Annotated in this window: 49 protein-coding genes and 2 tRNA genes; 28 read left to right on the top strand and 23 right to left on the bottom strand. The window is 71.0% G+C overall.

What is annotated here, in order from left to right:
- The first annotated feature begins 162 nt into the window (after positions 1-162).
- The 3 genes from BGO45_RS07845 to BGO45_RS07835 all read left to right on the top strand — a co-directional run bounded on the left by BGO45_RS07845 (position 163) and on the right by BGO45_RS07835 (position 6,635).
- A complete protein-coding gene (locus BGO45_RS07845; protein ID WP_292692923.1) occupies positions 163-1,146 on the top strand; it encodes a LacI family DNA-binding transcriptional regulator in 984 nt (327 codons plus the stop codon).
- Positions 1,147-1,537: 391 nt separating this feature from the next.
- Positions 1,538-5,407 carry an RICIN domain-containing protein gene (locus BGO45_RS07840; RefSeq protein ID WP_292692404.1) on the top strand — a complete coding sequence of 1,290 codons (3,870 nt, stop codon included), beginning with the start codon at positions 1,538-1,540 and terminating at the stop codon, positions 5,405-5,407.
- 187 nt (positions 5,408-5,594) lie between these two features.
- Positions 5,595-6,635, top strand: a complete 1,041-nt coding sequence (locus tag BGO45_RS07835; RefSeq protein ID WP_076493510.1) for an NAD(P)-dependent alcohol dehydrogenase — start codon at positions 5,595-5,597, stop codon at positions 6,633-6,635.
- Between the two features lie 479 nt (positions 6,636-7,114).
- Here BGO45_RS07835 and pgm read toward each other — a convergent pair whose 3' ends face one another.
- Together pgm and BGO45_RS07825 are read right to left on the bottom strand one after the other, a co-directional pair.
- Positions 7,115-8,761, bottom strand: a complete 1,647-nt coding sequence (pgm, locus tag BGO45_RS07830) for a phosphoglucomutase (alpha-D-glucose-1,6-bisphosphate-dependent) (RefSeq protein ID WP_292692400.1) — start codon at positions 8,759-8,761, stop codon at positions 7,115-7,117.
- An 89-nt stretch (positions 8,762-8,850) separates the two neighbouring features.
- Positions 8,851-9,774 (bottom strand): LysR family transcriptional regulator, encoded by a 924-nt coding sequence (locus BGO45_RS07825; RefSeq protein WP_292692399.1) that lies wholly within the window; start codon positions 9,772-9,774, stop codon positions 8,851-8,853.
- Positions 9,775-9,846: 72 nt separating this feature from the next.
- On the opposite strand from BGO45_RS07825, the gene BGO45_RS07820 reads away from it, so the two are divergent.
- Genes BGO45_RS07820 through BGO45_RS07810 form a run of 3 tightly spaced genes read left to right on the top strand, consistent with a single transcriptional unit; the run spans position 9,847 to position 13,574 of the window.
- A complete protein-coding gene (locus BGO45_RS07820; protein ID WP_292692397.1) occupies positions 9,847-10,752 on the top strand; it encodes an EamA family transporter in 906 nt (301 codons plus the stop codon).
- 19 nt (positions 10,753-10,771) lie between these two features.
- On the top strand, positions 10,772-11,410 hold the full coding sequence (locus tag BGO45_RS07815; RefSeq protein WP_292692395.1) for a response regulator transcription factor: 639 nt from the start codon (positions 10,772-10,774) through the stop codon (positions 11,408-11,410).
- Positions 11,403-13,574, top strand: coding sequence for a hypothetical protein (locus BGO45_RS07810; protein ID WP_292692393.1), 2,172 nt, complete (start codon positions 11,403-11,405; stop codon positions 13,572-13,574). The genes BGO45_RS07815 and BGO45_RS07810 overlap by 8 nt, the downstream gene beginning before the upstream one ends.
- On the opposite strand, the gene BGO45_RS07805 is transcribed toward BGO45_RS07810, so the two are convergent.
- Both BGO45_RS07805 and BGO45_RS07800 read right to left on the bottom strand, forming a co-directional pair.
- Positions 13,514-15,067, bottom strand: a complete 1,554-nt coding sequence (locus BGO45_RS07805) for a carbohydrate-binding protein (RefSeq protein WP_292692391.1) — start codon at positions 15,065-15,067, stop codon at positions 13,514-13,516. The genes BGO45_RS07810 and BGO45_RS07805 overlap by 61 nt on opposite strands.
- Positions 15,064-17,121, bottom strand: a complete 2,058-nt coding sequence (locus BGO45_RS07800) for a glycosyltransferase family 2 protein (RefSeq protein ID WP_292692389.1) — start codon at positions 17,119-17,121, stop codon at positions 15,064-15,066. Before BGO45_RS07800 ends, BGO45_RS07805 begins: the two co-directional genes overlap by 4 nt.
- A gap of 322 nt (positions 17,122-17,443) precedes the next feature.
- Here BGO45_RS07800 and pheA point away from each other — a divergent pair, with 322 nt between their 5' ends.
- On the top strand, positions 17,444-18,406 hold the full coding sequence (gene pheA, locus BGO45_RS07795; protein WP_292692386.1) for a prephenate dehydratase: 963 nt from the start codon (positions 17,444-17,446) through the stop codon (positions 18,404-18,406).
- A 181-nt stretch (positions 18,407-18,587) separates the two neighbouring features.
- Here pheA and BGO45_RS07790 read toward each other — a convergent pair whose 3' ends face one another.
- Positions 18,588-19,646, bottom strand: coding sequence for an LLM class flavin-dependent oxidoreductase (locus BGO45_RS07790; protein ID WP_292692384.1), 1,059 nt, complete (start codon positions 19,644-19,646; stop codon positions 18,588-18,590).
- A gap of 95 nt (positions 19,647-19,741) precedes the next feature.
- On the opposite strand from BGO45_RS07790, the gene BGO45_RS07785 reads away from it, so the two are divergent.
- On the top strand, positions 19,742-20,020 hold the full coding sequence (locus BGO45_RS07785; RefSeq protein ID WP_292692382.1) for a hypothetical protein: 279 nt from the start codon (positions 19,742-19,744) through the stop codon (positions 20,018-20,020).
- 123 nt (positions 20,021-20,143) lie between these two features.
- Positions 20,144-20,569, top strand: a complete 426-nt coding sequence (locus tag BGO45_RS07780) for an Asp23/Gls24 family envelope stress response protein (protein WP_292692381.1) — start codon at positions 20,144-20,146, stop codon at positions 20,567-20,569.
- Between the two features lie 59 nt (positions 20,570-20,628).
- Here BGO45_RS07780 and BGO45_RS07775 read toward each other — a convergent pair whose 3' ends face one another.
- Together BGO45_RS07775 and BGO45_RS07770 are read right to left on the bottom strand one after the other, a co-directional pair.
- Positions 20,629-21,999 (bottom strand): deoxyribodipyrimidine photo-lyase, encoded by a 1,371-nt coding sequence (locus tag BGO45_RS07775; RefSeq protein ID WP_292692379.1) that lies wholly within the window; start codon positions 21,997-21,999, stop codon positions 20,629-20,631.
- A 124-nt stretch (positions 22,000-22,123) separates the two neighbouring features.
- Positions 22,124-23,404: a diacylglycerol kinase family protein gene (locus BGO45_RS07770; protein WP_292692377.1), complete on the bottom strand. Its 1,281-nt coding sequence runs from the start codon at positions 23,402-23,404 to the stop codon at positions 22,124-22,126.
- A 118-nt stretch (positions 23,405-23,522) separates the two neighbouring features.
- Between BGO45_RS07770 and serS the strand changes: the two genes are divergently transcribed.
- Positions 23,523-24,791 (top strand): serine--tRNA ligase, encoded by a 1,269-nt coding sequence (serS, locus tag BGO45_RS07765; protein WP_292692375.1) that lies wholly within the window; start codon positions 23,523-23,525, stop codon positions 24,789-24,791.
- Entirely contained in the window at positions 24,788-25,687 is a 900-nt protein-coding gene (locus BGO45_RS07760; RefSeq protein WP_292692372.1) for an HAD family hydrolase, read from the top strand. Before serS ends, BGO45_RS07760 begins: the two co-directional genes overlap by 4 nt.
- Here the strand turns inward: BGO45_RS07760 and BGO45_RS07755 are convergent.
- The gene (locus BGO45_RS07755; protein WP_292692370.1) at positions 25,684-26,937 is read right to left on the bottom strand and encodes a DUF2254 domain-containing protein; all 1,254 of its coding nucleotides are present in this window, start codon (positions 26,935-26,937) and stop codon (positions 25,684-25,686) included. The two genes, BGO45_RS07760 and BGO45_RS07755, sit on opposite strands and share 4 nt — an antisense overlap.
- Before the next feature lie 64 nt (positions 26,938-27,001).
- The gene (locus BGO45_RS07750) at positions 27,002-28,828 is read right to left on the bottom strand and encodes a DUF4012 domain-containing protein (protein WP_292692368.1); all 1,827 of its coding nucleotides are present in this window, start codon (positions 28,826-28,828) and stop codon (positions 27,002-27,004) included.
- 298 nt (positions 28,829-29,126) lie between these two features.
- Between BGO45_RS07750 and BGO45_RS07745 the strand changes: the two genes are divergently transcribed.
- The 3 genes from BGO45_RS07745 (at position 29,127) to BGO45_RS07735 (ending at position 30,892) form a co-directional block, all read left to right on the top strand.
- Positions 29,127-29,214 (top strand) — tRNA-Ser (locus BGO45_RS07745).
- A 208-nt stretch (positions 29,215-29,422) separates the two neighbouring features.
- Complete coding sequence (locus BGO45_RS07740; protein ID WP_292692366.1) at positions 29,423-30,709, top strand: LCP family protein; 1,287 nt, start codon at positions 29,423-29,425, stop codon at positions 30,707-30,709.
- Positions 30,710-30,803: 94 nt separating this feature from the next.
- Positions 30,804-30,892: transfer RNA gene (locus BGO45_RS07735), tRNA-Ser, on the top strand.
- Between the two features lie 38 nt (positions 30,893-30,930).
- Here the strand turns inward: BGO45_RS07735 and BGO45_RS07730 are convergent.
- The 3 genes from BGO45_RS07730 to BGO45_RS07720 form a co-directional block, all read right to left on the bottom strand.
- Positions 30,931-31,320, bottom strand: a complete 390-nt coding sequence (locus tag BGO45_RS07730; protein ID WP_292692364.1) for a DUF2510 domain-containing protein — start codon at positions 31,318-31,320, stop codon at positions 30,931-30,933.
- 160 nt (positions 31,321-31,480) lie between these two features.
- Positions 31,481-32,317 carry an alpha/beta hydrolase gene (locus BGO45_RS07725; RefSeq protein WP_292692362.1) on the bottom strand — a complete coding sequence of 279 codons (837 nt, stop codon included), beginning with the start codon at positions 32,315-32,317 and terminating at the stop codon, positions 31,481-31,483.
- Between the two features lie 178 nt (positions 32,318-32,495).
- On the bottom strand, positions 32,496-32,696 hold the full coding sequence (locus tag BGO45_RS07720) for a hypothetical protein (RefSeq protein WP_292692360.1): 201 nt from the start codon (positions 32,694-32,696) through the stop codon (positions 32,496-32,498).
- Between the two features lie 203 nt (positions 32,697-32,899).
- Between BGO45_RS07720 and poxB the strand changes: the two genes are divergently transcribed.
- Complete coding sequence (poxB, locus tag BGO45_RS07715) at positions 32,900-34,633, top strand: ubiquinone-dependent pyruvate dehydrogenase (protein ID WP_292692358.1); 1,734 nt, start codon at positions 32,900-32,902, stop codon at positions 34,631-34,633.
- 55 nt (positions 34,634-34,688) lie between these two features.
- On the opposite strand, the gene BGO45_RS07710 is transcribed toward poxB, so the two are convergent.
- Together BGO45_RS07710 and BGO45_RS07705 are read right to left on the bottom strand one after the other, a co-directional pair.
- Positions 34,689-35,504, bottom strand: a complete 816-nt coding sequence (locus tag BGO45_RS07710) for a helix-turn-helix transcriptional regulator (protein WP_292692356.1) — start codon at positions 35,502-35,504, stop codon at positions 34,689-34,691.
- Positions 35,505-35,597: 93 nt separating this feature from the next.
- On the bottom strand, positions 35,598-36,191 hold the full coding sequence (locus BGO45_RS07705) for a TetR/AcrR family transcriptional regulator (RefSeq protein WP_292692354.1): 594 nt from the start codon (positions 36,189-36,191) through the stop codon (positions 35,598-35,600).
- 97 nt (positions 36,192-36,288) lie between these two features.
- On the opposite strand from BGO45_RS07705, the gene BGO45_RS07700 reads away from it, so the two are divergent.
- From BGO45_RS07700 to BGO45_RS07680, 5 genes are all read left to right on the top strand, one after another.
- Positions 36,289-39,117 (top strand): AAA family ATPase, encoded by a 2,829-nt coding sequence (locus BGO45_RS07700; protein ID WP_292692352.1) that lies wholly within the window; start codon positions 36,289-36,291, stop codon positions 39,115-39,117.
- 105 nt (positions 39,118-39,222) lie between these two features.
- Entirely contained in the window at positions 39,223-39,609 is a 387-nt protein-coding gene (locus BGO45_RS07695; RefSeq protein WP_139327501.1) for a nuclear transport factor 2 family protein, read from the top strand.
- 142 nt (positions 39,610-39,751) lie between these two features.
- Positions 39,752-39,952 carry a hypothetical protein gene (locus BGO45_RS07690; protein ID WP_292692351.1) on the top strand — a complete coding sequence of 67 codons (201 nt, stop codon included), beginning with the start codon at positions 39,752-39,754 and terminating at the stop codon, positions 39,950-39,952.
- Entirely contained in the window at positions 39,949-40,983 is a 1,035-nt protein-coding gene (locus tag BGO45_RS07685) for a Dyp-type peroxidase (protein WP_292692349.1), read from the top strand. The genes BGO45_RS07690 and BGO45_RS07685 overlap by 4 nt, the downstream gene beginning before the upstream one ends.
- On the top strand, positions 40,983-41,798 hold the full coding sequence (locus BGO45_RS07680) for a family 1 encapsulin nanocompartment shell protein (RefSeq protein ID WP_292692347.1): 816 nt from the start codon (positions 40,983-40,985) through the stop codon (positions 41,796-41,798). Before BGO45_RS07685 ends, BGO45_RS07680 begins: the two co-directional genes overlap by 1 nt.
- 11 nt (positions 41,799-41,809) lie before the next feature.
- Here BGO45_RS07680 and BGO45_RS07675 read toward each other — a convergent pair whose 3' ends face one another.
- Positions 41,810-42,655, bottom strand: coding sequence for an alpha/beta hydrolase (locus tag BGO45_RS07675; RefSeq protein ID WP_292692345.1), 846 nt, complete (start codon positions 42,653-42,655; stop codon positions 41,810-41,812).
- On the bottom strand, positions 42,652-43,815 hold the full coding sequence (locus BGO45_RS07670; RefSeq protein WP_292692343.1) for a helix-turn-helix domain-containing protein: 1,164 nt from the start codon (positions 43,813-43,815) through the stop codon (positions 42,652-42,654). The genes BGO45_RS07675 and BGO45_RS07670 overlap by 4 nt, the downstream gene beginning before the upstream one ends.
- A 182-nt stretch (positions 43,816-43,997) precedes the next feature.
- Between BGO45_RS07670 and BGO45_RS07665 the strand changes: the two genes are divergently transcribed.
- Positions 43,998-44,609 (top strand): alpha/beta hydrolase, encoded by a 612-nt coding sequence (locus BGO45_RS07665; RefSeq protein WP_292692341.1) that lies wholly within the window; start codon positions 43,998-44,000, stop codon positions 44,607-44,609.
- Between the two features lie 19 nt (positions 44,610-44,628).
- Here the strand turns inward: BGO45_RS07665 and BGO45_RS07660 are convergent, their stop codons facing one another.
- From BGO45_RS07660 to BGO45_RS07635, 6 genes are all read right to left on the bottom strand, one after another.
- Positions 44,629-45,009 (bottom strand): CrcB family protein, encoded by a 381-nt coding sequence (locus tag BGO45_RS07660; RefSeq protein ID WP_292692339.1) that lies wholly within the window; start codon positions 45,007-45,009, stop codon positions 44,629-44,631.
- Positions 45,006-45,431, bottom strand: coding sequence for a CrcB family protein (locus BGO45_RS07655; RefSeq protein ID WP_292692337.1), 426 nt, complete (start codon positions 45,429-45,431; stop codon positions 45,006-45,008). The genes BGO45_RS07660 and BGO45_RS07655 overlap by 4 nt, the downstream gene beginning before the upstream one ends.
- An 84-nt stretch (positions 45,432-45,515) precedes the next feature.
- Complete coding sequence (locus BGO45_RS07650; RefSeq protein WP_292692335.1) at positions 45,516-45,776, bottom strand: DUF6510 family protein; 261 nt, start codon at positions 45,774-45,776, stop codon at positions 45,516-45,518.
- Positions 45,776-46,516 (bottom strand): FAD-binding oxidoreductase, encoded by a 741-nt coding sequence (locus BGO45_RS07645; protein WP_292692333.1) that lies wholly within the window; start codon positions 46,514-46,516, stop codon positions 45,776-45,778. The genes BGO45_RS07650 and BGO45_RS07645 overlap by 1 nt, the downstream gene beginning before the upstream one ends.
- Entirely contained in the window at positions 46,513-47,103 is a 591-nt protein-coding gene (locus BGO45_RS07640; RefSeq protein ID WP_292692331.1) for a molybdopterin-dependent oxidoreductase, read from the bottom strand. The genes BGO45_RS07645 and BGO45_RS07640 overlap by 4 nt, the downstream gene beginning before the upstream one ends.
- Before the next feature lie 99 nt (positions 47,104-47,202).
- Complete coding sequence (locus BGO45_RS07635) at positions 47,203-48,186, bottom strand: MauE/DoxX family redox-associated membrane protein (RefSeq protein WP_292692329.1); 984 nt, start codon at positions 48,184-48,186, stop codon at positions 47,203-47,205.
- A 170-nt stretch (positions 48,187-48,356) separates the two neighbouring features.
- Here BGO45_RS07635 and BGO45_RS07630 point away from each other — a divergent pair, with 170 nt between their 5' ends.
- Positions 48,357-49,253, top strand: coding sequence for a DUF808 domain-containing protein (locus BGO45_RS07630; protein WP_292692327.1), 897 nt, complete (start codon positions 48,357-48,359; stop codon positions 49,251-49,253).
- A 32-nt stretch (positions 49,254-49,285) separates the two neighbouring features.
- On the opposite strand, the gene BGO45_RS07625 is transcribed toward BGO45_RS07630, so the two are convergent.
- Complete coding sequence (locus BGO45_RS07625; RefSeq protein WP_076494862.1) at positions 49,286-49,846, bottom strand: flavin reductase family protein; 561 nt, start codon at positions 49,844-49,846, stop codon at positions 49,286-49,288.
- Between the two features lie 238 nt (positions 49,847-50,084).
- Here BGO45_RS07625 and BGO45_RS07620 point away from each other — a divergent pair, with 238 nt between their 5' ends.
- From BGO45_RS07620 to BGO45_RS07595, 6 genes are all read left to right on the top strand, one after another.
- Positions 50,085-51,065 carry an ABC transporter substrate-binding protein gene (locus BGO45_RS07620; protein WP_076494864.1) on the top strand — a complete coding sequence of 327 codons (981 nt, stop codon included), beginning with the start codon at positions 50,085-50,087 and terminating at the stop codon, positions 51,063-51,065.
- 98 nt (positions 51,066-51,163) lie between these two features.
- Positions 51,164-52,714, top strand: coding sequence for a sugar ABC transporter ATP-binding protein (locus BGO45_RS07615; RefSeq protein WP_076494867.1), 1,551 nt, complete (start codon positions 51,164-51,166; stop codon positions 52,712-52,714).
- A complete protein-coding gene (locus BGO45_RS07610) occupies positions 52,711-53,754 on the top strand; it encodes an ABC transporter permease (protein WP_076494870.1) in 1,044 nt (347 codons plus the stop codon). Before BGO45_RS07615 ends, BGO45_RS07610 begins: the two co-directional genes overlap by 4 nt.
- Positions 53,754-54,767 carry a hypothetical protein gene (locus tag BGO45_RS07605; RefSeq protein ID WP_076494873.1) on the top strand — a complete coding sequence of 338 codons (1,014 nt, stop codon included), beginning with the start codon at positions 53,754-53,756 and terminating at the stop codon, positions 54,765-54,767. Before BGO45_RS07610 ends, BGO45_RS07605 begins: the two co-directional genes overlap by 1 nt.
- Before the next feature lie 54 nt (positions 54,768-54,821).
- Positions 54,822-56,357: a sugar ABC transporter ATP-binding protein gene (locus BGO45_RS07600; RefSeq protein ID WP_076494876.1), complete on the top strand. Its 1,536-nt coding sequence runs from the start codon at positions 54,822-54,824 to the stop codon at positions 56,355-56,357.
- The gene (locus tag BGO45_RS07595) at positions 56,350-57,363 is read left to right on the top strand and encodes a LacI family DNA-binding transcriptional regulator (protein ID WP_292692323.1); all 1,014 of its coding nucleotides are present in this window, start codon (positions 56,350-56,352) and stop codon (positions 57,361-57,363) included. Before BGO45_RS07600 ends, BGO45_RS07595 begins: the two co-directional genes overlap by 8 nt.
- The last annotated feature ends 79 nt before the right edge of the window (positions 57,364-57,442 follow it).

Raw genomic sequence — 57,442 nt, 5'->3', positions numbered from 1 at the left:
TCTTCATTGGTGCGCAACGCGGACGGGTTGCCGCGATGTTGACGTAAACATAACTCTCGTCCCGCTAGCATGTCAACGTCAACATCCGAGGAGGCAGAAGTGAGCGAGACGACGACGGTGTCGACCGCGGCGGGGGGTCGCGGGCGACGACGGGAAGTCTCGATGGCCGATGTCGCTGCGGCGGCGGGGGTCTCGGGGCAGACCGTGTCGCGCGTGGCGAACGACCGCTCCAACGTCGATCCTGACACGCGGCAGCGCGTGCTCGATGCGATGGCCTCCCTGGGCTACCGGCCGAACAGTGCCGCACGGGCCCTGCGATCCGGGCGCTTCCGCAGCATCGGCGTGATCATGTTCTCGCTGAGCTCCTACGGCAACACGCGCACGCTCGACGCGCTGGCGTCGGTGGCTGCGGCATCCGGGTACTCCATCACGCTCATCACGGTGCAGTCCGCCTCGCAGTCCGACGTGTCGGGGGCGTTCCTGCGTCTCCACGAGCACGCCGTCGACGGGATCGTGATCCTCATCGAGACGCACCGCCTCGGCGAGAACGAACTCTCCATCCCCTCCGGCCTGCCGGTCGTCGTCGTCGACTCGAGCGCCGACTACCCGTACGCGGTCGTCGACAACGACCAGGCGCAGGGCGCGCGCCTGGCCACAGAGCACCTGCTCGACCTCGGCCACGAAACGGTGTGGCACGTGTCGGGCCCGCCGGAGTCCTTCGCGGCCGAGCGTCGACGCGACGCCTGGCGCGCCGCCCTCGAAGAACGCGGATGCCGCGTGCCGCCGGTGCAGATCGGCGATTGGACGGCCGAGTCGGGACACCGCATCGGCGCGGAGCTCGCACGCGACCCGGCGGTGACGGCGGTCTTCGCGGCCAACGACCAGATGGCCCTCGGGGTGATCCGCGCGCTGCACGAGGCCGGACGCGCCGTGCCCGGTGAGATCAGCGTCGTCGGCTTCGACGACATGCCCGAGTCGGCGAACTTCTGGCCTCCTCTGACGACCGTGAGCCAGCGGTTCGAGCGTGTCGGCGAAGAGGCGATGAGCGCTCTGATCGCCGACATCGAAGGCTCGGGCAGCGACCACACGCGCACTCTCGTGCCCACCTCCCTCGTGGTGCGCGAGAGCTCCGGCCCGCGCGCCTGACGGCTCCCGTCTGCGCGCTCGAAGCGCGCGGCTCCCGCGTGCGTGCGCGAGGCGTGCGGCTCGCGCGTGCGTGCGCGAGGGCTGCGGCTCGGCACGCGCCAGGGTCGGTGTCGAAGGGAGGGGATGCGGCGGGCGGAGGGCCGAATCCGTGGCATCCGTCCTCCTTTCGCCGAATCTCCTCCGCCGGCCTCGCGGATTCGGTGCGAGGGCCGGGATGCCACGGGGCTCGCGCGATGCAGCCCCGCGCAGGACGCCCGCTCGGGAAGCCTGGCCGGAGCAGCGGTTGTATCGCGACCCCGGGCTCCGCTAAGTTCGATGTTGACGTCAACATGTTGACGTCAACATCTCCCCTCCTCGAGGGCCGCGACGCTGCGGCCGGATCGGAATGACGATGAAGTCAGCTCGACTGCTGTCGATGACCTGCGCGGTCGCCCTGGCGGCCGGTGGACTCGCCGCGACCGCGGCCCCCGCGACGGCGGTGGCAGCGCCGAACGCGACGGTGCGCATCACCCCCAACCCCGCGACCGCGGCCGACCCGTTCGAGGGGTGGGGAACGAGCCTCGTGTGGTTCGCCAACGCCACCGGCAACTATCCCGCCGACGTGCGCCAGAAGCTCTACGACGCGGTGTTCGGCGAGGACGGCCTGAACCTCAACATCGCCCGGTACAACATCGGCGGAGGCAACGCGTCGGACGTGCCGGACTACCTGCGTCCCGGGGGCGCGGTGCCCGGATTCTGGAACCCCGACCTGCAGGCGAGCGACGACCAGGGCGCCATCACCTCGAACTACGCCGACCGTGCGCGGTACAAGGCCGCGTGGAACCCCGACGACCCGAACGCCTACGACTTCGACGCCGACTCCGCCCAGCGGTGGTGGATCGATGCGCTCAAGGGCAAGATCACCCACTGGGAGGCGTTCAGCAACTCGCCGCCCTACTTCCTCACTCAGAGCGGCTACGTCTCCGGCGGCATCAACAACGCCACGAGCGAGCAGCTCGCCCCCGCCGACATGGACAAGTTCGCGGGCTACCTCGTGAACGTCGTCGACGAGCTCGAGAAGCAGCACGGCGTGAAGTTCGACACGATCGACCCGTTCAACGAGCCGAACACGAACTACTGGCAGACCCAGATCCCGAACGGGGCGCAGTGGCCGACCGGCGGACGCCAGGAGGGTGCGCACATCGGCCCGCAGGCGCAGGATGCCATGGTCAAGGCGCTCGCGGCCCGCCTCGCGCAGCCCGGGACGACGACGGATGCCGTGATCTCGGCGATGGACGAGACGAACCCCGGGATCTTCGCCTCGAACTGGAACACCTGGTCGGCGCAGTCCAAGAGCCTCGTCGACCAGCTCAACGTGCACACCTACGGCACCAGCGGACGCCAGGTCGTCCGCGACATCGCCAAGGCCGCCGACAAGCCCCTGTGGATGAGCGAGGTCGAGGGCAACTGGACGGCCGGTGGTTTCACGACCAACGACATCAACAACGGCATCGGAATGGCCGAGCACATCGTGGGCGACCTCCGCGAGCTCGAGCCGACCGCCTGGGTGTTCTGGCAGCCCGTCGAAGACCTCTACAACATGCAGAAGGTCGAGAACCTCAACTGGGGCAGCGTCTACATCGACTTCGACTGCAACGCCGAGGGCAAGTCGCTGCGGCGCATCGCCGACGGTGAGGCCGACCCCTCCTGCAAGGTGCTGACGAACGAGAAGTACAACACCGTCCGGAACTTCACGCACTACATCCACCCGGGCGACCGCCTCATGGCCACCGACAACGCGCAGTCCACCGCGGCCGTCGACGCCGACGGTCAGGGCGCGACGATCGTGCACGTGAACGGCGACGACTCCGCCAAGACGGTGCAGATCGACCTGAGCGACTTCGGGACGATCGCACCCGGGGCCACGGTCACCCCCATCGTGACCACCCAGTCGACGGCCGACCAGCCGACGGTCAACGCCCTGAAGGAGGGTGCGAAGGTGGCCGTGGATGCGGCATCCCGGACCGCCACCGTCACCGTCCCGGCGAAGTCGGTCACGACGTTCGTGATCGACGGCGTCTCGGGCGTCTCGCAGGACGCTGCAGCCTTCCGTGACGGTGAGTCGGTGCAGCTCACGGGCCTGCAGAGCGGCCTCGCGCTCGACGCTTCGTCGGGCCTGGCGATCCGTGCGACCGCCACGACGGCCGACGCCGCCCGGGCGCAGACCTGGACCGTGCGCACGATCGACGGCGAGGGCACCAACCGCCACCGCTTCACGCTTCAGAACGGCGCGGGCAAGTTCCTGGCATCGAACAACGGGGGCACCGCGCTCGTCGACGCCGATCCGACCGCGGCCGCGGGCGACCCCGCGACCCAGTGGATGGCCTCGACGACGGACGGTGAGTACTACTCGCTGCTGAACGTCGCCGCGGAGCGCGTCCTCGACGTGAACCAGGCCAGCACGACTCCCGGCGCGACCGTGGGGCTGTGGACGTCCAACGGTGGGGGCAACCAGCAGTGGCGCATCGCGACGACGCGCATCCTGGGCACCGAGCCCGTGTCGGTGGCGACCGCGGTCGACGTCGCCCCGCAGCTGCCGTCGCGAGCCGTGGTCCGGTACGCCGGCAACACGCTCCGTGCCGCTGACGTCACCTGGCAGCTCGACGGGGCCGACTGGTCGCGACCGGGCACCGTGCAGGTGCGCGGCACGGGCACCGACCTCTTCGGTACGGAGTTCGAGGCCACGGCGTCCGTCGAGGTCGGGGCCTTCACGGCGACGCGACCGGCGTCGGTGACGGTTCCGGCGGGCAGCGCCCTCGATGTCGTGAAGGGCCTCGCCGACCGCGACGTCCAGGCCGAGCTGACGCCGTCGGGCGGCGGCTACCCGGTGCCGGTGGAGTGGACGTGGGGCGACCTGACGGATGCCGCTTTCTCCGCGCCGGGAACGGTGACCGTCGCGGGTGTCGCCACGGGTCCGACCGGTGAGCGTCTCGACGCGAAGCTGACGGTCATCGTCACGGCCGCGACCGAGAACGACGTCGCCCCGCAGAGCGCTCCCTCGGCGACCTACACCGAGTCGGGCTACCCCGTCAGCAACACCATCAACGGCATCGCGACCGACAAGGGATGGTCGAACTGGCGAGGGGGCACCAAGAACGACCAGGACACCCTGAGCTACGCGCTCGCGAAGCGCGAGACCCTCACGCGCGTCACGGTCCAGTTCTACAAGGACGGCAGCAGCATGAGCTGGCCGGCGACGATGCGCGTCGATCACCGACTGAGCGGCGGCGAGTGGGTGCAGGGCGACCTCATCACCGTGCCGACCCCGTCCAGCGGTGCACCCCTGGTCGAGGTGCCCGTGACGGGGGCCGCCGACGAGGTGCGGGTCGTGATGAACGCCCGGTCGCAGACGCACATGATCGTGTCCGAGGTGTCGATCTACGCGGCTTCGGCATCGCCCGCGGGCATCGCCGATCTGGCACGTCTGACGGTCGGCGACCAGCCCGTCGAGGGCTTCGACCCCAAGGTCTTCGACTACACCGTGTCGTCGACGGGGTCCGCCTGGCCCGAACTGCACGCCCTCGCCGTCGACGAGGATGCCGCGGTCCGGATCACCCAGCCGGGTGCCGGGTCCGAGACGGCGCGCGCCGCCGGTGACGCGGGCTCCGTCCGGGTCACGGCTCCCGACGGCACCGAGCAGACCTACACGGTGACGGTCGAGCGCGCGGTCGGCATCGAGACGCCGACCCTCGCCGGCGAGCCGCGCGTCGGTTCGACGGTGCGGGCGTCGGCCGTCACCGATCCCGCCGACGCTGCGCTGGCGTTCGTGTGGCTCCGCGACGGTTCGCCGATCCCGGATGCCACGGCGGACGCCTATGCGCTGACCGCCGCCGACGAGGGCCGGGAGATCTCGGTCGAGGTCACCGCGTCCGCCGAGGGCTTCACGTCCGGATCCGCGCGCTCCGCGGGCATCGTCCCGGCAGCTGCGCCGGTCGACCCGGGCACCGGGGGCGGCGACGGGTCGGGCAACGGCAACGGCAACGGCAACGGTGGCGGTTCCGGGACCGGCAACGGCTCGGGCAACGGCAGCACCGGTGCGGGCTCGTCGGCCGGGTCGGGCTCGAACGGCTCGTCCACGAGCACGACGTCGGGCGATCTCGCCGTGACGGGTCTGCAGTCGGAGGGCATCGCCGTGCTGGCGGCCGGAGCCGGTCTGCTCCTCCTCCTGGGCGGTCTGGTGCTGTGGCGCCGTCGCCGGGGAGCCGGCTCCACCGAGGGCTGACCCCGCCGGATCACGCGGCCGCGTCGATCGCCCCCGGGCGTCGGCGCGGCCGCGTCGTCCGCGCGGGACTCGCGCGTGGGCGTCGTTGGCATCCCGTATCCGAAACGCACATCCGTGCAACCCCGCCCTCTCCCGCCCGCCGGCGCGGAAAGATGGACGAGTTCGATTCCCCTCCCCGAGGAGCCCCATGCACGTCAACGCCTACGCGGCGTCGTCCGCGACCTCCCCCCTCGAGCCCACGACGATCGAGCGTCGTGACGTCGGCCCGAAGGATGTCCTCATCGACATCGCCTACGCCGGCATCTGCCACTCCGACATCCACACCATCCGCGGCGAGTGGGGCGAGGTGCCCTACCCGCTGACCGTCGGCCACGAGATCGTCGGCACGGTCGCCGAGGTCGGCGCCGACGTCACGAAGCACAAGATCGGCGACCGGGTCGGCGTGGGTTGCATGGTCAACTCGTGCCGTGAGTGCGAGAACTGCCTCGCCGGCGAGGAGCAGTACTGCCTCAACGGCAACACCGGCACCTACGCCGCGATCGACCGCGACGGCACGGTCACCCAGGGCGGCTACTCGCAGAAGATCGTCGTCGACCAGGACTTCGTGCTCCGCGTGCCCGAGTCGATCCCGTACGAGAAGGCCGCGCCGCTGCTGTGCGCCGGCATCACCACCTACTCGCCCCTGAACCACTGGAACGCCGGCCCCGGCAAGAAGGTCGCGGTCGTGGGCCTCGGCGGTCTCGGTCACATGGCCGTGAAGATCGCGCACGCGATGGGCGCCGAGGTCACGGTGCTGTCGCAGACGCTGAGCAAGAAGGACGACGGCCTCGCGATGGGCGCCGACCACTACTACGCCACGAAGGACGACGAGACCTTCACCGCGCTGAAGAACACCTTCGACCTCATCGTCAACACCGTCAGCGCACCGCTCGAGCTGAAGAAGTACCTCGGGCTGCTGACGCTGAACGGCACGATGGTCAACGTCGGCGCCCCGCCGGAGCCGCTCCCGATCCAGGTGTTCACGCTGTTCACCAATCGTCGTTCGTTCGCCGGGTCGTCGATCGGCGGCATCCGCGAGACCCAGGAGATGCTCGACTTCTGCGCCGAGAAGGGCATCGCGCCCGAGGTCGAGGTCATCTCCGCCGAGCAGATCAACGAGGCCTACGAGCGGGTGCTGAAGAGCGACGTGCGCTACCGCTTCGTGATCGACGCTGCGACCCTCGCCTGATCCTGGATGCCACGAGGCCCCGGCGTTCTCCGGAACGTCGGGGCCTTCGTGTGTCTCGGCTGCGGTGCGCCGCGTCCCGCGGTGCCGCCGCGTCCGGCGGTGCTGCAGGCCGTGGCATCCCGCCGCCGGCCGTGGCATCCCGCCGCCCCATTGTCGATAAACGCTGATCCCGGCGAGAAACGACGCGGCGTGCCGTGTCTCGTCGTGAATCGCGTTTATCGCGAAGCTGGGCGATCGTCGGACGCTCCGCCGCCCGTCGTCGCCGCCCTGGGAACGTGGTGGTGTGGGTGTCGCGTCGCTCCGCCGCCCCATTGCCGATAAACGCTATTCCCGGCGAGAAACGACGCGGCGTGCCGTGTCTCGTCGTGCATCGCGTTTATCGCAAGCCAGCCGCAGCGCCGCAGCGCAGCGCCGCCGGGTTCCCGCCCGCACGCGAAAGCGGCGCCGGCCCGGAGGGCGACGCCGCTTCGACGGGGGTGTTACGCCTGGCCGAGCGCGGCCGAGACCACGGCCCGCGCCTCTTCCTGCACCGCGCGCAGGTGCTCCTCGCCGCGGAGAGACTCGGCGTACAGCTTGTAGACGTCTTCGGTGCCGGAGGGGCGGGCGGCGAACCACGCGGACTCGGTCTGCACCTTCAGACCGCCGATCGCGGCGCCGTTGCCCGGTGCGTGCGACAGCTTCGCGATGATCGGCTCGCCCGCGAGCTCGGTGGCGGTCACGGCATCCGGAGACAGCTTCGACAGCGTCGCCTTCTGCGCGGGCGTGGCGGGGGCGTCGACGCGCTGGTAGGCCGAGGCGCCGAACTCGGCCTCGAGCTCGGCGTACCGCTGTGACGGCGTCTTGCCCGTCACGGCGAGGATCTCGGCCGCGAGCAGGCACAGCAGGATGCCGTCCTTGTCGGTGGTCCAGACGGTGCCGTCCTTGCGGAGGAACGAGGCGCCCGCGGACTCTTCGCCGCCGAACGCGACCGAGCCGTCGAGCAGACCCGGGACGAACCACTTGAACCCGACCGGCACCTCCAGCAGGGTCTTGCCGAGGGAGGATGCCACCCGGTCGATGATCATCGACGACACGAGCGTCTTGCCCACAGCGGCGTCGGCCGGCCAGTTCGACCGGTGCGAGAAGAGGTAGTCGATCGCGACCGCGAGGTAGTGGTTGGGGTTCATCAGGCCGGCGTCGGGCGTGACGATGCCGTGCCGGTCGGCGTCGGCGTCGTTGCCGGTGAGGATGTCGTAGTCGGCGCGCGCGGCCACGAGCGAGGCCATGGCCGACGGCGACGAGGGATCCATGCGGATCTTCTCGTCCCAGTCCAGCGTCATGAACTTCCACGTCGGGTCGACCTCGGGGTTCACGACGGTGAGGTCGAGGCCGTACACCTCCGCGATGAGCGCCCAGTACTCCACCGACGCGCCGCCCAGCGGGTCGGCGCCGATGCGGACGCCGGCGTTCTTGATCGCGTCGACGTCGATGATGGATGCCAGATCCCGCACGTACGCGTCACGGAAGTCGTACTGCCCGAGGCCGTCGAGGTCGATGTCGGCGTGACGCGTCCGCTTCACGCCGTCGAGGCCCGCCGCGATGAGCGCGTTGGCGCGGTCGGCGATCCAGCCCGTCGCGTCGGTGTCGGCGGGGCCGCCGTGCGGCGGGTTGTACTTGAAGCCGCCGTCGCGGGGCGGGTTGTGCGACGGGGTGACGACGATGCCGTCGGCGCGGCCCGGGTCGGAGGCGTCGCGGCCACGGTTGTAGGCGAGGATCGCGTGGCTGAGGGCGGGGGTCGGCACCCACGAGTCGCGCGAGTCGACGCGCACGTCCACGCCGTTCGCGACGAGCACCTCGATGGCGCTGCGCTCGGCGGGCAGCGACAGCCCGTGCGTGTCGCGCCCGAGGAACAGCGGGCCGGCGATGCCCTGCGCCGCGCGGTAGTCGACGATCGCCTGGGTGGTGGCGAGGATGTGGTCCTCGTTGAAGCTCGTGCTCAGCGAGGATCCCCGGTGGCCGCTCGTGCCGAAGGCGACGCGCTGCTCGGGAACCGTGGCATCCGGCTTGCGGTCGTAATAGGCGGCGATCAGTTCGTCGATGTCGATGAGATCGGATGCCTCGGCGGGCTGTCCTGCGCGACTGCTCATGCGGACAGTCTGCCCGGTGTGGAGCCGTCGTGCACATGCGCCGACGCAAGGGATGCCGCGAATGTGCCCAGACCGGGCGATGCCGCTGGTCAGCGAGCCCCTTCGAGCGCCGCGCCGCGCTCCCGCAGAGCGGAGAGTGTCGTGCGCAGGGCGGGGGAATCGGCCTGCGAACGCCGGTGGACGGCGACGACGTCGCGGGTCGAGGCGGGGTCGACGGTCGGGATCGCGACGAGATCGGGGCCGAGGGGCGCGCGTCCGAGTCTCGGGACGAGGGCGACGACCGCACCGGTGCGCGCCAGTTCGAGATGGTTCTCGAACTCCATCGATTCGTACACGACCCGGGGCGCGTTGCCGATGCCGTCGAACAGGCGGCGCAGCCACTGCCGGCAGATCGTCGTCTCGAAGGTCGCGACCCATGCCTGATCGGCGAGGTCGCGCGGGTGCAGGACGTGACGGTCGGCGAGCGGGTGGTCGCGGTGCAGCACAATGTCGGCGACGTCGGTGAACAGTGGGGTCACGACGATGTTGTCGGGGATCGCGAGGGCCACTCCGCCCCATTGGTGGGCGATGCCGAGGTCGCGTTGGCCGGACGCGATGAGCGCGACGGTCTCCCACGGTTCGCTTTCGCGCACGAGGAGCCGCAGGTCGGGGTGTGTGCGGGCGAGGTCTGCGAGCAGGGGGGCGAGGAGTCCGCGAACGACGGTCGAGAAGGCCGCGATGCGCACCTCGCCGCTGACGGCGCCGTCCGCGGGCGCGCTCGCCTGCAGGTCGGAGCGGAGCCGCTCCAACTCGGCGAGGATCGGCGTCGAGCCGACGACGAGCTGCGTGCCCGCGTCGGTCAGCGCGACCCCCCGCCCCACGCGTTCGAGCAGGGCGACCCCCGTCTCGCGCTCGAGGCGCTTGATCTGCTGCGAGACCGCCGACGGGGTGAAGCCGAGCGCGGCGGCGGCCGCGGACACGCTGCCCTCGCGGGCGACGGTCCGCAGGGAGCGGACGGCCTCCAGATCGATCATGAAGCAAAGCTACTGCTTTTCGTGAAGAAACATTCGCTGGTGCTTCATCGGCGAACGCGCTGGACTGAACGGGTGAGTCGTCGTGACATGATCCTGGCCGCCGCGGTGGCCTCCGCCTGGGGCTTCAACTTCCTCGTCATCGACTGGGGGATGCCGGGAATCCCGCCGCTGCTGTTCGTCGCGATCCGCTTCGCCGTCGTCGCGGCGTTCGCCGTCGTGGTGCCCCGGCCGTTGGCATCCTGGAGCACGATCGTGGGTGTCGGGTTGTTCATGAGCCTCGGGCAGTTCGGGCTGCTGTACACCTCGCTCGCGCTCGGTCTCCAGCCGGGCCTGGCGGCACTGCTGCTGCAGGCGCAGGCGGTGTTCACCGTCGTGATCGCCGCCGGCGTGCTCCGCGAGCGGCCGACGCCCGGTCAGGCGGCGGGCGTCGCGATCGGGGTCGCGGGCCTCGCCGCCGTCGCCCTCGGCCGCGGGGGGAATGCGCCCGCCCTCGCCGTGGTGCTCGCGCTCGCCGCGGCGCTGTCGTGGGCCGTCGGCAACGTCATCTCTCGGCGGGCGGGGGTCGTCGCGGGGCGCGGCCGCCTCGGCGCCCTGTCGCTCACGGTATGGTCGGCGCTCGTGGTGCCGGTTCCGGCGCTGGTGCTCGCGTTCGCCGTCGAGGGGCCGTCTGCGATCACCGCCGGCCTCGCGTCGTTCGGCTGGTCGGCCGCGCTGTCGACGCTGTACACCGCCGGTCTCTGCACGCTCGCGGGCTACGCGATCTTCAACGGCCTGCTGGCGCGCAATCCGTCCGCGGCGGTCGTCCCCTGGGTGCTCCTCGCGCCGGTGGTCGCCATGGTCTCGGCGGCCCTCCTGCTCGGCCAGATCCCGGCGCCCGCCGAAGTGATCGGGGGAGTGCTGCTCGTGGGCGGCGTCCTGGTGACGACGGTCGGCGTCCGATTGCGTCATGTGTCACCGGCGGGTGTGCAGGATGGATAAAGTCTGACCGGGAGGGCCGGTGAGACGTATCGGGATCGTCGACGACCACGATCTGGTCGGACTGGCCCTGCGCAATCTCGTCGACGTCGCTCCGCAGCTGTCCTTCGCCCGGCACGAGCACACGGTCCCCGAGATGACGCGGCTCGCGCGCGACGCCGACCTCGTCCTGCTCGATCTGAGTCTGCGCGACGGCAGCACGCCGCAGGACAACGTCGATGCGTTGCGCCGGTGGGGTGCGCACGTGCTGGTGCTCACCTCCGCGGAGAACCCGTTCCTCGTCCGCGAGGCGTCGCGCACCGCGGCCCTGGGGATCGCACGGAAGTCGTCGCCGAGTGTCGACCTCGTCGCCGCGCTCCTCGACGCGTCCGAGGGGCGGCACGTCCCCACCGCCGAGTGGGCGTCGGCGTTGGACTCCGACCCACGGCTCATCGCCGCGCCCCTGACGGAGCGGGAGCGCGAGGTGCTCTCGCTGTACGCCTCGGGGATGGGGGCCCGCGAGGTCGCTGCGGCGTTGTGGGTGACGGAGAACACGGTGAACGATCACCTGCGTCGCATCAAGGGCGTGTACCAGCGTCTGGGGCGTCCCGCCGCGAGCAAGGTCGACCTGTATCGACGTGGGATCGAGGACGGGTTCCTCCCCGTGCCGCGTCGTGACTGAGTCCGTCGCCGCGGACGCGGCCGTCGAGGCGACCCGGCGCGCGCTGATGCTCGCGGTCGCGGTGTCGATCCTGGCCTCGGCGACCATCGCCGTCCTCGTGGTCTCGACGGTCAACGATGCAGCCGCCCCGCCGTGGTGGTCGGACTGGACGATCGCGGCGTTCGCCGCGCTCGCGTTCGCCGGTGCCGTGGGGCCGTTCCTCGGGTCGTCGGTGGGGCGCCTCATCGCGGGCATCGGGGCCGTCGCATTCGCGGCCGCGGTGATGGTGTATCCGGCGGCGGGTCTCGCCGCCGTCGCCGCGGGACAGGAGGGGACCGTCCCGTGGCTGTTGACCGCGGTGTCAGCGCCGTCGCTGGCGATCCTCGTCGTGGGCGGGTGGAGGTGGACGGCGTCGTTCCTCCTCGTCTGGACGGTCGTCGTCGTGCTGTCGCGTTCCCTCCTCGGCGGGTATTCGCTCACGGGCCTCGCCAACGACACTCAGGCGCTGCTGTCGGCGGTCACCACGTGCGCGGTCGCGGACGTGGCCCTCCGCACCGCCGTCCAGGTCGACCGCGCGGCCGCGCGGGCCGAGGCGGCCGCGGTGGTCGAGACGGAGGAACGGGCCCGACTCTCCGCGCGGTCCCGTGCCGCGGCCTTCGTGCACGACGAAGTGCTCGCGGCGCTGCGCGGCGTCGCCGAATGGTCCGCGGGAACCAGGGAGGCCGTCCTCCGTCAGGCCGCGCGCGCGACCGCGTCCGTGCGAGAGCATCCGCCGTCGCTGGACCTCGAGGCCCGGGTCGCCGACCTGGCGGCGCAGGCGGGCGTGGCACTGGAGACGCAGCGGAGCGCGGGGGCGGCCCTGTGCTCGCCGGAGGTCGCCGATGCTCTGGTCGCCGCCACCGCGCAGGCGTTGCTGAACGCCCGGCGGCACGCGCCCGACGCCGACTGCCGCGTCCGGATCGTGTCGGACGCGACCGGCGGGTGGATCGAGGTCGTCGACGACGGCCCGGGCTTCCGACCCGAGAGCGTCGATCCGGGGCGGCTGGGTCTGGCGAAGACGGTGCTCGGGGTGCCGGCGGAGGTTCCCGGGATGCGGGCGGTGGTCGACAGTGCGCCCGGCCGCGGGACGCGTGTGCGGCTGGACTGGACCGTCGATCCGACGGCACCCGAACCGTCCGATGTCGACGGGTGGACGCTGCGTACGCGGGAGCGTGTCGTGGGGGCGATCTTCGTCGTCACCCAGACCGCGGTCGGCGTCGTCGCGGCCGTGCAGGGAGCGGGCGGCGCCGCGGTGTCGTTGGCGATGCTCGGTGTGCTGCTGTCGCTGACCGCCGTCGTGGGCGCGGCGCGTCCGCGGATCTCCCGCATCGGCGCCCTCGCGGTCGCGGCGGTCATGGGCGGGGCCGTCGCGTTCGGCCTGTGGGCGATCCCCGCCCCGATCACCTACGGGTCGGCGTGGTTCGTCACGGCGGCGGCGTTCGTGCCGGTGGCGCTGGCCCTGCGCGACCGCGGCGGGATCGCGCTGATCGGCGGCGGCATCCTGCTCGCCCTCCTGGTGGTGGACGCCCTTGTGCGTCCCGCCGATCTGCCGCAGATGCTCGGGATCGCCACCCGGGTGGCGACCATGGTCGCGCTCAGCACGGTCTTCGTGGCGATGCTGCGGCGGCTGCGGCGGTCGGCGGCGGTCCAGGCGGAGCGTCGTGTCGCGTCGGCGCGGCGCACGGCCTGGGATGCAGCCGCGCACGCCGAGCTCGTCGCCTACCTCACCGAGGTCGACGCTCACGCTCGGCCCCTGCTCGACCGGGTGGGGCAGATCGGCGACGTCACCGCCGCCGACCGGTCGGAGGCGCGCGCCGTGGAGGGACTGCTCCGGGACGGCTACCGCGCCGGTCGCCTGCACGGTCACGGGATCCCGGATGCCGCGAAGCAGGCGCGCCTGCGCGGCGTCGACGTCCTGCTCCTCGACGACGGGGGAGTCTCCGTCTCGACCGAGGAATGGGTTCCGGGGTTCGCCGCGCTCGTCCGGGAGCAGCTCGCGGCGGCGGAGCGCCGCGTCGTCGTCCGGGTGCTCCCCGCCGGACGAGCCGCCCGCGCGCACCTCGTCGCGGACGGCCGCTTGACGGTCTACCCCGCCGCCGCTCCCTCTTCGGCCGGGGTGTCCTCGATCGGCGTCCACGGCGAGTAGTCGCGGTCGAGGATCGAACGAGCCGGGCTCTGGCCGCGCGACCACCACCGAGCCTCGTACCCCGTGCCGTCGAGCAGCACGCGATCGCCCTGGTTGTAGAGCACGTCGGCCTGCCACTCGGGGTAGGTCCCCGCGGGGAGCTGCGGCAGACGGAACGGCTGATCGGATTCCAGTACCGGACCGAGGTAGCTCCATGCCGAGGCCGAGGTGTCCAGCATCGGGTCGTCGGGCGGTGTGCCGCCCTCGTTCCACCACTTCGAGACGTAGACGGAGCCGTGCCACACCACCTTGATGCCGCGCGAGTAGAAGGACGTCGAGCTCCAGACCGGGTAGGGACTGGTCTTCGGGTCGTCCGCGACGGTCGGCTTCTGCTCTCCCGCGCCGGTGGTGTCGATCGCGCCGAGGTACCCGTTCGAGAGGATGGCGGCGAACGACTCGCCCGCCTGCTCCACCCCGCTGCAGCGGGGCGAGACGGTGCCGGTGAAGGGGTAGTTCGACCCGCACGTGTGATCGCGGTTCAGCGACCACATCGACACGCGTGCCAGCCCCCGTTCACTGACGAAGGCAGTGAAGGCGCGTGCGTCATCGAGGGTGAAGACCTCCGACGGCACGTCGTTGCGCCCGACCATCGGCGTCGCGCCGAGGAGCTGGGCCACCCCGCCGGCGGGGAGATCCACACCGGCTGCGTCCCAGAGGTCGCTCAGCTGCGAGGCCGTGGCATCCAAGGCCCGTTCCGACACCTCCACGAGATCGCGCGGCTTCTCGATGCCGTAGTTCATGGTCATCGCGTTCACCCCGGCGACATGCACCCCGGCGTCGAGCATGCCGGCGACGAAGTCGCGACCGTCGGCGGTCAGCCCGTCGGGAGAGACGGGCAGCGTCAGCCACACCGCGAGCGGATCGTCCGCGGGGCGGTCGTCCTGGAGTCGGGCGACGGCGTCGGCTCGCCGCTTCCATCCCGAACGGTCGGAGAGCATGTCGCCCTCGATGTCGAGGTCGATCGTGTCGACCCGGTACCGGTCGATCACGGCGCCGTAGGCGGCTGCCGTGTCGGCGGCGCTCCCGCAGGCTGCGGCGAGCTCGGTGTTGAGGGCTCCGCCGAACGACACGACCACGGGCCGCCCTTCGCGGTGCATCCGCTCCACACGCCGGTCGAGGTCGAAGCGGGTCGCGGCGTCGTCGAGCGAGTACGTGCGTCCCCAGGTGGCGGTGCAGTCGGTCGCGGACGCCGCGACCACGAACGCGAGTACGGCGCCCCCGGGCGACGTGGCGAGGTCCGTCTGGGCGAGCTCCGCGCCTTGGTCGAGGGTCACGTCGTAGTAGCCGGCGAACCAGCGCTGATCCATCGGCGTTCCCGTGACCGGCAGGGTCAGCGGCGGGGCGACCGCGGCCACGCCGACTCCGACGAGGACGACTCCGCCGACCAGGCTGGCGGCGACGCGGAGCCACGACACGCGTCGCCCGCGGAACCGCCGCTGCGCGCGGGCGCTCACGCGTTCACCGGCTCGAGGTGACCGTCGTCGAGGACGCGGCGCCAGGCCGGGGCCTTCGCCTCGCTCGCCGTGGTCGCGCGCTGCTCGACCGGAACCCAGATCCACTCGAGCCAGCCGTTCCACAGATCGGCCACGGCGTTGCCGACCCCGATGAGACGGATCACGGCGCCGCTCACGCAGATCGCCGTGAAGAGGGCGAACGCGGCGGCGATCCACGACCCCTCCGAGAAGGAGCGGACGGCGACGATCACGGAGGCGACGGCGATCACGAGGGGCGCGAGCACGAGCAGCGCCCCCGCCGGCGTGCGTTCGCCGCGTTTCGGGGTCCGTGCGAAGGCGACGCGGTGTCCCGTGAACGCCTGCACGACCGAGCCGACCGTGCCCGCCAGGTTGACGGCGAGCAGCAGCAGGTTGAGGCCGTAGACGCCCACGATGTCCCGCCGCCGGTACCCGAGCACTTTCAGGTCGTGCGCCATCTCGACGAAGTAGGGCAGGGCGATGAGGACCAGGACGACGCTGACGAGGTCGCCGTTGAGCGGCACCACAGTGAGGAGCACGAGGAGACCCGCCGTCACCCACGCGATCGACCCGAGGTAGTTCATCCGCAACAGGAATCCCCAGACGCCCATCGGTCGTCCGGCCGACCGTCGGGCGGCGGCCGTGCGCCACAGCGCGGGGAGCACGAGCAGACCGCCGTTGGCCCATCGGCGTCGCTGGACGACGAGGGTGCCGAAATCGGGCGGCGTGGCGCTGTAGCTCAGGCGCTCCGGGTAGTTGACCAGCTTCCAGCCGTGCGAGATCACGTCGATGCTCGCCTCGGTGTCCTCGATGACGGTGCGCCCGCGCAGGAAGCGGACGACGGGCCGGCCGTCCACGGTGTCGATCGTCCGCAGGTCTGCCAGCGTCGCCCAGCGGATGACCGCGTTCGCCCCGACCCAGAACGTGGCGTCGAACGCGGTGAGCCCCTGGTGGACGAGGTGCTGCAGGTCGGTCGTCGCGCCGGCGAGACGCTCGATGGCGCTGCGGCGGCCCCGGTAGGACGAGTAGGGCGTCTGGATCACGCCGACCCGTTCGTTGCCGGGCTGCTCCAGGGCATGCACCAGGCGCGCGGCGTACTCGGGGAGCAGCATCGAGTCGGCGTCCAGTGTGATCACGGCATCGCAGTCGGGTACCTCCACGATGCGCTCCGTGCCGTCGAGGTCGTGCAGTCGATGGATGCCGCCGACCAGCGCCAGGTAGGCATTGAGGTTGCCGGCCTTCGTGGGCTCGTGCGACAGCTCCGAGAACCGCTTCCGCTCGAACATGTCCACGTCGGCGTCGAGGGTGCGCGCGAGACGTCGAGCGAGCGAGCGCACGCGGGCCGGGGACACGGCCTCGTCGCCGTCGTCGGATGCTTCCTCCAGAGCGGAACCCACGGCGGCGAGCTCGTCCGCGAGCGACCCGAGCACCCGGTCGGCGAAGAAGGCCTCGGCGTGGCCGTCGCGGGGCTCGAGGGCTGCGCGTTCCCGCATCCATCGCGCGACGGTGTCGTAGGCGGCGGCGACTGCCGCGCGGGCATCGGCGGGGGACGACTCCGCGACGGCCAGCGCGTCACGCGCGAGCTCGCGCGGCCCGGTCAGCTCGAGGCGGATCTCATCGATGATCGCGCGCGTGCGGGCCAGCCGGTCCCGGATCGCCGGATCGTCGGTCGGCGGGTCGTCGAGCAGCAGGACCACCCGCAGCTGCGGCACCTCCTGCAGGGCGACGGACCACAGTGCCATCCGCACATAGGCCGGATCCTCGCCGTACGAGGGCAGGAGCGCCAAGACCCGGAGGTCGCCGCGGTCGAACCTCTCGTCGATGTCGGCGCGGCGGGCGCGGCGGTGGGCGGCGAGCCTCGGCAGCGCTCCCACCCGCGCGAGCAGGTACATGCCGGCCGAGAACGTGAGCGCGGTCACCGAGACGAGGAACACCACCGTTCCGAGCAGGTGCCACACGTCCACGAGAGCGCCGCCACGCGAGAGGGTCACCACCACCGTGGTCATGTAGAGCAGCCACAGGGCGACGCACGTCACCAGTGCGACCCTCGACCGCACGATGCTGGCGGACGACGGACGGGGGTGGAGCGCTCCGGGCGTCGGTTCGACACGACCGCGGCGCGGGTGCCGGTTCGGGCGGGCACGTTTCATCGGTGATCGGGCTCCTTGCTCGCGGGTTGCTGAGGCACGCGGCGGTGGATCACCCACCTCGGGCAGGCGGGTATCGCTCATCGTGCCAATACCCCGGCGGTCCATGCGGCCGCATCGACCCCCTATTCCGGTGGTTCTCTTCACCCCCGAAATCGTCCGGTCCCCAGGTCGATCTCGTCCGTATCGCCGGGAGGACTAGGCTGAGCCGGTGCTGCCCGACACCGACACCGTGCCCGCCCGTCGTACCTACAGCTACTTGGGGCCCGCCGGAACGTTCACCGAGGCGGCACTGGCGCAGGTCCCCGAGGCCCGCGACCAGATCTGGCGCCCCGTCCGCAACGTCGCCGAGGCGCTCGCCGACGTCATCGAAGGCCGATCGGATGCCGCGATGATCGCGATCGAGAACTCGGTGGACGGCGGTGTCTCCACGACGCAGGACGCCCTCGCGACCGTGCCGGGACTGCGGATCGTGGGCGAGTACCTGGTGCCGGTGAACTTCGTGCTCGTCGGTCGCCGCGGGGCGACCCTCGCCGACGTCTCGCTCGTCGCGGCCCACCCCGTCGCCTACGGACAGTGCCTCGGCTGGCTGCGCGACCACCTCCCCGCGCACGCGCACCTGCCGTCCTCGAGCAACGTCGCGAGCGCCCTCGGCGTCCTGGACGGCTCGAGCGGAGCGGATGCCGCGATCGCGGCGCCCGGTATCGTCGCGCATCACGAGGTCGAGGTGCTCGCGGAGGAGATCGGCGACAACCCGAACGCGGTGACCCGCTTCGTCCTCGTCAGCCGGACCGTCGCCCCCGCGCCCCCGACCGGCGCCGACAAGACCTCGCTCATCGTCGAACTGCCCGAGGACCACCCCGGTGCGCTGCTGGAACTGCTCGAGCAGTTCGCGACCCGGGGCATCAACCTGAGCCTGCTGGCATCCCGTCCCATCGGCGACGCGCTCGGCCGGTACCGGTTCGTGATCGACGCCGACGGGCACGTGCAGGACGAACGAATGGCCGACGCGCTGCTGGGCCTGCGGCGTTTCAGCCCCAAGGTGATCTTCCTCGGGTCGTACGCGCGCGCCGACCGGGCGATCGTGCGCTACCCGCAGCGGTATTCCGACGACGTCTTCGTCGAGGCGCGCGACTGGCTGCGGGGCCTGCTCAGCGGCGAGCCCGACGCGTAGCCCGGCGTCGCACCGTCGGGGGCCTTCGCCGCACCGTCGGGGGCCTTCGCCGCACCGTCGGGCGGACTCTGTGCCCGACACGCCGCCCGTGCCTGCCGTTCACCGGCGTGTCAGGCACGAACTCCGCACGACGGCCCGCGGCGGGTCGGGGACGAACTCCGCCCGACCGCCGCGCCCGGACTCAGGCCGCGACGGCGGCGCTCTCCGCCACCAGCTCCAGCGTCTGCGCGCGTCCGCCCGCGGCGTCCAGCGCTTCGCCGTCGTACGCGCCCGCGACGGGAGAGAGCATGATCTCGTCGACGTCGTAGCGGGCCGCGAACTCGGCCAGCTGCGCGCGCACGTCGTCGCCGGTGCCGACGAACCACTTCTGGCGGCTGGATGCCATCAGCGACTGCGCCATCGCATCGAACGGGTCGGCCTTCGCCTGCTCGACCGTCTCGAGCGGCACGAGCGGGCGGTTGGTCCGCAGGCGCGCCATCATCCGCAGCTGCGGCAGCGCGCGCTCCTCGGCCTCCTCGACGGTGGGGGCGGCGACGACGTTCGCCGTGACGAACGTCCGTGGGCCGTCGCCGGACTCGTTCGGCTGGAACTGGTCGCGGTACAGACGCAGCGCGTGCTCGAGGCCCTCGCCGGCGAAGTGGTTCGCGAAGACGTAGGGGAGCCCGTACGACGCGGCCAGCTGCGCCGAGTAGTCGCTCGAGCCGAGCAGCCACACCTGCGGCATCCCGGATGCCAGCGGCGTCGCCTTCACCTGATACTCGGTGCCGGAGGTGAATCGCACCGTCGCGCCCTCGGGCGAGGTGAGAGCGAGGATGTCGGTCACGTGATCGGGGAAGCGCGAGACGTCGCTCGTCGCGCCCGAACGGTGCAGCAGCTGCGTGATCACGGGGTCGCTGCCCGGGGCCCGCCCGATACCCAGGTCGATACGGCCCGGGGCGAGAGCCTCGAGGGCGGCGAACTGCTCGGCCACGATGAGGGGCGAGTGGTTGGGCAGCATCACTCCGCCCGACCCGACGCGGATGCGGGCGGTGCGCGCGGCGGCCGCGGCGATCAGGACCGGCGGGGTGGTCGAGGCGACCGCGGGCATGTTGTGGTGCTCGGCGAACCAGTAGCGGCGGTAGCCGAGACGGTCGGCCCGCTCGACGAGGTCGAGCGACGCGGCGACGGCCTGCGCGCTGCTTTGGCCCGCGCGCACGGGCACGAGGTCGAGAACGGAGAGGGAGGGGATCGCGTCGTTCACCCCCGAGACAACTCGACGGCGGGCGGCGATATTCCGGTGGCGGAGATAGCGCAACCCCCTCGGCGTGAGAAACCGACCGACCTACCGTCGCCCGCATGAACGGGGGCAAGACCATGATCCGCACGCAGATGGCCGTCGGCGACACGGTCTTCGCGTTGGCGCAGGGACAGGACATCGAGGCGCTCAAGGCGAGGATCGAGAGCGCCGTCGACCGCGGCGGCCGGTTCGAGTCGTTCGTCGTCGTGGGCGATAGGGAGGTGAGCGTGTTGTTCTCCTCGCACACGTCCGTGCTGTTCTCGGTCGAGACTGTCGCCTTCGACGAGCGCGAAGACGGCGACGCCGACCTCCCGTACGGCGGTTTCTTCGACGAGTGACGCCGGCGCGCCCGGACGCTCAGGGTTCTCTCAGCCGATCTGCCGTGACGAACCCTGGCCCGAGCGCGTCTCCACTGTGACTTCGCGGAACACAGGGTTCCGCACTCACGGAAGGAAAGCGCAATGGCTGAGAACACCGCCACCACCACCCCCGCCACGGCCACGAAGAACGGCGGCTCGACCGTCATCGTGGATGCCGTCGTCGCCAAGGTCGCCGGTATCGCCGCGGCCGAGGTGCCCGGTGTCCACGCCCTCGGCGGCGGTGCGGCGCGCGTCATCGGCAACATCCGTCAGGCCGTCGGTGCGAAGGACTACGCCCAGGGCGTGAGCGTCGAGGTGGGCGAGACCGAGGTCGCCGCCGACATCGCGATCCAGGTCGACTACCCCGAGCAGCTGCAGCGCGTGGCCTCGAACGTCCGTGCCGCCGTGCACCAGGCGATCACCGAGCTCGTCGGCATGAAGGTCGCCGAGATCAACGTGACCGTGGTCGACGTCTTCATCCCGGGCGACGACGACGAGGACGAGGTCGCCGAGACCCGCGTCAACTGACGACTCCGTGGAAAGGGGCGTCGGCTTCGGCCGGCGCCCCTTTCGCGTGCCCGCCGGGCTCAGCCGCCGTGCCGCACCTTGTCGTACGCATCGAGCGCCCGCTGGCGCGTCTCCTTGAGGTCGACCATCGGCGCCGGCGCCCCGCCGTCGAGGTGCTCGGGCGCCCACTGCCGGACGTACTCGTCGTGCGGGTCGAACTTCTCGCGCTGCGTCTCCGGGTTGAACACGCGGAAGTAGGGAGCCGCATCCGCCCCCGATCCCGCGACCCACTGCCAATTGAACGGGTTGCTCGCGGCATCCGCGTCGACGAGGCAGTCCCAGAACCACTGTTCGCCGTGACGCCAGTCGATGAGGAGGTTCTTGGTGAGGAAGGATGCCGTGACCATGCGCACGCGGTTGTGCATGACGCCGCTGTGCCAGAGCTGCTTCATCCCGGCATCCACGACCGCGATCCCGGTCTCGCCGCGCTGCCAGGTCTCCAGGTGCGCACGGTTCAGTCGCGGCCAGGGGAACGCGTCGTACTGCGCGCGCCAGTTCTTCGTCGCGAGATCGGGGGAGTGGAACAGGATGTGCCACGCGAACTCGCGCCAGATGACCTCGGACAGGAAGCCGGTGGCCGATTCGGCGTGCTTCCCGGAGCCCCGGTGCTCGAGCGTGGCGTGCCACACCTGGTAGGGGCTGATCTCGCCCCAACGCAGTCGCGGCGACAGGTTCGAGGTCGCGCCGCCCGCGAACGCGTCACGTGAGAACGCGTAGTCGCCGAGGTCGTCGTCGAGGAACTCCCGCAGGCGCGCGAGGGCGGCGGGCTCGCCCGGCTCCCACGTCTCGCGCAGACCCCCGGCCCAATCGGGCTTCGTGGGCAGCAGGTTCCACGTGTCGAGATCGTCCGAGGCGGGTGCTTTCGACGTGCCCGGGATCTTCCGCGCCTCGGGGAGCGGGGCGCGGGGCGATGGCATCTTCTCCACCGCCCGACGGAACGGCGTGTAGACGCCGTACGGCTTGTCCGCGCCCGTGCGCACGGTCCAGGGTTCGAACAGCAGGTTCGCCGCGAACGAGGCGACCGTCACGTCGTCGCCGCGCAGCTTCTCCTTCAGTCCCGCGTCGATCTCGCGCTCGGGGCCGCCATAGCGCCGGTTCCAGAACACCGCGCCCGCTCCGGTCTCCTCGACCACGGCGGGCACGATCTCCGCCGCGCGGCCGCGGCGCAGCACGAGGGTCGACCCGCGTTCCGCGAGGCGCTCGGCGAGGGATGCCAGCGAGTGGTGCAGCCACCATCGCGCCGCCCCGCCGATCGGGCGCACGCCGTCGGACTCCTCGTCCAGCACGTACAGCGCGATCACCGGCTCCCCGCGGTCGAGCGCCGCGCGCAGCGCCGGGTGATCGGTCAGTCGCAGGTCGTCACGGAACCAGACGAGGGACGGAGAAGCCATGCAGCGACGCTATCCAGCCTGCGGTTCGCGCTGCCGGGCTTGACAGTCCCGCGCGCGCCTCTCGTCCCGTCGTGCCCGCGCTCGGGTGCCCGGGCCGCCAGACGGGCACGGCACCGACGCGCGACTACAGCGTGGACGTGTCGTGGCCGGCGGGGAGGTTCACCTGCAGACCGCCCTCGATCACGCGGGCGTAAATGCGGGTCGCCTCGCCGAACTCGTCGCCGTCCAGCTCGATCGGCTGTGCGGGGGCGGTGGCGAGTTCGATGCCGGTGCCGCGCAGGTAGCGCACCGACGAGTCGCGGCGGCGCTCGAGCACCCGGCGCCCGGCGCGGAACCGACGCAGCACCGAGTTGTCCCACCAGATCTTGCGCCAGACGCCCAGCCACCCGAGCGGACCCGTCGGCTGGATCACGGCGACGTCCAGGATGCCGTCGGCGATCGACGCGTCCGGGATCAGCGCGACGCCGCCGGGCAGCGCGCCGCAGTTGGCGAAGAGCACGCTCTGCACCTTGGCGGAGTGGAGGCGGTGCCCGTGCCCGTCCTGCTGGTACATGACGCGGAACGGTTTGGCGTTCACCAGGGAACGCGCGGCCCCGTCGACGTACGCCACCCAGCCCACGGACTTCTTCAGCTCGGGGCGGGTGTTCTGGATCATCGCGGCATCCAGGCCCATTCCGGCCATCACGACGAAGCCGTGCTCCTCGACGGTCCCGTCGGCGCGGCGGATCCGGGCGATCCCGGTGTCGGTCGCGTGCACCTTCCCGTCGAAGGTGGCGCGGATCATCGCGTCGGCGTCGTCCAACGGCAGGTTGAGGTTCCGGGCGAGGAGGTTGCCGGTGCCGCTGGGGACGATCGTCAACGGGATGCCGGTGGAGGTCAGGGCCTCGGCGACGGCGCGGACGGTGCCGTCGCCGCCGGCGACGAGCACGGCATCCACATCCTCTTTGAGGGCGGCGCGGGTCGCGAGGTCGCCGAGGTCGTCGACGGTCGTCTCGTAGAACAGGGGTTCGGCCCAGCCGGCCTCGGCGGAGAGCTCGCTCACGCGGGGGCGCAGGACCTCGGGGTCGACCTTCGTGGGGTTGTAGACGAGGGCCGCGCGCTTCTTGTCGGTGGGCTCGGCATCCATCGGGGCGTCGTCGCCGTCGGGGGTGACGCGCACGGCCTCACCGGAGGTGCCGTCGGACGTGTCGGAATCGACGTCGCCGGGCTCGTGGATGACGTCGTCGGGCTCGGCCGCGTCCTTCGGATCGGGGTCGTCCACCGCGACCGTGTCCGGCTCGTCCTCCGCGCGAAGGCTTGCCGCGTGGAAGTCCTCGCCCGAGCCCTCCGATGCCGCCCGGTCCTTCTCGGCCTCGGGGGAGAGGGGGGCGTCCGCGTCGTCGCGCGGTTCTTGAGGGTCGGCCATGGCATCCACCATAGGACCGGAACCGTTTGTCCCCTCCCGCGGATTCTCGGGGTTGACCGGCGCCGTCCCGACGCCCATAGCGCGGATGCCGCACCCGACGCGACCGTAGGATGGACGCGTGATCGACCTGACTCTGCTGCGTGAAGATCCCGAACTGGTGAAGCGCTCCCAGATCGCGCGCGGGGAGTCGCCGGACTCCGTGGATGCCGCGATCGAGGCGGATCGCGCGCGTCGCGCCGCGATCACGGCCTTCGAGGAGCTGCGCGCGGCACAGAACGCGCACGGCAAGAAGGTCGCGCAGGCTCCCAAGGAGGAGAAGCCCGCGCTGGTGGCCGAGGCCAAGGAGCTCAGCGAGAAGGTCAAGGCCGCGCAGCACGCGGTGACCGCGGCCGAGGAGGCCGCCGAAGCGGCGCTGGGCAAGATCGAGAACATCGTCATCGAGGGCGTGCCGGCCGGTGGCGAGGAGAACTTCGTCACCCTGCGCACGCACGGTGACGTCCCGACATTCGACTTCGAGCCGCTCGACCACCTCGCCCTCGGCGAGAAGCTCGGCGCGATCGACATGGAGCGCGGCACGAAGGTGTCGGGGAGCCGCTTCTACTTCCTCACCGGCATCGGGGCGCGCCTCGAGCTCGCGCTCATGACGCTCGCGCTCGACCGGGCGCTGCAGGCCGGCTTCACCCCGATGATCCCGCCGACGCTCGTGCGGCCCGAGGTCATGCGCGGCACCGGCTTCCTCGGCCAGCACGCCGACGAGGTCTACCACCTGCCCAAGGAAGACCTCTACCTCGTCGGCACGAGCGAGGTGCCGCTGGCCGGGTACCACATGGACGAGATCCTCGACCTCGAGCGCGGGGCGAAGCGCTACGCCGGCTGGTCGACCTGCTACCGCAGCGAGGCCGGGTCCTACGGCAAGGACACCCGCGGCATCATCCGCGTGCACCAGTTCAACAAGCTCGAGATGTTCGTCTACACCGACCCGGCGGATGCCGAGGCCGAGCACGACCGTCTCGTCGCGATGCAGGAGGGCATGCTGCAAGACCTGGGGCTCGCCTACCGCGTCATCGACGTCGCCGCCGGCGACCTCGGATCCAGCGCCGCGCGCAAGTTCGACATCGAGGCGTGGGTCCCCACGCAGGATGCCTACCGCGAGCTGACGAGCACCTCGAACTGCACCACCTACCAGGCGCGTCGCCTCGAGACGCGCTTCCGCCCGGCCGACGGCGGCAAGACGCAGCCCGTCGCGACGCTGAACGGCACGCTCGCCACCACGCGCTGGATCGTCGCGCTGCTCGAGACGCACCAGCGCGCCGACGGGTCGGTGGCGGTGCCCGAGGTTCTGCGGCCGTACCTCGGCGGCCTCGAGGTCATGGAGCCGATCGCGTGACCGACGAGGCCGCCCTGCCCCGCACCGGTGACGTCGACGCCGCGCCGCAGCAGGACGCGGCCGAGGTCGTCGCGGATATCGCACGCACCGCCCCGGTCGGGCGCATGCTCATCGCGCTCGACATCGACGGCACCGTCCTGCTCGAGGACGAGTCGCTCAGCCCCGGAGTCGTGGATGCCGTGCGCCACGCGCAGGACGCCGGGCACGAGGTCATGCTCGCCACCGGGCGCAGCTGGGACAGCACCCACACGGTCATGGGACGCCTCGGCATCCACCCCGAATACGCCGTGTGCTCGAACGGCGCCATCGTCATGCGGCGGATCGGCGGGCCGGATGCCACCGACTACGAGCGCGCGCACGTCGAGACGTTCGACCCGACCGAGGTCCTCACGCTGCTGGGCGAGCATCTGCACGATGCGCACTTCCTCGTGGAGCTGCCCGACGGGCAGCGGCTGTTCACCGACTACCTCGACGACTGGAACCTCCAGGGCGCGAACAAGGTGACCTTCGCCGAGCTGTCGCACCAGCCGGTGTGCCGCGTGGTCGTGGTCGCTCCCGAGAAGACCGACAAGGACTTCCTCCAGCTCGTCGAGCGCATCGGCCTCACGCAGGTGTCGTACGCGATCGGTTGGACCGCGTGGCTCGACATCGCGCCGCAGGGTGTGAACAAGTCCACCGCCCTCGAACTGGTGCGCGAGTGGCTCGGCATCCCTCCCGAGAACGTGCTCGTGATGGGCGACGGACGCAACGACATCGAGATGATGCAGTGGGCGGTCTCGCACGGCGGCCGCGCCATCGCGATGCAGCAGGGCCCGGCCGAGGTGCACGCCGCCGCCGGCGAGGTGGGCCTGTCGGTGTCGGACGGCGGCGTCGCCGCGGTGCTCCGCGCGCTCTAGCCCAGCGCCCACGCTTCGCGCATCGCGCTCTTCAGCACCCGGGTGTCGTCTCGGTCCAGGGCGCGACGGCTGCGCGCGAACGCCGCGCGAGCGGCATCCCGGAACACGTCCGCGTGCGCGGGCGCGCTCGCGGCGAGCGAGGCAAGGCACTTCTGCAGTCGGATCTGCACTTCGACGACGGACGCGCCGTCGCGGGCGAGCGGCCGGAAAGCGTCGGCGACGAGGTCGTGCAGGCTCGCGGGGACGAGCGAGACGTGCGGGTACGCGACGTCCTTCTCGCGTTCGATCGCCAAGGCGCGTGCGAGGATCCGCTGCAGCGCGGCGATCACCTCGATCGCCGTCCCGGGATCGTTCGTCGAGGGTGAGAGCGCGCGGCTGCCGATCTCAGCGAGGGCGATGATGCCGAACCGCGGGTCCTGCTCGTACGTGCGATGGTGCTCGATGCGGAAGGCACCGCGCACCGCGGCGGTGAGGTCGTCGTCCACGGGACCGGAGAGGTGGACGAGGGGCGTCCGAGCGTCGGCGATACGGCCGGGTGTCGCGGTGACGTAGATGTGGACGCCGTGCTTCTCGGCGATGCTGTCGAGCGCCGGGACGTCGAGGTAGGTGACGTATCCCACTGCCTGGGCCCGGATGGTGTGTGTGTCGGAAGGGATCGCGGTGAGAGTGCGAGCCCCGAGCGTGGGTGAGGCCGCGTGCGCTTCGAGCGCCGTGGTCGCCGCCTTCTCCACCCGATCGATGACGTCCGCCATCCGCCCGAACGTCGACAGGTGCGAGATCCAGCGCAGCAGCGTGAAGACGACGATCGCGATGACGACGAGCGTGCCCACGAAGAGGATCGTTCGACCCTGCTCGGTGTAGTAGCCCGTCGACAGGGCCACGATCCCGACGAGCGAGTAGGTGAACGCGCCCACGAACGTCGACACGGCATTCTGCGAGGTCGTATCGGCGATGAGGAGGGGAGTCGATCGCGGCGTCGCCGTCGTGGTGGCGGACGAGAAGGCGGTCACCATCGCCGTGACCGAGAACGTGCTGACTGTGAGCATCGCCGTGGCGATGATCTGCAGCAGGGATCCGACGGCGTTCTGGCCGAGGTCGATCGAGATGCTGAACGGGAGCAGCGGACCCACGAGGCCCGCGACCAGGGCGATCCCGATCCCGACCACAGTGAACAGCGCGGCGCGAACCCACACCTGCCGTCCGAGTCGGAGGAAGAAGGATGCCAGCGACCCGCCGCCCGTCATCGTCATCCCTCGACGCTAGACGGTGCCTGCGCGGTGAGATCGCCTCTTGCGGCGCGCGCCCTCCGCGGGGTCAGCCGATCTTCGACAGCAGGATGTTGTCCGATCCCTCGGGGCTGCGGAACAGCGGGGCGCAGTTCGCGTCGATCGTGACCTTCGTGTCGTTCGCGCCGGGGGTGTGGCGCAGCTCCAGCGGACCGAGGTCTCCGTCCGGCAGCTTCACGGTGTACGAGACGGTGCGTGTGGCCCCCTCGGGCAGCAGCAGCGTCCGGCTCACGGCGGGGTTCGAGTGGTCGGACCCGGAGCGATCGTGGAACGTCGAATCCCAGCGGTCGCCCTCGTCGGGATCCGTGGAGACGATCTCCCCGCCCGGCGGGGCGAAGAACAGCACGTCGAGCATCATGGTGCGCAGGTCGATCCCGCGTTCGATGTTGCGCAGTCCCAGGGTGTAGCCGCTCGTGATGGCATCCGTGATGCTGTTGTGCAGCTCCATCGACACCGTCATGGTCCGGTCGTCGGCGTTGCACGTCGCCCACTGCGAGTAGGTCAGGTGATACTCGAGCTTCCCGATCGAGTAGTCGTTGAAGTAGATGCCGAGCTGTGTGGACGAGGTGTTGTCCTCCTGCAGGGTGCCGTCCAGACCGTACTGCTTCGAGAGGGCTTCCAGGCCCGGGTCGTCGAACCAGGCGTAGATGCGCCCCTCCTGGGCGCTGCGCACGACCTGGTTCCACATGGTCCCGACGTCCCACTGGCGCCCGGTCAGCTTGGAGAACATGCCCGCGCTGATCTCGCTGAAGTAGCGGTCCATGGCCCCGTTGTCGATGCCGTACCGCTCGTACGGTTCGCTCATGAGCTTGGAGCCGGCGTTCTGGGCGTCGACGGTCTCGCCCGAGGCGAGGGTGATCGGGCCGGTCGCTTCGAGGAGGTGGGCCAGGACGATCGGATCGATGGAGAACGCACCGTCGAAGGTCGGCTTGTCGGTCCACTCGCGCGTCTTCTGGAACAGTTCGACAGCGGTCGGGAAGTCCGGGGACATGTTGAAGTTCGACGACCAGTTCGTCATCTCGGGCGGGTAGAGCTGGCGCGTCTGGGCGGGGAGGCGGAGGAGCGACCCGTTCACGGTGTCGAAGCCCCGCGACGGCAGATCCACGTACATGAGGTCGGTGCCGGTGTCGAGGCTGAGCATGTCGACGTTGCCGTCATCCACCTTCAGCACCAGCCACTGGGCGACTCCACCCCCGGTCGCCCGGATCTCGGCCGGCGTCTGGATCATGACCTGGTACAGCATCGGACGCTCGGCGCCCGCGGCGCGGAGGATCTCGGGGAGGTGCTGCTCGACCGTCGTCAGGATCGGGGTGGCCTGCTGGATCATCGTCTGGAGCTGGTCGATCGGCGCGGAGATCTGGGGGAGGACGCCCGTGCGGTCCATGCTCGAGGCGATGCGGGATGCCTCGTCGAACGACGTGAGCACGGTCGGGATGACCGTACCGGCGTGGAGGAACGGTCGGAGGTTGATCCCGTTCCCGGTGCTGTCTCCGCCCGACGCGGCCATCACGGTCATCACCGGGGGGATCGACTGCGACGTGATCGTGTGGGCGATGTCGGTGACGGCGCGTACCGCCAGGACGTTCGTGCGGGCCGCCGGGATCTGCGCCGCGAGATCCCAGAGCGGGTTCTGCGCGGTGTCGTAGGCGCGCTGTGCCCGGGCGACGATGTCGCCGCCGGATCGTTGGATGCCGTCGATGTCGCCGTTCGCCGCGGCGCGGACGAGTTCCTTCGACTGCGCCAGGGCTCCCTCGAGGTCGTCGCGCACCTGGAGCACCTGCCAGGCGAACGCGCCGGCGGCGACCACCAGGGTGAGGGCCACGACGGAGAGCGGACCGCCGAGGAGAGCCGCCACGACGGCGGCCTTCCGACGCCACCGTTGTGGCGCGGTCTCGGCGGCGGCGTGCCGCGCGAACGGTTTCCTCGACGTCGGGGCGTCGGCTCCGCGGGGGCCGCGGGGTGCACGAGCGCTCGTCCGTCTCGTAGCGCCGGTCTCCGCTCGCGTCCCCCAGGTCACCGGCAGATCGTAACGGCACGAGGTGACAGATCGCCGACAGCCTCGTGAACGGCGCCGCGAAGCCACCGAGGGGCGCTCGACCGGATCGTGGGCGTTCGCGTGGGGTCGTGCGCGGCTGGGTAGACTCGCACGATCGGGAGGGTTGTCCGAGCGGCCGATGGACCTGGTCTTGAAAACCAGTGGGCAGAGATGTCCCGTGGGTTCGAATCCCACACCCTCCGCCACGAAGGAATGCGGGCCCCAGCGGGGGGGTTCGCGTTCCGTCGTCATAACCGGATGACGGGAACGCGAACGGAGTAGGGCCCGCGTCCACTCGCCACACCGTTCGTTCACGCACTTTTCAGGTGTCGGTCCTTAAACTCGTCCCGACCTGCGCTTCGTCGCGGTCTCGGCGTGCCGTCCCGTGGCATCCGTCCTCCCGAAAGGACCCGAGTGAGCAGAACCACGACCCCGCGCGGGCGCAGGACGATCGCGCGTCACGGGCGCCTGCGTTCCCTCGGTCCGCTGGGACAGTTCTTCCGGGCGCTCGCCGTCGCGATGGCCGTCGTCCTCGTCGCCGGCGCCGGGGTGGCCGCGTACGCCGTGTACGACCTGTCGTCGAGCTTCACCGCGGACGCGGTCGATCTGCCCGACCAGCCCGCGGTCCCGCCGGACATCGGCGAGCTCAAGGGCGGCGTGAACCTGCTCATGGTCGGCACCGACGAGTGCGAGCCCGACTTCGCGCAGTACTTCGGCGACCGGTGCAGCGGGGCGGACTCCGAGGGCAACCTCAACGACGTCAACATGCTCGTGCACATCTCCGACGAGCCCCGCCGCGTCACGGTGATCTCGTTCCCGCGCGACCTGATGGTGCCGATCCCCTCGTGCACCGACGCGGACGGCAACGTCAGCTCGGCGATGTCGAAGCAGCAGATCAACAGTGCCTTCATGTACGGCGGCCTCGGTTGTGTCGTCTCGACGATCTCCGAGCTCAGCGGCCTCCAGATCCCGTTCGCAGCCAAGGTCAGCTTCGGCGGCGTCATCAACATCACGGATGCCATCGGCGGCGTCGACGTCTGCATCGCCAACGGCATCAAAGATCAGTACACCGGAATCGACTGGTCCGCCGGCATGCGCACCATCAAGGGTCTCGATGCGCTGCAGTTCCTGCGCACCCGCCACGGCGTCGGTGACGGCGGCGACCTGGGGCGCATCTCGAACCAGCAGCAGTACATGTCGCGACTGGTCTCGAAGCTTCGCAGCGAAGAGGTGCTGTCGAACCCGGCGACGCTGTACAAGCTCGCATCCACGACGCTGCGCAACGTCGACCCGTCCACCTCGCTCACCAACCCGCTGACGCTCGTGCAGATCGCGATGGCGGTGAAGGACGTTCCGTTCAACGAGATCGTGTTCGTGCAGTACCCGACCTACACCGATCCGTCCGACCCGAACCGTGTCGTCCCCGACCGCGAGGCCGCGGATGCGCTCTGGTCGGCGCTCGCCGCGAACCAGCCGATCCAGCTGTCCGGCAACCTCAGCGACGGCAACGGCGTCGTGGTCGACGAGAACGCCACCCCGGCACCCGCCGCGACCGACGCGCCGGCGCCGACCGACGCGCCGGCCCCGACCGACGGGGCGACGCCCACTCCGGAACCGTCGTCGAGCGTCATCACGCTGCCGTCGGAGATCGCCGGCCAGACCGCCGCGCAGGCCACCTGCTCGAACGGAAACGTCCGCTGACCCCGGGGCGTGCCATCCCGATCCCCGGATTCGGATGCCACGCCCCGACCGGCTACTATGGTTCGGTGTGCTCGCGCCTCGGCGTCGATCACCTGGAGACGTCGCATAGTCAGGCCTAGTGCACCACCCTGCTAAGGTGGAGTCCCCGTAAGGGGACCGAGGGTTCAAATCCCTCCGTCTCCGCACGAAAGGCCCCGGTTCGCCGGGGCTTTCGTCGTTCCTCAGGTCGCGCGCTCGAACACCATCGTCGCCTGGATACGGTCGCCTCCGCCGAAGCCGGTGCTTCCGGACGAGGAGGTCGTGATGGTGTGCAGGCGGAATCCGAGGGCTGCCTGCCGATTGATGACGTTCTCGAGTTCGGTGAGGTTGCCCGAACCGGTGCCGAAGAACTTCTCCTTCAGTACGACCTGCAGGACGACGTAGTTCCATCCGTTCTGCGCCGGTCGCGGCTGAGCTCCGGCGACGGCGTCCGCTTGCGCCCGGGCGATGAAACCCTCGATACCGGGCTGAGGAGGAGCCGGCGCCTGGTACTCGTCGGTCCACTGCTGACCGTCCCACCATCGCATCCGGCCCGAACCGTCGTCGTACCAGCCCGCCTGTGCGTCCGCCATCGGACTCCCCCTTCGCCCGTCGCCGTCCGGTCTCCGCGTCCGCGGGCCTGCGACGGCGCTGCCCCGAGTCTGGCGGCATCCCGTCGCGAGAGCAACGCGAACGGCGCACCCGGGAGAACCCGAGTGCGCCGTTCGCGCGTGAGCCGGTTGGGCTCGCCGGTCACGCCTGGATGAATGCCAGGATGTCCGGGTTGATCACATCGGCGTGCGTGGTCAGCATGCCGTGCGGGTAGCCCTCGTAGATCTTGAGGGTCGAGTTCTGCAGCAGTTCGTGCTGCAGGAGCGCGGCGGCCTTGTACGGCACGACCTGGTCGTCGTCGCCCTGGAGCACCAGCACCGGGACCGTGATGGCCTTGAGGTCTTCGGTCTGGTCGGTCTCGGAGAACGCCTTGATGCCGAGGTAGTGGGCCTGGGCGCTGCCGGTCATGCCCTGGCGCCACCAGTTGTCGATCACGGGCTGGGAGGGGGTGACGCCCTCGCGGTTGAACCCGTAGAAGGGACCGGATGCCACGGCCTCGAAGAACTCCGAGCGGTTGGCGGCGAGGGCCTCGCGGAAGCCGTCGAACACCGACAGCGGAGTGCCCTCGGGGTTGCTCTCGCTCTGCAGCATGATGGGCGGGACGGAGGCGACGAGCACGGCCTTGGCGACGCGCCCCTGCGGCTCACCGAACTTCGCCACGTAGCGGGCGACCTGTCCGCCGCCGGTGGAGTGACCGATGTGGATGGCGTTGCGCAGGTCCAGGTGCTCGACGACGGCGGACGCGTCGCTGGCGTAGTGGTCCATGTCGTGACCGGTGCCGATCTGCGAGGACCGGCCGTGACCGCGCCGGTCGCTGGCGATGACGCGGTAGCCCTTGTCGAGGAAGTACAGCAGCTGCGCGTCCCAGTCGTCCGACGACAGCGGCCAGCCGTGGTGGAACATGATCGGCTGGGCGTCCTTGGGGCCCCAGTCCTTGAAGAAGATCTCCGCGCCGTCTTCGGTGGTGACGAATCCCATGATCGAACCTCTCGTGTGATGGATCCGAGCGCTGCTCGGGGTGTGGGTGGGTCGCTCGCCATCCGGGTCCGGGGCCGAGCGCGTTCACGATAACCAGGACGGTCCCGCGGCGTGCTTCGACATTTGTCTGATCTCTTCGCACACCTGGACGGGCTGTCGGATGCCGGCGGCGAGCGCCTCAGTAGTCGTCGTGGTTCTCGCGGACGATGTCGAGTCGCGTCTCGTCGTCGGCCCATTCCGCGAGCGCTGTGCGCAGTTGTCGCTGGAGCCAGGCCGCCGGAAGCAGGGCGCCGTCCCGCTCCAGATCGTCGAGGCGCGCGAGGCGTTCGTCGACGGAACCGGTGAGGTCGGGCAGAGCGGGGGTGTCGCTGTGGGTCATGGGAGCTCCGTTCTCTCCCCGCGGGTGCCGGGTGCGCCCGCGGTGACCCGAGGGTAGGCGTCGCCCGCGCGACGACGGTTCGACGGATGTCGAAGGGTGGGTCGTCCGGTGTCCGAGTGCCGGGCGCGTGAGCCGACGTAGCCTCCTTCCCGGCGGGCACGCGCCGTCGCCCGCCGCCCATGATCGCTGAGCCGGAGGGTGAGATGAACGTCGCCGAAATGATCGTCGAGACGCTGCACCGAGCAGGGGTGGAACGGGTGTGGGGGCTCCCCGGCGATTCCTTGAACGCGTTCACCGATGCCTTGCGTCGCGACGGGTCCCTCGACTGGATGCACGTCCGCCACGAGGAGTCGGCGGCTTTCGCGGCGGCGGGGGAGGCGGCGATCACCGGTCGGCTGGCCGTCGTGGCCGGCAGTTGCGGCCCGGGAAGCCTCCACTTCCTCAACGGTCTCTACGACGCCCAGCGCTCCCGCGTCCCGGTCCTCGCGATCGCCTCGCACATTCCGTCCGCCGAGATCGGCAGCGGGTACTTCCAGGAGACCCACCCCCAGGAGCTCTTCCGCGAGTGCAGCGTGTACGTCGAACTCGTCGGCAGCCCCGAGCAGATGCCGTGGGTGCTGGAGGCCGCGATGCGCGCGGCCGTCGAGAAGCAGGGCGTCGCCGTGGTGGTCGTCCCCGGTGATGTGTTCTTCGCCCGGGCCGCGGATCGCCGACCCAGCGCCCCGATCGTCGCCGCGGCGTCGCACATCGTCCCGACCGACGGGGCGCTCGCCGCCGCGGCCGAGGTGCTCGACGCCGCCGAGAACGTCACGATCCTCGCCGGTGCGGGGGTCGCCGGCGCCCACGCCGAGGTGCTGGCCCTCGCCGAGCGGTTGAAGGCTCCGATCGTGCACGCGTTCCGTGGCAAGGAATGGATCGAGTACGACAACCCGTTCGACGTCGGGATGACGGGGCTCCTCGGCTTCTCGTCCGGATACCGCGCCATGGAGCACTGCGACGCGCTGCTCATGATCGGCACCGACTTCCCCTACCGGCAGTTCTACCCCTCCCGCGCCAAGGTCGTGCAGATCGACCTTCGCGGCGAGCAGCTGGGCCGTCGCACGGCGATCGACGTCGGTCTCGTCGGCGATGCCGCCGACACCGCGCGGGCGCTGCTGCCGCTTCTCCGCGACGATCGGGACGACCGGCACCTCCGGCGCAGCCTCGACCACTACCGGCGGGCGCGGACGGGCCTCGACGATCTGGCCGACGACGACGGCCGGCAGCCTCTGCACCCTCAGTTCGTGGCGCGCCTCGTCGACGAGCTGGCCGCCGACGACGCCGTGTTCACCGCCGACGTCGGCACGCCGGTCATCTGGGCGGCGCGCTACCTGCGGATGAACGGTCGCCGACGCCTCATCGGATCCTTCACGCACGGATCCATGGCCAACGCGATGCCGCACGCGCTCGGTGCGCAGGCGGTCGACCGCGACCGACAGGTGATCGCGTTGGCCGGGGACGGCGGCATCGCGATGCTGCTCGGTGACCTCCTCTCGATCCGTCAGAACGACCTGCCCATCAAGATCGTCGTCTTCGACAATTCGGCTCTCGACTTCGTCGAGGTGGAGATGAAGGCCGCCGGTATCGTCAACGCCGGCACGGACCTGCAGAACCCCGACTTCGCCGAGGTGGCCCGGGCGATCGGCATCCCGGGCTATCGCGCGACAACCGGAGAAGAGCTGCGTTCCGCGCTCGCCGAGGCGTTCGACCGACCCGGACCCGCGCTCGTCTCGGTCGTCGTGGCACGCCAGGAGTTGGCGATCCCGCCGACGATCACGGTGGAGCAGGCGAAGGGGTTCGCCCTGTTCGCGCTGCGCACGCTGCTGTCGGGGCGCGGCGATGAGCTGATCGACCTCGCCGACACCAACGTCCTGCGGCGGCTGCTCTACCGCGACTGAGCGCGGCGTGCGCCGGCATCCGTCGCCGATCTCGGGAGCCGGCGGCCGTCGAGTCTCAGGCGGCGACGACGGACGGCGCAGTGAGGAGCGCGAAGACCTCGGCCGTCACCGAGCCGGGCGTGGCGAAGTACATCGTCACGAAGCAGCCCGGGTGCGCGGGGGGAGTGAAGTTCTGCACACCGATCTCGAGCTCGCCGAGATCATCGACGCGCGCCGACAGTCGGAACGTCGAGGGCTGGGCGACCTCGTGCAACGCCCACAGGCGCGGGAAGTCGGGGTCGTCGGCGAGCTGCGCCAGCAGTTCCCGCACGCGGGGGGAATCGGGATCGGCGTGGAATCGGAACGACGCGATGGCGTCGCGCGCCACTCGCTCCCAGTCGCGCACCGACTGACGGGACTCGGGGCGGAAGGTCTGCAGAAGCGCGTTGCGGCCCGGCGCCAGGTCGCCTCCCGAAAGGGCGAGCATCGCGTCGTTGGCGGCCAGGATGTCCAGGGCGCTGTCGGTCACGTAGGCGGGGCAGGCCGGCCACTGCTCGAGCAGTACCCGAAGGCTCTCCGTCGTCTGCGCGGTGACAGGGCGGGCGGGGCTGGCGGCGCCGCGGGCGAGTCGGTGGAGATAGTCGGCGTGGACGGCATCCATGCGCAGAGCCCGGGCGAGCGACTCGGTCACCTGGTCGGAGGGGCGGGTGACGCGCCCCTGCTCCAACCGCACGTAGTACTCGAGACTGATTCCGGCCCGGGCCGCCACTTCGTCGCGTCGTAGCCCCGCGACGCGCCGACGACCGTCGCGTTCGACGCCGAAATCCTCGGGTACGCATGCGGCGCGACGGGCGGCGAGGAAGACTCCGAGGGGCGAGGAGCGACGGGCCATGTGATCCTCCGGGGTGAGGGCGATGGCATCACGTTAGGTGATGGAGCGGTCGCTCCACATCACCCGGGGCATCCCCCGACATCGCATGTCCGCTCAGGCGGCGCGGACTGCCTGTGCGATCATCGCCGCGCTGTCCTGGGCGGAACGCTCCAGCTCGTCACGCGAGCGCCCCAGGCGACTCACCAGGATCAACGACTGGGACACGGTCACGGCCTGTTCGGCGGCTCGGACCGTGTCGCTCCGCCCGCCGTCCGAGGGGGAGGCGGCTTCCAGAGCCTCCGCGACCGCGCTCACCATGCGTGCGAGCGTGTCGTCGGCGATCTCCGCGATCGGCGACTCGTGCCCGAGCTCGGCGATGGAGTTGATCAGAAGGCACCCGCGTCGCTGCGGATCGCCGGCGCAGTCGTCGACCACCGCGGCGAAGTACCGCGCGAGGACGTCGTCGGGGGATGCGGCCGGCGACGCGACCGCGCTCCGGACGAAGGCCACCCGCCGCTCGCAGTAGGCGCGGAACGCCGCCAGGAACAGCGCGCGTTTGCTGCCGAACGCGAGGTAGAGGCTGCCGTTGCCCACGCCGGTCGCTTCGGCGATGTCCTGCATCGACACGCCCGCGAAGCCGCGGGACCAGAACAGATCGATGGCGGCGTCGACGGCGGACGCCTTATCGAAGGTGCGACCACGCGGCATGACACGACCGTATCGGACGGGGTGGAGGTCGGGACGCGTGGGAGCGTTCTCGTGAAATTCCCCATATTGGATCGCTCACTCCAGTATGCTCCGTCGTGTGGCCCGCTCTTCCTCGCCCTCGGAGCCGGACCCGGCGCTCGCCCTGAGCCCCGGCGTCTCGCGCGGCACGCTTCCCGTGCGCGGACGCGACGACGTCCTCCTCGAGATCGATCGGGCGCTCGACGCCCCCGCCGTCAGCGTCGTCGTGCTCGTCGGAGGACCCGGCATCGGCAAGACCCGACTGCTGGAGGAGACGATCGCGGCCGCGCGTCGTCGCGGCTGGTGCCGCGTGATCGTCGCTCCGACGCCCGACTCGCGGACGACGCCACTGGGCGCCCTCACCGATGCCGCCCTGGCCGCTAGTCCGCCGCTGCTGGACGCCGCGGAGCTGGCGCCGGTGCTGCTCGGATCCCATCCCCAATACTGGATCACCCGGCTGCTGCACGACGGGATCGAACGTGCCGCCACCTCCCGCGGACTCCTGTTCGTCATCGACGACCTGCAGTGGCTGGATGCGGGTTCCGTGGGTGCCGTGGCGGCGCTCATGCGGACGACGGTCGGGATGCCGGTGACGTGGCTGATCGGCACGCGTCCCGGCGGGACGGATGCCGGTCAGGACCGCCTCCTCTCGTACGCCCGCGACGTCGGTGCGCTGATCGAACTCGAGCCGCTGACCGACGCGGCGGTGCGGGAGATCGGCGGCGACGTGCTCGGGATGCCCGCCGGCCCCGTCCTCGCCGACGCGCTCGGCGCCGCGGAGGGGAGTCCCCTGCTGGCGCTCGAGATGCTCTACGGGCTGTCGGACGAGAACCTCATCGATGTCACGGGCGGCACGGCCGAGATCGTCGACTCCCGCGTGCCCCGCGGGTTCGGCGCGTCCTCGCGTCGACGGCTCGCGGCGGTCTCCGCGGACGCCCGACGGGTGGCGCAGGCGGGCGCGCTGTTCGGGCGACGGTTCGGGCTGCCGGGAGTCGTCTCCGTGCTCGACCTGCCGCTGGCGTCGGCGTTGGCGTCGGTGGACGAGCTCCTCGCCGCCGACATCGTCGCCGACGACGGTACGGGTCTGGTGTTCCGTCACGACACGATCCGCGATGCCGCCCTCGAGAGTCTGTCTCCGTCTCTCCGTCGCGCGCTGGGCCGTGCCGTGCTGGAGAAGCGCCGCGCGGAGGGCGTGCCCGCCGCCGCGCTCGCGCCCGATCTCCTCCGCTTCGCCGAACGAGGTGACGACGAGTCGATCGCCCTGCTCCTGGATGCCGCCCGGGAACTCGCCGCGACCGATGCCCAGACCGCGGCCTCCCTGGTCGCCCGGGCCGCCGAGCTGGCGCCCGCCACCGAGCTCTATCGGGCCGAGATCGTGGAGCTGCTCCCGGTGCTGTGGGCGGGGGGCCGGGCGGATGAGGTGGCCGCGATCGGCGACCGGTTCTCCGCCTCTCTCGGCGGCGACGAACGGGCCCGCGTCGATCTCGTGATGGCCCGCCTGTTCACGGAGTCCTCGTTCGAACGGGCCCTGGAGATCTGCGACCGCGCCCTGGAGATCCCGGATGCCGCCCCGGCGACGCGCGTGCAACTGCTCGCCGTGCGGGCGCTGAACTGCGCCAACGCCGCAGATCCCGAAGGGCTGCGCGACTCGATCCGTCGGGGGCGCGCCGAGGCCGACGACCGGCGCGATCTCGTGGCTCTCGCGACGCTCGATGCGAGCGAGTCGGTGCTGACCTTCTACGAGTCGCGCTACGACGACGCTCTCCGGCTGCAGCGCGACGCCCTCCGACGGATCGCGGACTCCGGCACCCTCGCCTCGCTGTGGCTCCCGGAGGGTCTCTGGATGGCGTTCATGCGGAACTCGCTGGGTGAGTGCCGTGCGGCGCTGCGCGACGTCGACACCGGTCTGGCCGAAGCGCGTCGTGCGCACAACGTCATCGCCGAGGCCTTCTGGATGATGGTGCGCGCCCGCGTGCTCTACGACCTCGGCGCCCTCGAGGACGCCCGGACGCAGGCCGAGGCCGTCCTCGACCTGGCGTCGGAGCTGCAGCTCGGGGATTTCGCGAACGCGACGGCAGGCGTGGTCCTGTTCCGGATCTCCCTCCACACCGGCGACCGCGTCCTGCGCGACCAGACCCGCCCGCTCGTGACGGCTCTCGCCGAGGGCAGGGGCCTCACGCGCACGGGCCGGTGGAACCTCGCCGTGGAGGCCCTGGACGCGGGACGGTTCGACGACGCCCGGGCCCTCAGCTCGCTCGCGCTGGAGGGACTGGACCAGCCCGCGCCGGCGATGACCACCCCCGCCGACCTGCTCGACGACCTCCTCCTCGCCGAGGTGTGTCTGGGCGCCCGCGACACGGACGCGCTCGACCGGGTCCGCGTCACCGTCGCCGCGCGGGCCGACGCCAACCCGGACCGCCCCGCGGTGCAGGCCGTCGAGCTCGCGGTGCGCGGTCTCGCCGACCGTTCCGAGTCACTGCTGAGGGAGTCCGCGGTGCTGTGCCGTGCGGGCCAGCGACCGCTCGTCCTGGCGCGCGTCCTGGAGGTGCTCGCCTCCGTCCTCGTGGGCGACGAGGAAGCCGCGCGGACCCTCACCGAAGCGCTCGATGTCTACCAGGCCGTGGGGGCGACCCGCGACGCGAGCCGGGTGCTCCGCAGCCTTCGGGCGCGTGGCGTGCGCACGCGCCCGAAGGCTGCGTCCACGGCCGACCCGGCCGGCCTCGGCCTGTCGCAGCGCGAGCAGCAGGTGGCCGATGTGCTGCGGACCGGGGCGACGACGAAGGAGATCTCGGAAGCTCTCCTCCTCTCGCCCCACACCGTGGTCACCCACGTGCGTCACATCTTCGCCAAGCTCGGGGTCAACACCCGGAGCGAGGTCATCGAGATCCTGTCGTCCGCCCACGACTGAGCGCCGCGGATCCTGACGGATGTCGGATGCGCATTCGTCACCCGTCGGGTGCGGTCGGCGTGCCGGTCGGTCACCATCGTCGTCATCGACGATCTGGAGGATGCCATGACCGACTCACTGTCCCGTCTCGCGGGGCCCGCCATCGTGCACCTCGAGCACGAACTCATCGTCCGCGACTTCCTCGAGCTGCTCGACGAGCAGTGCTGGAGCGACCTCCGGCCGTTCCTGCATGACGAGGTCGTGTTCGTCACGGCCCCGGGACGCAGCATCGACGGGAGGGAGTGCGTGCTCCGGGCCGTGCGCGAGATCCGCCACGGCTTCGCCCGCTTCGGGGTCGAGCTCGAGGACCTCGGATTCGGACCCGCCACGGTCTTCGCCCACCTGACGCTGTCCCTGCGGCTGCCCACCGGCGAGGAGGCGCGGGTGCAGAGCTTCGCGAAGTTCCGGCTGCGCGACATGCAGATCGTGGAGTGGACGCAGTCCTATGCCTGATCGGCGCTCGCGGCGGCCGCGACCGTCGAAGGGTCTCTCGACGTCTGTCGGAGCGGCGATCATCCCCGCACGCCTAGCCTGCGGTCGCAGACGTTCGTGGCCGCGGCCGTCGCGACGGGTCGCGCCGGGGGAGAGGGGTTCCATGGGAGAGATCGAGTTCGACGGGTACCTCGCGGAGGCACGCCGGCACGTCAGCGCCGCCAACTACGACGTGCAACGGATGTCCGACGGCGCGGGGGATCGGCAGGCCCTCCACAGCATCGTGCTGGCCCTCGACGCGATCCTGGCCGCCCTCGAGCACGTGGACGCCGCGCGGTCGCGCGCGGGGGGAGAACGCCCGTGAGGGGCGGGCTGCCGGACGGCGTGCAGCGCTTCACCGCGCCGCTCACGGGGCACGCGATCTTCCTCGTCGTCACCGTGGAGGAGTCCGCGGTGGATGACGTCCGGGACGTGCTGCGCGACCTCGGCGGACTCGTCCAGACGGTGCGATTCCGTGACCCCTCCGACGGGCTGTCGTGCACGGTCGGTATCGGGGCACGTGTGTGGCCGACGCTCGTGGGTGGTCCGCTGCCGCGCGAACTGCACCCGTTCGCGCCGGTGGTCGGCGCCGTGCACACCGCGGTCGCCACGCCCGGCGATCTCCTCTTCCACATCCGCAGCGATCGCGCCGACCTGTGCTTCGAGTTCGAACGGCTCCTGGTCGCGGCGCTCGGGGACGGCATCCGGGTCGAGGACGAGACGTCCTGTTTCCGCTCGTTCGATCGGCGGGACCTGCTCGGCTTCGTCGACGGCACGGCGAATCCCGTCGGAGACGACGCCGACGACAGCGTGCTCGTGGGCGATGAAGATCCCGCCTTCGCCGGGGGCACCTATGTCGTGGTGCAGAAGTACCGGCATCCCCTCGATCGGTGGCAGGCGTTGCCCGCCGAGGTCCAGGAGCACATCATGGGCCGGACCAAAGCCGACAACGTCGAGCTCGACGACGCCACCTCGGGACAGAAGTCGCACAAGACGCTCGCGACGATCGTCGACGATGCGGGTGTCGAGCACGACATCGTGCGCGACAACATGCCGTTCGGCCGCCCCGGCCACGGCGAGTTCGGCACGTACTTCCTCGGCCAGGCGCGTTCGCTGTGGGTCATCGAGACGATGCTCCGGCGGATGTTCGTGGGGGATCCCCCCGGCATCCACGACCGCCTGCTCGACTTCTCCGTCGCGCTGACCGGCTCCACCTTCTTCGCCCCGTCGGCGGCACAGCTCGCCGTCCTCGGAGACGACCGCGATGCGCCCGTCCCCGCCGCGACGGTCGTCGCGGCTTCCTCCCCTTCGCTCGGTATCGGCGCGAACCGCGCCCCGCTTCCCCAGGAGAACTGATGGATCACCTCACTCGCCGTCTCGCCCCGATCACCGACGAGACCTGGAACGCGCTGGACGACGAGGCCCGGACGCGGCTGCAGCCCGTTCTCGGCGCGCGTCGCCTCGTCGACTTCGACGGGCCGCGGGGATGGGAGCACTCCTCGACGAACACCGGTCGCGTCCGCCCGGTCGGCGACGACGACGCCGGACTGCGCGCGCGGCAGCGCGTCGTGCTCGCGCTGACCGAGGTGCGCGCGGACTTCGTCCTCGCCCGGTCCGAGCTCGACGACACGGCGCGCGGCGCGGTCGACACCGACCTCTCCGCGCTCGACGAGGCGGCGCACCGGCTCGCCGTGCGGGAGAACACCGCGATCCTCGCCGGCTGGCCCGCCGTCGGCTTCGCGGGCATCGCACCGAGTTCGCCGCACGCCCCGATCGACGGGGCGGGGGATGCCGCGGGGCTGACGCGTCGCACGGCCGAGGCCGTCCGTCGACTCGGCGACGCGGGGATCGGCGGTCCGTACGGCATGGCCGTCGGATCGCGCGAGTGGGTGGAGATCCTCGGCGGGAACGACGCCGGCGGCCAGCCGCTCCGGCGGCACATCGAGCGGATCCTCGGCGGCGATGTCGTGTGGACACCCGGAATCGAGGGCGCGGTCGTGATCAGCCTGCGCGGGGGCGACTTCCTCCTCGAGGTCGGCCAGGATGTGGCGCTCGGGTACCTGGCGTCCGCGGAGGACCGGGTGCAGCTGTACCTCGAGGAGTCCTTCAGCTTCCGCATCGCGACTCCGGAGGCGGCGATCGCGCTCCTCCCGGGCGCGGACGACGACTGATCCGTCCGCGCTCAGCGGCGCAGGAACGCGTCGACCACGGTGTTGAAGCCGTCGGGGTCCTCGAGGAACGGGAAGTGCGAGTGCGCGGTGTTCCCGTCGAACACATGCAGTCGTGCCCCGGGGATGCGCTCGGCGATGTAGCGCTGCGACGTCGGTGTGACGTGGCTCCCCACGCAGCCGATCACGAGGGAAGGGAGGTCGATCCGGGGGAGGAGATCACGCCAGTCCTGCCCGGCGTGATCGACCAGGAGTGTCGAAGCCTGCTCCCGGGGTGCGGACCGCAGCTCCGCACAGACGAAGTCCCACAGCTGCGGATCGGGTTCCCGCCCGAACATGCTGCGGACGAAGTCCCGCGTGACCTTCCCGGTCGCGTCATCGCGGATGGCCCCCGCCAACGCGTACAGACCGGCCGGATCCAGGATCGCGCCGGTCTCCTCGCGCTCCCGCGCCGAGATCCACGGCGCGGCCACGACCGCGGCGGGTTGATCGACGAAGATCGCGCGCCCGAGGCCGTCGGTGCCGAACTGATCCATCAGCGACCACAGGACCGAAGCCCCCATCGACCAGCCCAGAACGTCGACCTCGGCGACGTCCAGTGCCGTGATGAAGCCGTGCACGTCGCGGGCCAGGCGCGCGACCCGGTACCCGTGCACCGGCTTCGCGGATTCGCCGTGTCCTCGGAGATCGAGCGTGATCACGCGGCGGCCGGACGCCATCGTGCGCTGGCCCTGGAACATCTCCCGCGTCTGGCCCCACCCGTGCAGGAGTACGAGCGGCACTCCGTCGCCCCCGGTGTCGTCGAAAGCGAGGGCGACGCCGTCGTCCGTGAGGTGGCGCAGGGCCGTCGTCGTCCTCATGCGTGCAGCCCCGCCGCGGCGCGGTGGTACTGGAACAGTTTCATGCTCATGTGCAGCGCACTGCGCCGCGGTCCGTCGTCGAGCGCCTCCTTGACGGTGTCGGGGAGGTTGTCGAGCCGGTAGTACAACGTCGTGCGGTGGATGTGCAGCTTCTCGCACGCCACCCGGACGTTCCCCCCGACGTCGAGATAGGTCTCCACGGTCTCTCTCTGGGTCGGATCCTCCGAGGTGCACAGCGCGTAGGCGGCGGGCGAGTACACGCGGACGGCTTCGGGATCCGCCGCGACGCTGTCGATGAGCGCCCAGAAACCGAGGTCCGCGATGTCGGCGATACCGGCCACCGACGGCACGCGCGACACGATGCGCGCCGCGATCACGGCGCGGTCGGCCGCCCCGACCAGGTCGCTCTCGGCTTCGTCCAACGTGGCGGTCCCGATCGGGGCCGGGGCGATCCCCGCCGCGGCGAGCTCGTGGGAGACGACCTGTGCGACCGCCTCCACGTCGGTCGTGCGAGCGGCGAGCAGCAGCGGGCCGCGGTGCACCCCGAGCGACAGCACGCGCGGCGCCCGGGTCGTGGCGAGGCGTCGGCCGAGGGTCAGCCGGTCCATCTCGCTGACCGAGCCGTCGATGCGCAACGCCAGGACCGTCGTGCCCGGACCCGGCGCGAACATGCGCCGGTCGACCGCCTCGCGGAACGCGCGGCGGGCCGTCGCGTCGTCGGAGGAGAGCAGCGCGTCGATCACGCCGCGCGCTTCGCCCCCGTCGCGGTCGGCCTCCTGCTCCAGGAGCACCCGGATGAGTTCGCACGCCGCGTCGATGGCCGCGTAATCGACGCTGCGGAGGACCGGTTTGTCGCCGGTGATGAGCCAGAGGAGCGCGATCGTCTGATCGCCGCTGCGGATCGGGATCGCCAGGCGTTCCTGACCGCCGAACGGCGCCATCGGAACGTTGGTGGGCTGCCGGATCTGCCGGATGTGGAGCCCTTCCAGGTACTCGCGCGCCTCGGGCGGGGTCGTGCGCTTGAGGAGGGCGCGGCGACGCATCTCGTCGACGTCGTCCTCCTGCTCGCTCGCCGCGATGGGCGTGTAGTCGAGGTCGTTCACGACCACGGAGCGCCCGAGCGTGCGGGCCAGCTCGTCCACGATCTCCTGCAGCTTCATGATCCGCGAGCGTAGGCGGGCTCGCCCGCCCCGGGGAGGGGTCGGGTTTTACCACCCTCGCTCCCGGGCGTGTCCGACGAATGATGTAAAGCCCTTCGACGTACGACGGGGAGCGGCGATCCCGGCGCTCTCTAACCTGTGACGACCCGGGCGGTGCCCCGCGCGTCCGGGAGGGAGAGGACATGATCGAGACGACACTGGACGATGGGTGGACCGTTCCTTCCTTCACGGTGGGCGAGGGCCCCCCGATCGTCCTGGTGCTGGGGTCCGTCGAGGCAGTCCGCAGTGCCGCGGCGGTCGCGGCCGACGCGGCCGCGGGGCACCGGGTCGTCGCGGTCGACGTGGCCGACCTGGCATCCGATCCCGCCGAGACGACGATCGCGACCGGGCGTCTTCTGGCTCTGCTGGCGTCCCTCGGAGTCCGGGATGCCACCCTGGTGGGCCACACCGTCGGGTGTGCCGTCGCCGCCCACGCCGCGCGCACCGCGCCGGCGGGTGTGATCTCCCGGCTCGCCCTGATCAGTTCGCCGGTCGTGCTGCCGGCCGCGTCGATCCCGTCCCCCGCCGCCGACTACGCCACCGACCTCGGTCACGTGACGGTGCCGACCCTCGTGCTCCACAGCGAGACCGACCCGGTGTCCCCGGTGAACGACACGGCCCTGGGCGCGGCGATCGCGTCGCCGAACGCGCAGCTGCGGGTCTACCCGGGGGTGCGTGAGGCGTTGAGCGCGGAGCAGCGCGACGCCGTGATCCGCGACCTGCTGGCTTTCGCGGACGCCGCCTCCCCGCTCTGAACCCTCGCGCTCCCGGCGGTCAGGATCCGGCCGCGATCCGACCCAGGGCGATTCCGGCCCCGCCGGCCAGCACGGCGGCGATCAGCATTCCGAGGGCGGATGCCACCGCGGCGGCGCGGCGCCCGCGGGTGATCAGCTCGGCGGTCTGGACACTCGCGGTGCTGAACGTGGTGTACCCCCCGAGCAGCCCCGCCCCCAGCACCGATGCGGCCGACACGGGAAGCGCGGGAGCGACGCCGGTCACCGCGCCGAGGACGAAAGCACCCGAGACGTTCACCACGAGCGTCCCCCACGGCAGCCCTGCTCCGACGTGGCGGGTCACCACGGCATCCAGCGCGTACCGCAGTACGGCGCCCGCGCCGCCGGCGAGGCACGCGAGGATCACCGTGACCGTGCTCACGTCCGCGCCCGCTTCCGCACGCGAACCGCCACGTGCTCGCCCACGAATGCGGCTCCCACTCCGAGGGCGACCGTGACGAGGGCCACCGCGGCGCCCGCGAGGGGATCACGGGCCAGGACCAATCCGTCGACGCCGACGACGAGCGTTCCGTAGGTGGTGTACCCGCCGAGCAGCCCCGTGCCCAGGAGCAGACGACGACGGGCTGAGCGCCCGTCGCCCGGGGGAGTGATCCCGTACAGTCCGCCCAGGAGAGCGGCGCCCGTGACATCGACCGCCACGGTCGTCACCAGCGAGGCGTCCGGGGCCACGATGAGCGCACCGAGCGCGAGACGGATCACCGTCCCGGCGACCCCGCCGAGGAAGACGAGGAGAGCGCGGGTCACCGGACCGTCGCCGCGGGGGTGTGCGTGGTCGATCGTCATGGGAGAACGATCCCCGTCCCCGCGCGCCGGGTACATCGTCAGACGACGCGAACATCCTCGACGCCTGTCCAACGGGCCGTGCTGCTACGCCCGCCGTACCTCGAGCGCGTCGATGCCCGGCATCCCGAACCAGGACCGTCCGCCGACCGCGTCCACCAGGGTCATCAGCACGGCGTCGCACGAGCGGCAGCGTGCCACGGTCCCCATCGCGGTGGCGTAGACGGCGACCCGCGCCACCGCCCCACCGTCGCCGCAGGATCGGCAGCGGATGAGCGAGTCGGTGGCATCCCATCCGAGGAGGTCGGTCAGCCGGCCGGCGAGTGCGTTGCCGTCGAGAACGTCCATCACGAGCCTCCGAATCGCTCGGTGCGGATGTCGCCGGGCCGGTGCCCGGCGGCGAGGAGCCAGCGCGACACGGCTTCGACGAACGGGGTCGGGCCGCACACGTAGACGCGCGGGGCGCGGGCGGCGGGGAGCACCGCGTCGCGCAGACGCTCGGCCGTCAGACGGCCGGGCGGGGTGGATGCCGCGGGAGGCGCGGCGCGCGTGTAGACGAGGTCGAGGTCGATCGCGCCCGACGCCGCGAGCGCCGCGAGCTCGTCCGCGAAGAAGAGGTCGCCCGGGGTCCGCACCGAGTACAGCAGACGGAACTCGCTCGGGTCTCCGGCGGCGGCGTGCGCCTGGGCCATCGCGTAGAGCGGAACGACTCCGGAGCCGCCGGCGATCAGTTGCACGGGCCGTGGCGACGCCTCGGTCGGCGGCGTCCACACGAAGAACGCCCCGAGCGGTCCGTGCACCTCGATCTCGTCGCCGACCCGCAGATCGTGCACGAGAAAAGGCGAGACCTCGCCGTCGGGGACTTCGTCCACCGCGAGCAGCACGCGCGTGCCGTCTCCGGACGAGGCGATCGAGTACGACCGCGACGCCTGATATCCGTCCGGTGCCGTGAGACGCAGATCGAGGTGCGCCCCCGCGTCGTTCCCCGGCCAGGTCGGGACGTCGAGTGCGATGCGCTGCGCCGTGGGGGTCTCGGCGCGGATGTCCGCGACCGTCGCGGTGTGCCAGGCGGTCGGGCGGCGCGTCACCAGTACCGTTCCTCCTGCCACGGGTCGCCGTGCAGGTGATACCCGTTCTGCTCCCAGAACCCCGGGTCGTCATCGGGCATGGTGACGAGGCCGCGGACCCACTTGGCGCTCTTCCAGAAGTACAGGTGCGGCACGAGCAGCCGGGCGGGGCCACCGTGCTCGGGGGTCAGGGGTTCGCCGTCGGCCTCGAAGGCGATCCAGCTCTTCCCGTCGAGGAGGTCCTCCAGCGGCACGTTCGTCGTGTATCCGCCGTAGGAGTGCGCCATCACGTAGTCGTGGGCGGTCTCGACCTCGTCGAAGATGCGGTCCAGCGACACCCCGCGCCACGGCATGTCGAGTTTGGTCCAGTGCGTGACGCAGTGGATGTCGACGGTGATGTCCTCCATCCCGAGCGCCTGCAGCTCGGCGGTGTTCCACCGGTGGTCGCCGTTCTCGGTGCGCACGACGAACTCCCATTCGTCGGCGTCGATCTCGGGCGTCGGACCGGCCGACAGCACGGGCCAATCGCCCACCAGGGTCTGGCCCGGGGGAAGACGCGGGTCGCGTTCGGAACGGCGTCCGGAGAATCCTCGAGTGATGAACGACATGGATGCCTCTTTCCTCCCCGGCGTGGGCGAGTTTCACCCTAGCCAGGTCGCTGACCGCGCGACAGGGACGATTGTCGGATCCCGGGGCGTCGCGACCCGTCAGTTCGTCGAAGACGTCCCGTCGGCGTGCGGACCGCCGGTGTCCGCGGCAGCCGCGCGCACCGTGCCGACCAGCGCGGCGGTCTCGTCGCCCCCGACCGCGATCGGCTGCAGGATCTCGCCGGTGGTGGTCAGCAGAACCCCCACCGGGCGGGTGCCCGTGATGCCGAGCGCCCTGGCGAACTCCCCGGACGGATCGACGTGCAGGCCCTCGTCGGCCGTGCTCAGGGGCATGTCGTCGCCGACCGGCACGATGAGTCGGACGTCCACCAAGGTCTCGAGCGGGGCGCGGTCCCATCGCATCCGGTCGATGAGGTTCTCGCACGACGAGCATCCCCGTCGGACGAAGAGCAGCAGTTGCGCGCGCCCGCGCAGGGCGCGCTGACGGGGGACGACGACCGATCCGTCCGGGGTGAGGAGGGCGGCGTCGGGCACCGCGGCCGCGGGGGACGCCGAGCGTCCGCCTGCGGGTCGGAGCGTCGCCGCGATGACGGCGACGGCTGCGACGCCGAGCAGCAGGACGCCGCCGAGCAGAGGGGACAGGGCGAGTCGGGCGGCGACCGCCGGCGCAAGCGGTGCGCTGAGGGAGCCGACCACCGCGAGTCCGGCGAGGACGGCGATCGCCGTGTTGCGCGCCGTCAGGGCAGGACCCACGGGAGTGGATGCCAGTCGTCCGAAGCATCCGCAGTCCTCGGTCGACGCGCGCGTCTGCGCCCGCACGCCGACGGCGAGGAAGACGATCGACAGCGCGAGGGCGGCACCGCTCGCGGTGGCGGAGACCACTCCGCTCCCGAGGAGGAGTCCGACGGCGAGGACGAGTTCGACGACCGCGACCGCACCGACGACGGTCCGCGGAGGGAGACCCGACAGGCGCAGCGCGCGCAGTGTCGCGGGCGCGGCGTCGAGGTCGAGGAGCTTGCCCACGCCGCTGACGGCGAACACGGCAGCGAGGGCGAGGACGGGGAGGCTGAACGGCCCGAGCATCGCCCCAGGGTCTCACCCTCGGGGCGAGCGGTGCGGCCGGCGGTCTCGGGCGTCCGACGGGTGAAGTCGGCCGGCGCGCCCGCCGTTCGCGGGGGCCGATAGTGTCGCTGTGACGACTCCGTCACTGCGCGCGGCTCCCGCGGCAGCCGCTCATCCAGGGAGAATCGCCCATGTCCGTCGGTCTGCTCGCCGTGGTGGATGACATCCTCAGCGCCGCACTCAAAGCCAGCGCGAAGACCGCGGGCGTCGTGATCGACGACGCGGCCGTGACGCCGCAGTACGTGCAGGGCATCACGCCCGCCCGTGAGCTGCCGGTGGTCTGGAAGATCGCCCTCGGCAGCATCATCAACAAGTACGTCATCATCATCCCGATCGCGCTGCTGCTGACGGCGTTCGCGCCGGGGGTGCTGCCGTTCCTGCTGATCCTCGGAGGCGGGTTCCTGTGCTTCGAGGGTGCGGAGAAGGTGCTGGAGTGGTTCGGCGTCGGTCACGGTCACGGTGACGACGACGGGCCTCGCGACGAGCGCAAGCTGGTGCTCGGAGCCGTGCGCACCGACCTCATCCTCAGCACCGAGATCATGCTCATCGCGCTCGCGAGCCTGGATCCCGGCTTCGGCATCTGGATGACGCTCGGCGCGCTGCTGGTCATCGGACTCGCCATGACGGTCGTGGTCTACGGCGCCGTCGCACTCCTGGTGAAGATCGACGACATCGGACTGCGGTTCATGAAGAGTCCCGCGCGCGGGGTCCGTCGCTTCGGCGCCCGGGTGGTGGCATCCATGCCCGCCGTCTTCCGCGTGATCAGCGTGATCGGGACGATCGCGATGCTCTGGGTCGGCGGTCACCTGGTGGTGCAGAACCTCGGCGAGACCCTCTGGGCGGGCCCGTCCGATCTGCTCCACGCCGTCGAGCACGCGATCGAGGCCACGGGCCCGGTCGTCGTGTGGATCGTGGACACCGCGATCTCGGCGGTGTTCGGCCTGATCCTGGGCCTCGTCATCGTCGCCGTCGTCACCGGCATCCGTCGGGTGTTCCACCGCGGCGAGCCGGCCGACGCCGCGCACTGAACCCCGCCGGCGGGGCCGCCCGAGGCCCGGCGTCAGTCGAGGCGCGAGTGCTCGCCCAGACGGTGCCACGTGCGGTTGTGGTAGACCAGCGCGGCGCCGGGCTCGCCCGGCTCGAGGTCGCGCTCGACGTCGACCTGCAGGGCCTGGGCGGCGATGACGGTCGAGCCGCCGGCATCCATCCGACTGACCACGGCGCACCGCAGCCATGCCCGGACGCCGTGGTACACCGGCTCGCCCGTGGGAAGGCGTGACCAGGTCGAGGTGTCGGCGAAGCGGTCGAGTCCGCTCGTGGCGCCGGCGCGGGCCAGGACGATGTCCTCGGCGTCGAGCAGGTGCACGACGATCGTGGACGCGGCCACGATCGTGGGGGTCGCCGACGACAGGCTCGAGACCGAGAAGATCAGCAGCGGCGGCTCGGCCGAGACCGACGACACGGATGAGGCGGTGAGGGCGACCGGTCCGTGCTCGCCGTACGCGGTGATGACGGCGATGCCGCCCGGGTGGCCGCGGAACGCGCGCTTGAAGTCGTCCGCCGTGACGGACGTGCCGATGGTCGGCGTGCTCTCGGATCGCTCCTGCGGCAGGGAAGTCATACCTCGACGGTAACCCTCGGCGCGCGGCCCGGCGCCGGACGCCGAAACGCGGCGACACACGTGATCCGCCCGCACCCCAGTGTTGTGAGGCTTCACATCGCCTTCTCCGTGATGTTTCCGTTGCAAATCGTTCTTGACAGAGCGCTGAGTGTGAGCGCTAACATTCAGAAGTCAGCCCGCCCGAGCGGCTGCATCACATGGACCGGCGACGCCGCCGGCGAAACGAGGAGGTTTCATCATGAAGGCGAAGAAGACCCTCGCCGGACTCGCGCTCGTGGGCGCGATCGCTCTGACCACCGCCGGCTGCGCCGGTGGCGGCTCGACCGCCGGTGGCGGCGGAGACGACAAGGTCATCACCGTCGGCTTCGCGCAGACCGGTTCCGAGAGCGGATGGCGCAGCGCCAACACCGAGTCGATGAAGACGGCGTTCTCCGAGGCCAACGGCTTCAACCTCATCTTCAACGCGGCCGACAACAAGCCGGAGGCGCAGATCGCCGCCGTCCGCAGCTTCATCAACCAGGGTGTGGATGCCATCGTGCTCGCCCCCATCGTCACCGACGGCTGGGACGACGTGCTGAAGGAAGCCAAGGACGCCAACATCCCGGTGATCCTCGAAGACCGCACGGTGTCCGCATCGGAAGACCTGTACGCCAGCTGGGTCGGTCTGGACTTCAAGAAGGAGGGCGAGACGGCCGGCAAGTGGGTCGCCGAGAACTTCGGCAAGACCCCGACCAACCTCGTCGTGCTCGAGGGCACCACGGGTTCGTCGGCCGCCACCGACCGCGCCACCGGCTTCAACGACGCGATCAAGGGAACCGACATCACGGTGCTCGACTCGCAGACGGGTAACTTCACCCGCGCCGAGGGCAAGACCGTCATGGAGGGCTTCCTCCAGAAGTACGGCTCGCAGATCAACCTGCTGTTCGCCCACAACGACGACATGGGCCTCGGCGCGCTCGACGCGATCAAGGCGGCGGGCCTCAAGCCCGGCACCGACATCAAGATCGTGACGATCGACGCGGTCAAGGACGGCATGACGGCTCTGGCCGACGGCGAGTTCAACTACATCGTCGAGTGCAACCCGCTCCTGGGCGACAAGGTCGCCGAGGTCGTCAAGAAGGTCGTCGCCGGCGAGTCCGTCGACAAGCAGTACATCGTCGAGGACCAGGCGTTCGACCAGGAGCAGGCCAAGGCCGCTCTGCCCGACCGCAAGTACTGATCCATCCACGGACGCCTGGCGTCCGTCCCCGGGTGTGCGGGGCCGATTCCGGCCCCGCACACCCTCCCTCGACTCATCCCCCGAGAAAGCGATCGAGCATGACATCCGAACGCTCCGCCGTCGTCGCGATGCGCGGCATCAGCATCTCCTTCCCCGGAGTGAAGGCGCTCGACGGCGTGGACTTCACCCTCTATCCCGGCGAAGTCCACTCCCTCATGGGGGAGAACGGCGCCGGCAAGTCCACCCTCATCAAGGCCCTCACCGGTGTCTATGGAATCGACTCCGGCTCCATCCGCGTGCAGGGCGAGGAGCGTCTGTTCCGCTCCACGGCCGATGCGCAGGCGGCCGGAATCGCCACGGTCTACCAAGAGGTCAACCTCTGCCAGAACCTCTCCGTCGGTGAGAACGTGATGCTCGGCAACGAGATCCGTCGCGCCGGCATGGTCGACTGGCGCGCCACCCACGCCGCTGCCGCGACCGCGCTCGCCGAGCTCGGTGTGCACATCGACACCCGCTCGATCCTCGCCAGCCACTCGATCGCGATCCAGCAGCTCGTCGCGATCAGCCGCGCGATGGTCGTGGACACGACGGTGCTCGTCCTCGACGAGCCGACCTCGAGCCTCGACCGGGGCGAGGTCGAACAGCTGTTCGCCGTGGTGCGGAGCCTGCGCGACCGGGGTGTGGCCATCCTGTTCGTCTCGCACTTCCTCGACCAGATCTACGAGATCTCCGACCGCCTGACGGTGCTGCGCAACGGCACGCTCGTGGGGGAGTACCCGATCGCGGAGCTCAGTCGGGAACAACTCGTCGCGAAGATGATCGGCCGCGAGCTCGGCGAACTGGATGCCATCTCGGCCAGCGCCGAGCGTCCGATCGACCGTTCCGGGACCCCGGTCCTGAAGGCCGTCTCGCTGGCCCGCAAGAACGCGCTCGAACCGATCGACCTCGAGGTCTTCCCGGGCGAGATCGTGGGTCTGGCGGGACTCCTGGGCTCGGGCCGGACGGAGCTGGCCCGTCTCATCGCGGGCGCGGATCGCGCCGATCAGGGCCAGGTCGAGGTCGGGGGGTCCCCCTCGCGTCTCGGCTCTCCGCGCCACGCGCTCGACCGCGGGATCGCCTTCTCGTCCGAGGACCGCCGCGCCGAAGGCATCGTCGGCGACCTCACCGTCGCCGAGAACATCATCCTCGGCGTCCAGGCCCGCCGCGGCGCACTGCGCAAGCTCGGCGCCGCCGAGGTGCAGGCGATCGTCGACGAGTACATCACCGCGCTCGGGGTGCGTCCCGCGAACCCGAACGCGCTCATCCGCAACCTGTCCGGCGGCAACCAGCAGAAGGTGCTGCTGGCCCGCTGGCTCGCCACCGCGCCGGAACTGCTCATCCTCGACGAGCCCACCCGCGGCATCGACGTCGGCGCGAAGGCCGACATCCAGCGCAAGGTCGCCGAACTCGCCGAGAAGGGCCTCTCGGTGGTGTTCATCTCCTCCGAGCTGGAGGAGGTGCTGCGCATCGCGCAGCGCGTGGCGGTGCTGCGCGACCGTCGTAAGATCGGCGAGCTGGCCACCCAGGACGTCGACCTCGACGGTCTGGTCGCCTACATCGCCGAGGGGCAGCCCGAGACAACGTCGTCCGATCGGGAGAAGATCGCATGAAGAAGTTCCTTTCGCACCGCCTCGTGTGGCCCATCGCGGCCCTCGTGGCGCTCATCGCCGTCAACACGATCTCGCGGCCGTCGTTCCTCAGCATCACGGTGCAGAACGGGCAGCTCTACGGGTCGCTGATCGACATCCTGCGCAACAGCGCCCCGCTCATGCTCGTCGCGCTGGGCATGACTCTCGTCATCGCCACCCGTGGCATCGACCTGTCGGTCGGAGCGATCATGGCGGTCTCCGGCGCCGTGGCGCTGACGATCATCGAGGCCTCGCCCGACCCGGGCAACCTGGGCGTCGTCATGATCGCCATCGCCGCCGCGGTCGGCAGCGCCCTGCTGCTCGGCGTCTGGAACGGCTTCCTGGTCTCGGTGCTCGGCATCCAGCCCATCATCGCCACCCTCGTGCTCATGCTCGCCGGCCGCGGCGTCGCCCTCCTCATCACCAAGGGCTTCATCACGACGATCAACAGCGACCCGTACCAGTTCATGGCGCAGGGATACGTCCTGGGGCTCCCGTTCGCCTTCTACGTGTCGATCGCCGCGGTGATCGTCGTCGGCATCGTCGAGCGACGCACCGCGCTGGGCATGCTGACCGAGGCGGTCGGCATCAACCCCGAGGCGAGCCGCCTCGCGGGAGTCCGCTCGCGCGGCATCATCTGGGGCGCCTACATCGCCAGCGGCACGCTCGCGGGCATGGCGGGAATCCTCTACAGCTCGAACATCATGGCCGCCGACGCGAACGCCGCAGGTCTCTACATCGAACTGGATGCCATCCTCGCGGTGGTCCTCGGCGGCACCTCGCTCGCCGGTGGCAAGTTCAGCCTGGCCGGCACGGTCGTCGGCGTGTTCACGATCCAGACGCTCAAGAGCACGATCACCTTCCTGGGTGTTCCGCCGGCCGTCAGCCCGGTCTTCATGGCCGCGGCCGTGCTGATCGTCGTGCTGCTGCAGTCGCGCCGGTTCCGCGCGTTCTTCCAGACCGCGGGCCGTTCCGCCCTGCGTCCCCTCACCCGACGTCCTGACGCAAAGGTGCTGTCCTGATGGCCACTCTCACCGCTGAGCGGGGCCCCGTCGCCCCGACCACGTACCGCCGATTCCTCAGCCGCCACGTCTCGTGGATCCCGGTGTTCGCCGCGATCGCGATCCTGCTGATCATGATCGCGGGGTCCATGGCGTACTTCCCGAACTTCCAGCTGCCGCGGATCCTGTCGTCGATCCTGCTCGACAACGCGTACCTGCTGGTGCTCGCGGTCGGCATGACCTTCGTCATCCTGACGGGCGGCATCGACCTCTCCGTCGGTGCAGTCATGGCCTTCACCGGCATCCTGTGCGCCAGCCTGCTCTCGCAGGGGGTCCCCGTCGCGGTCGCGGTTCCGGCGATGATCCTCATCGGCGCGACGATCGGTCTGCTGATCGGCGTGCTCGTGCAGTTCTTCGACGTGCAACCGTTCATCGCCTCGCTGATCGGCATGTTCCTCGCCCGCGGCCTCGCGTTCGTGGTGAGCCTGCAGTCGATCAAGGTCGACAACGAGGGACTGCTGTGGCTGCAGTCCACCCGCTTCTCGTTCGCCGGGTGGTACATCACCCCGACGGGGATCATCGCGCTGCTCACCGTGGCGCTCGCCGCGTTCGTGCTCCGCTTCACCCGGTTCGGGCGCACCGTGTACGCGGTGGGCGGCAACGAGCAGTCGGCGCGGCTCATGGGCCTGCCCGTCGTGCGCACCAAGCTGTCGGTCTACGTCATCAGCGGCGTGTGCGCGGGGCTCGCGGGCATCGTCCTGACCGCGTACTCCGGCGCCGGCTACCCCCTCAACGGCGTCGGGACCGAGCTCGACACGATCGCCGCGGTCGTCATCGGCGGCACCCTGCTGACGGGTGGGAGCGGGTTCGTGCTGGGCTCGATGATCGGTGTCTTCGTCTACGGCCTGATCCGCACGATCATCTCCTTCTCGGGCGCCGAGCAGTCCTGGACACGCATCACCGTCGGAGCGCTGCTGCTGGTGTTCGTGGTGGTCCAGCGGATCATCGTGTCGCGGTCCGCGCTCTCCAAATGACGCGCCCGCGCAGGATGCGCGCGCGACGAGCGTCGCGCGGGCATGATTGACCCCATGTCCACCGTTGCCCCGCCCCTCCTCGAGGTTCGCGGGGCGACGGTGCGTTTCGGCGTCGAGTCCGCCCTCGCCGACGTCGACTTCCGCCTGCGCCCCGGTGAGGTGCACTCGCTCATGGGAGAGAACGGCGCGGGCAAGTCGACGCTGATCAAGGCGATCACGGGGGCACTGCGTCTCGACCAGGGGGAGATCCTCCTCGACGGTCGTGCGATGCAGTTCTCCACCCCGGCGGATGCGCAGGCGGTCGGGATCTCCACCGTCTACCAGGAGATCGACCTCCTTCCGAACCTCACCGTCGCCGAGAACATCTCGCTCGGACGCGAGCCGCGGCGGTTCGGGATGATCGATCACCGCGCGATGCGCGATCGCGCGGCCGAGGCCCTCGCGTCGCTCGGCGTCGACGTCGACCCGTCGTCGGTGCTGTCCACCCACCCCCTCGCCATCCAGCAGCTCGTCGCGATCGCCCGCGCGGTCTCCATCGAGGTGAAGGTGCTCGTGCTCGACGAGCCGACCTCCAGCCTGGATGCCGACGAGGTCGCCGAGCTCTTCCGGGTCATCCGCGATCTCAAGACGCAGGGGATCGCGATCGTCTTCGTCTCGCACTTCCTCGACCAGGTCTACGAGATCTGCGATCGCGTCACGGTCCTCCGCGGCGGGCGACTGGTGGGGGAGTACGGCACGCGTGAGCTCCTCCGCATCGACCTCGTCGAGAAGATGCTCGGGGCCGCCGCCGACGCCCTCGCGCCGCTCGGGCAGCGTTCGCCCGAGCCCGCAGAGGGGCCGTCGATCGTGAGCGCGCGGGGTCTGGCATCCGGGTCCCGACTGCGCGACGCCGACGTCGACATCGCCGAGGGCGAGGTCATCGGTGTCGCCGGGCTCCTGGGGTCGGGACGCAGCGAACTGGCGCGAGCCCTGACCGGCGTCGACCACCCCGACGGCGGCGAGGTGCGCATCGACGGCGAGCCGGTGAGGCTCGGGTCGCCCCGCGAGGCGATCCGCCGACGCGTGGCGTATTCCTCGGAGAACCGGCGCACCGAGGGGATCATCGGCGACCTCAGCGTCCTCGACAACATCACGCTGGCCCTCCAGGCGCAGCGCGGGATCTTCCACCGCCTCAGCACGGCGCGGCGTCGGGAGCTCGCGACGAGCTGGGTGGAGGCGCTGCACATCCGCCCCGCCGACATCGACCGCCCCGTCGCCACGCTCTCCGGCGGCAATCAGCAGAAGGTGCTGCTGGCGCGCCTCCTCGCGCTCTCGCCTCGGGTCATCGTGCTCGACGAGCCCACGCGCGGCATCGATGTCGGGGCGAAGGCCGAGATCCAGCGCCTGGTGGGCGAGCTGTCCGACAACGGCCTCGCGATCGTCTACATCTCCGCCGAACTCGACGAGGTGCTGCGCGTCGCGCACCTGGTCGCGGTCATGCGCGACGGCGTGCTCGCGCAGATCCTCCCCGCCGCCGAACTCACCTCCGACGCCCTCCTCGCCCTCGTGGCCAAGCCGGCCGCGGGGGAGGAGGGGGTCTCCGATGGCTGAGGACAAGGCATCCCGGACCGCCAACATCTTCGATGTCGCCCGCCTGGCAGGTGTCTCGCATCAGACGGTCTCGCGCGTCCTGAACAACATGCCGAACGTCCGTCCGGCGACGCGGGCGCGCGTCGAGCAGGCCATCGCGCAGCTCCGGTACAGCCCGTCGCCGGCGGCGCGGGCCCTGGTCACGCGGCGCACCCGCACGATCGGCCTGGTCACTCCGGGCACGGTCGACTACGGCCCCACCTCGATCGCGACGAACTTCAACTTCGCCGCCCGCGCCGCCCGCTACAACGTCGACGCGATCAGCTCGCCCCAGAACGACGTGGCCGCCGTCCGTGCCGCGATCGACGGGCTCCTGAAGCAGCGCGTGGATGCCATCGTGCTCATCGTCGTCGACGTCGAGGTGCTGGCGGCGGTGCAGGCGATCGAGATCGACGTCCCCATCGTCGCCGCGGCCACGACCAGCCGCCCCCACCCGCGCCTCGTCGCGATCGACCAGTATCGCGGGGCGCGGGCGGCGGTGCGACACCTGCTCGAGTCGGGGTACACGACGGTGCGCCACATCGCCGGTCCGGCCCGCAACCCCGACGCGGTGGAGCGTCTGCGCGGGTGGCGCGAGGAGATCGCCTCCGCGCGCGCGCAGTCCACGCCTCCCGTCCACGGCGACTGGTCGGCGGCGAGCGGCTACCGGATCGCGACCGAGACCGACATCGCGCCGGGCGAGGGGATCTTCGTCGCGAACGACCACATGGCGATCGGTGTGCTGTCGGCGCTGCGCGAGCGCGGGCTGCGGGTGCCGGAGGACATCGGGGTGGTCGGTTTCGACGACGTCCCGGAGGCGCCGTTCCTCTTCCCGTCGCTCACCACCGTGCGCCAGGACTTCGCCGCGCTGGGGGAGATCCTCATGCAGAAGGTGCTGCTGATGGTCGAGGAGCCCGACACCGTCAGCGAGAGCACCCCGTTGCCGACGCGTCTCGTCCTGCGCGATTCGGCGCCGCTGCGCCCCTGACGCCGAGCCTTCGGGCGTCTCCGGCGGCGCCGACGTCGCCGCTCGGTGTCTCCCTCTGCGCCCCCGCGCCGAGGTTCGG

It is taken from the genome of Microbacterium sp. 71-36 (assembly GCF_001898305.1).
GTDB lineage: Bacteria > Actinomycetota > Actinomycetes > Actinomycetales > Microbacteriaceae > Microbacterium.
The sequence above is the reverse complement of the archived record's forward strand: the minus strand, read 5'-3'. Positions and strand labels throughout refer to the sequence as shown.

Excerpts from the sequence above, each read along its gene's own strand:
- BGO45_RS07845 (WP_292692923.1), top strand. The coding sequence starts at position 163 with ATGGCCGATGTCGCTGCGGCGGCGGGGGTCTCGGGGCAGACCGTGTCG.
- BGO45_RS07840 (WP_292692404.1), top strand. The coding sequence starts at position 1,538 with ATGAAGTCAGCTCGACTGCTGTCGATGACCTGCGCGGTCGCCCTGGCG.
- BGO45_RS07835 (WP_076493510.1), top strand. The coding sequence starts at position 5,595 with ATGCACGTCAACGCCTACGCGGCGTCGTCCGCGACCTCCCCCCTCGAG.
- pgm (WP_292692400.1), bottom strand. The coding sequence starts at position 8,761 with ATGAGCAGTCGCGCAGGACAGCCCGCCGAGGCATCCGATCTCATCGAC.
- BGO45_RS07825 (WP_292692399.1), bottom strand. The coding sequence starts at position 9,774 with ATGATCGATCTGGAGGCCGTCCGCTCCCTGCGGACCGTCGCCCGCGAG.
- BGO45_RS07785 (WP_292692382.1), top strand. The coding sequence starts at position 19,742 with ATGAACGGGGGCAAGACCATGATCCGCACGCAGATGGCCGTCGGCGAC.
- BGO45_RS07780 (WP_292692381.1), top strand. The coding sequence starts at position 20,144 with ATGGCTGAGAACACCGCCACCACCACCCCCGCCACGGCCACGAAGAAC.
- BGO45_RS07775 (WP_292692379.1), bottom strand. The coding sequence starts at position 21,999 with ATGGCTTCTCCGTCCCTCGTCTGGTTCCGTGACGACCTGCGACTGACC.
- BGO45_RS07770 (WP_292692377.1), bottom strand. The coding sequence starts at position 23,404 with ATGGCCGACCCTCAAGAACCGCGCGACGACGCGGACGCCCCCCTCTCC.
- BGO45_RS07755 (WP_292692370.1), bottom strand. The coding sequence starts at position 26,937 with ATGACGATGACGGGCGGCGGGTCGCTGGCATCCTTCTTCCTCCGACTC.
- BGO45_RS07730 (WP_292692364.1), bottom strand. The coding sequence starts at position 31,320 with ATGGCGGACGCACAGGCGGGCTGGTACGACGACGGTTCGGGCCGGATG.
- BGO45_RS07725 (WP_292692362.1), bottom strand. The coding sequence starts at position 32,317 with ATGGGATTCGTCACCACCGAAGACGGCGCGGAGATCTTCTTCAAGGAC.
- BGO45_RS07720 (WP_292692360.1), bottom strand. The coding sequence starts at position 32,696 with ATGACCCACAGCGACACCCCCGCTCTGCCCGACCTCACCGGTTCCGTC.
- poxB (WP_292692358.1), top strand. The coding sequence starts at position 32,900 with ATGAACGTCGCCGAAATGATCGTCGAGACGCTGCACCGAGCAGGGGTG.
- BGO45_RS07710 (WP_292692356.1), bottom strand. The coding sequence starts at position 35,504 with ATGGCCCGTCGCTCCTCGCCCCTCGGAGTCTTCCTCGCCGCCCGTCGC.
- BGO45_RS07705 (WP_292692354.1), bottom strand. The coding sequence starts at position 36,191 with ATGCCGCGTGGTCGCACCTTCGATAAGGCGTCCGCCGTCGACGCCGCC.
- BGO45_RS07695 (WP_139327501.1), top strand. The coding sequence starts at position 39,223 with ATGACCGACTCACTGTCCCGTCTCGCGGGGCCCGCCATCGTGCACCTC.
- BGO45_RS07690 (WP_292692351.1), top strand. The coding sequence starts at position 39,752 with ATGGGAGAGATCGAGTTCGACGGGTACCTCGCGGAGGCACGCCGGCAC.
- BGO45_RS07680 (WP_292692347.1), top strand. The coding sequence starts at position 40,983 with ATGGATCACCTCACTCGCCGTCTCGCCCCGATCACCGACGAGACCTGG.
- BGO45_RS07675 (WP_292692345.1), bottom strand. The coding sequence starts at position 42,655 with ATGAGGACGACGACGGCCCTGCGCCACCTCACGGACGACGGCGTCGCC.
- BGO45_RS07670 (WP_292692343.1), bottom strand. The coding sequence starts at position 43,815 with ATGAAGCTGCAGGAGATCGTGGACGAGCTGGCCCGCACGCTCGGGCGC.
- BGO45_RS07665 (WP_292692341.1), top strand. The coding sequence starts at position 43,998 with ATGATCGAGACGACACTGGACGATGGGTGGACCGTTCCTTCCTTCACG.
- BGO45_RS07655 (WP_292692337.1), bottom strand. The coding sequence starts at position 45,431 with ATGACGATCGACCACGCACACCCCCGCGGCGACGGTCCGGTGACCCGC.
- BGO45_RS07650 (WP_292692335.1), bottom strand. The coding sequence starts at position 45,776 with ATGGACGTTCTCGACGGCAACGCACTCGCCGGCCGGCTGACCGACCTC.
- BGO45_RS07640 (WP_292692331.1), bottom strand. The coding sequence starts at position 47,103 with ATGTCGTTCATCACTCGAGGATTCTCCGGACGCCGTTCCGAACGCGAC.
- BGO45_RS07635 (WP_292692329.1), bottom strand. The coding sequence starts at position 48,186 with ATGCTCGGGCCGTTCAGCCTCCCCGTCCTCGCCCTCGCTGCCGTGTTC.
- BGO45_RS07630 (WP_292692327.1), top strand. The coding sequence starts at position 48,357 with ATGTCCGTCGGTCTGCTCGCCGTGGTGGATGACATCCTCAGCGCCGCA.
- BGO45_RS07625 (WP_076494862.1), bottom strand. The coding sequence starts at position 49,846 with ATGACTTCCCTGCCGCAGGAGCGATCCGAGAGCACGCCGACCATCGGC.
- BGO45_RS07620 (WP_076494864.1), top strand. The coding sequence starts at position 50,085 with ATGAAGGCGAAGAAGACCCTCGCCGGACTCGCGCTCGTGGGCGCGATC.
- BGO45_RS07615 (WP_076494867.1), top strand. The coding sequence starts at position 51,164 with ATGACATCCGAACGCTCCGCCGTCGTCGCGATGCGCGGCATCAGCATC.
- BGO45_RS07610 (WP_076494870.1), top strand. The coding sequence starts at position 52,711 with ATGAAGAAGTTCCTTTCGCACCGCCTCGTGTGGCCCATCGCGGCCCTC.
- BGO45_RS07605 (WP_076494873.1), top strand. The coding sequence starts at position 53,754 with ATGGCCACTCTCACCGCTGAGCGGGGCCCCGTCGCCCCGACCACGTAC.
- BGO45_RS07600 (WP_076494876.1), top strand. The coding sequence starts at position 54,822 with ATGTCCACCGTTGCCCCGCCCCTCCTCGAGGTTCGCGGGGCGACGGTG.
- BGO45_RS07595 (WP_292692323.1), top strand. The coding sequence starts at position 56,350 with ATGGCTGAGGACAAGGCATCCCGGACCGCCAACATCTTCGATGTCGCC.